This is a genomic window from Arenibacter arenosicollis (assembly GCF_014397245.1).
Taxonomy (GTDB): Bacteria; Bacteroidota; Bacteroidia; order Flavobacteriales; family Flavobacteriaceae; genus Arenibacter; species Arenibacter arenosicollis.
This window is the reverse complement of record NZ_JACLHY010000007.1, coordinates 57,672-115,342: the sequence shown is the minus strand read 5'-3', so window position 1 is coordinate 115,342 and position 57,671 is coordinate 57,672. Positions and strand designations below refer to the sequence as shown.

Sequence of the window (57,671 nt, the reverse complement as noted above, 5' to 3'; positions counted from 1 at the left end):
AAATTGATAGAGGCATTGGTATCAAAGGAAAAGGCCTCATCAAAATAGGTAGCCCTTATTTTTGTTTCACTGCTGTTGTTGTAAATAGGACTATAATCCAATACAAATCTGTTTTTTCCTTTTGAGGTTGAAAGATAAAGGATCAATTTTCCTAGAAAAGCATCAAAATTCTTAAAGGCTTGATCGTTTCTGTAGGTCTGAAGTCTCCATTTCCATAGATTTTCTCCATTCAGAACGGCGTGTTTTGATACATCTTGTTCTGCAATGGTCCATAAGGGTTGATTCATTTCCACCCCTTTGATCCGCATTTTTAGCATAGGTTCACTAATACCCAAAACATCCACGGATCCAGCATTGGTTAAAAGTGGTGGAAAACCATCGAAGGAGAATTCGGAAATGTCAAATTTGGAAAAAGCATTATTAAGAGTAGCAAATACTTCTTGTATTGGATACCCTGTTCCAATAACGTAGTTTTTTTGAATCCTGTTTATAAAATTAAAATCGGTATAGGTTCCCAATATCGTAAATGAATTGGATTTTCGTAATTGGATTTGTTTGTAGATTCTATCAAAGGAAGCATCAGGTTGGTATAGAATATAGACATCCACTTCATCCAATTTGTTTAAATCGATGTTGGGCTTATAAATGGATACCAATCTTTGTTCATTACTCTCAATTGCTTTTTTAATAGCTCCAATGTCCGGGTGGAGGATACTGGAAATAATAGCGACATTTGTTTTTTCATCCAGAACTTCCAAGGCCAATAATTTTTCATTGTTAACCTTGTTTTTTTCATTGGGTAGAGGAGCTACACTCACCTTAATATTTTTTATTCCTACGCTACTAGCCTCTAATTGAGTATTAATAATTTTAGTGTTCGACTTAGCGGATAGGGATACCTTTTCCTTATGACTCAATTTGCCATCGATAAGAATTTGCAATTCTGGGTTTATATCTTTTTGACCATCATAGGAGATAAAAACTTCCAAGGGGAATTTATTCTTTAAAAAGGCATATTTATTTGTATTTACCTGGCGAATTAAGATATCATCATACTTGGTAGTATCTCCTAAAACAATAGGATAGATAGGAAGGTTTTGTCTTTTGCCGTAAAATTCATAATCCTCCCCTATAGTCTGATTGCCGTCGGAAAAAAGTACCACTGCCGTATTGGAACTTGTATATATTTCATTTAGACTGGACAAGGCCTTTGAAATGTTGGTACTTCTTTCAGTGTGGCTGAGACTATCAAAATCGCTTAGGTCCGCTCCAAAATTATAATTTACAATATTGAACTTTTCGGATATGGTAGAGGTGTTATTTTTTAATGTAGAGAGGTTCGAGATTATTTGGGATTTGTCATCGGGGGTTATTGATGTGGAATTGTCCGTTAACAGAACCAAATTTGTTTTTTCCAAGGTATATTCCTTATGGGCAAATTTTGGGTTTATAATAAGTAGCAGGATACCAAATATGGATAAAAAACGTAAAAAGGATAGGACCACATGTAGTTTTCCCTTCCTTTTGGTTTTATAATAATATTGAAACAGTACCAGTGCCAATGCCACAAAGGCTGCGAGCAATATAAAGAGTACTGTTTGAATTTGCATCATATTTATTCATTGGGACTTGTAAGTTGATAGAAGTTTTGGGCTGTATAAAGTGTCCAATATTAGGGTAATGAAGAATTGCACTTAGGCTTCCCCGCATTTAAATATTTAAAACCAGACTTTAGTAGGCCCCAACTAATCAACCAATCTTAGGTAAGCATTCCGCCATCTACATTTAATACTTGTCCTGTGATATAGGCGGAAAGGTCTGAAGCTAAAAACAAGCACGCATTGGCAACATCTTCTGGCTGACCACCTCTTTTTAATGGAATACCATCTCTCCAACCTTGTACTACTTTTTCATCCAACTTATCCGTCATCTCGGTTTCAATAAAACCGGGTGCAATGGCATTACATCTTATATTTCTTGACCCTAGTTCCAAGGCGATGGATTTAGTAAATCCAATCATACCGGCTTTGGAAGCTGCGTAATTTGCCTGTCCTGCATTACCCTTCACCCCTACTACACTGCTCATGTTTATAATAGAGCCTTTTCTTTGTTTTAGCATAGTACGCTGAACGGCCTTGGTCATATTAAAGACCGATTTTAAATTGATTTCGATAACCGAATCAAAATCATCTTCACCCATCCTCATCAATAGATTATCCTTGGTAATACCGGCATTGTTAATTAAAATATCGATTACGCCCCCAAAATCTTCCAATACTTGGGCTACCAATTTCTCGGAATCCTCAAAACTAGCGGCATTGCTCTTATATGCTTTTGCCTTAACGCCATAACCGCTTAACTCTTTTTCCAAGGCTAAAGCTGGTGCTTCGCTGGAACTATATGTAAATGCAACATTTGCACCGTGCTTGGCAAAAACTTGGGCTATTCCCGATCCAATACCTCTACTTGCTCCAGTGATTATTGCATTTTTTCCTTCTAGTAACTTCATCTGTCTTTAGTTTCTTAGTTGATAATCAAATATAGTTCATGTTTTATCTGTATTAAAATTTTTACACAAAATGCAGCGAAAAATTTTAAACAGTTTAATGCTTTTAAGCAAAAAAAAATTCCGTTTATCCTGAATAATTCCGAGTTGATCGGTAGTACAGTATAAACGGAATTTGGTATTATATATTAGGGGTTATCCCAAAACTTGTTTTACTTTTAAACCAATTTCTGCAGGCGAATCAACAACGTGTATTCCACATTCCCTCATTATTCGTTTTTTGGCCTGGGCAGTATCATCACTACCTCCAACTATTGCACCTGCGTGTCCCATCGTTCTACCAGCTGGGGCAGTTTCACCTGCAATAAAACCAACAATGGGCTTCTTGCTTCCACTAGCCTTATACCATTGTGCAGCATCGGCTTCCAATTGGCCACCTATTTCCCCGATCATGACCACACAATTAGTATCTGGGTCATTGATCAATAATTCAACAGCTTCTTTAGTGGTGGTTCCAATAATTGGATCTCCTCCTATTCCTATCGCGGTTGTAATTCCAAGACCCTGGCGTACCACTTGATCGGCCGCTTCATATGTTAAAGTTCCGGATTTGGAAACAATTCCTACATGTCCCTTTTTAAAGACAAAACCTGGCATAATGCCTACTTTGGCTTCTCCTGGGGTAATTACTCCTGGACAGTTAGGTCCAACCAACCTGCAGTCCATATGTTTTATGTAGTCATAGACCTTCACCATGTCTGCAACAGGAATCCCTTCCGTAATCGTAATTATTACTTTTATTCCAGCGCTAGCAGCTTCCATTATTGCGTCTGCGGCAAAAGCTGGCGGGACAAAAATGATAGTGGTATCGGCCCCAACTTTTTGTACAGCTTCTTCAACTGTGTTGAACACAGGTCTTCCCAAATGCTCCTGTCCGCCTTTACCCGGAGTTACACCACCAACTACATTGGTGCCATATTCGATCATCTGTTCAGCATGAAATGTGCCTTCACTGCCTGTAAACCCTTGAACAATAATTTTGGAATCTTTATTTACTAAAACGCTCATTATATATTTGGTTTATTGAATTGTTGCAAAAATAAAGTTTTGAAAAGGAATTCTAAACTATTCTTCTGCATATTTATTTTCTAATCTTTCTAAAATTGAAGGGATTTGCTTTAAATAAGCCAACTGTTTTAATTTTTCCCTAAATTCCTCTGCTGGGCTCCCAAAATAACTTTTTCCCCCTTCCAAGGATTTTGAAACTCCCGATTGTGCACTTACTATTGCTTTTTTTCCAATGGTAGCAGCACTTGTTACGCCAACCTGCCCCCATAGGGTAACCTCATCCTCAATTATTACGCAACCGGCGATACCGGTTTGGGAAGCTATTAGGCATTTCTCACCAACTACCGTATCGTGACCTACATGTACTTGGTTGTCCAACTTCGTACCCTTTTTGATCAGCGTATCCCCTGTTACTCCTCTGTCCAAAGTACAAAGGGCACCTATGTCCACGTTATCCTGTATTACTACCCTTCCACCAGAAATTAATTTATCAAATCCTTCCGGTCTTTTTTTGTAATAAAAGGCGTCCGATCCCAACACTGATCCCGCATGAATGGTAACATTGTTTCCAATAATACAATTGTCGTATATGGATACATTGGAATGTATTAGACAGTTATCCCCTATAACCACATTGTTTCCAATAAAACAATTGGGCTGAATAACGGTGTTATTGCCAATTTTGGCCGAAGTGGAAATACTGTTGTGGGCTCGTAAAAATGGTTTAAAAAAGTGCGTCAATATATTAAAGTCCCTAAAGGGATCGTCAGAAATTAACAATGCCTTTCCCTCTGGGCAGTCAACCTTTTTGTTGATCAAAACTATTGATGCAGAACAGTTTAGGGCTTTTTCGTAATATTTTGGATGATCAACAAAAACAATATCACCCTTTTCCACAACATGGATTTCGTTCATGCCCAACACCGGGAAATCTTCATGTCCCACATATTCAGCGTTGATTATGGTAGCAATCTGGTTAAGTGTGTAAGGAGATGGAAATTTCATAATTGTTTGGTTCTATATTGCCAATGTGCAGAAAAGCCTCGTATCAACTAAACTATTCTTTAACACGCTCCATATAAGCGCCTTTTTCCGTATCGATTTTTATTTTATCGCCCTCATTGATGAAAAGAGGGACATTTACGGTAGCTCCCGTTTCCACCTTCGCAGGTTTAGTCGCATTGGTTGCAGTATTCCCCTTAACTCCTGGTTCTGCATAGGTCACTTCCAAAATGACACTTGCAGGCATATCCACGGATAGCGGCATGCTGTCTTCTGTATTGAAAAGAATGGTCACCACTTCACCTTCCTTTAATAAATTTGGCGCATCCAAGGAACTCTCTTGTAGGGTAATTTGGTTGTAGTCATCCGTATTCATAAAGTGGTAGGTTTCTCCTTCCGCATATAAAAATTGATAAGATCGGGTTTCCACACGTACATCCTCAATTTTTGAGCCACCTGAGAATGTATTGTCCAATACTTTTCCACTACTCACACTTTTAAGTTTGGTCCTTACAAAAGCCGGACCTTTTCCTGGTTTAACGTGAAGAAATTCTATTATTTTATAAATGTCGTTGTTGTACCTGATGCACAATCCTTTTCTAATATCTGATGTTGATGCCATATAATTTTAATTTGTGCTAAAATAACCTTTCATGATTCCTCTTTGGGAATCTCTTATAAATTGTAAAATTTCATCCCTTTCCGGAGTTGCCTCCATTTCAGCTTCAATAATTTGAACGGCTTGGGAATTGTTGTAATTCTTTTGATATAGTATTCTATAAATGTTCTGTATTTCCCTGATTTTATCAGACTCAAAATGCCTTCTCCTTAAACCTACGGAATTGATTCCTACATAGGAAAGTGGTTCCCTTGCGGCCTTAACGAATGGTGGGACATCTTTCCTTACCAGAGAACCTCCTGTTACAAAGGCATGTCTTCCTATGGATACAAATTGATGTACAGCTACCAAGCCGGCCAGAATTACATTGTCCCCAATGGTTACATGGCCTGCCAAGGTGGAGTTGTTGGAGAAAATGCAGTTGTTGCCTACAAGGCAATCATGCGCTATATGGCAGTAGGCCATTATTAAACAATTGTCGCCAATGACAGTTTTCATTCTGTCCGATGTGCCCTTGTGTATTGTGGCACATTCCCTAATGGTGGTATTATTGCCTATTACAACTGTGGTTTCTTCCCCATCATACTTTAAATCTTGGGGAGGCGCGGAAATAACAGCGCCTGGGAAAATATTACAATTTTTTCCGATGCGGGCGCCTTCCATAATGGTAACATTGGATCCTATCCAAGTACCATCGCCAATTATTACATTATTGTGAATTGTAGTAAAAGGCTCTACTACAACATTCTTGGAAATTTTAGCTCCAGGGTGAATGTAAGCCAGTGGTTGATTCATCCTTTATTTCTTTTTAACAATTTGAGCCATCATTTCCGCTTCGCATACCAATTTGCTATTGGCATAGGCATAGGCCTGCATGTGACATATACCCCTTCTTATTGGGGTTATTAAACTACAATGGAATATTAAGGTATCGCCGGGAAGCACTTTTTGTTTAAACTTTACATTATCTATTTTCATAAAAAGTGTAAGGTAGTTTTCTGGATCTGGAACGGTACTCAGCACTAATATTCCACCAGTTTGTGCCATAGCTTCAACCTGAAGTACACCAGGCATTACGGGAGCTCCTGGGAAGTGACCTACAAAAAAAGGTTCGTTCATGGTCACATTCTTCATTCCAACTACATGTTGATCGGACAGTTCCAAGATCCTATCCAGAAGTAAGAAAGGAGGTCGGTGTGGTAACATGTCCATGATTTGATGAATATCCATCAAAGGAGGCTTGTTCAAATCATATTGTGGAACGTGATTTCTCTTTTCCATTTTAATGATCTTGGACAGTTTTTTTGCAAATTGTGTATTTACAAAGTGTCCTGGTTTATTGGCAATTACTTTCCCCCTTATCCTAGTGCCGGTCAGGGCAAGATCTCCAATAACATCCAATAACTTGTGTCTTGCCGCCTCGTTGGGCTGATGCAACGTTAAGTTATCCAATATACCATTGGGTTTTACGGATAGTTTCTTCTTATTAAATGCCTTCTCCAGCTTTTTCATGGTGGAGTCGGATATTTCCTTATCTACATAAACAATAGCGTTATTTAGATCACCACCTTTGATTAAGCCATTTTCAAGTAACATTTCCAGTTCATGCAAAAAACTAAATGTTCTGGCGTCCGCTATTTCGGATTTAAAATCGCTTAAATTTTCCAAAGTGGCATTTTGCGTACCCAGGACCTTGGTTCCAAAATCTACCATGGTCGTTACCTGGTAATTGTCAGCAGGGATAATTGTAATTTCACTACCTGTTTCCTCGTCTTTGTACGAGATAACATCCTTTACAATAAACTCATCTCGCATGGCATTCTGCTCAACGATACCTGCCTGTTCAAGAGCTTCTACAAAAAATTTGGAGGAGCCGTCCATTATAGGAGGTTCCGGAGCGTTCAATTCTATTAGAACATTGTCTATCTCCAAGCCTACCAAAGCGGCAAGAACATGTTCCGAAGTCTGAATCTTTACACCACGTTTTTCCAAATTGGTTCCACGTTGGGTATTTACCACATAATTGGCGTCCGCTTCTATTATGGGTTCACCTTCCAAGTCTATGCGCTTAAAAGCATAACCAAAATTTTCTGGGGCGGGAACAAATTTCAATGTTACATTTTCCCCTGTATGCAAACCAACACCCTTAAGTGTTATTTCCTTTGCAATTGTTCGTTGTTTTGTAGTTGTATTACTCACCGTCAATCCTTTTTTTCAATGTGTTCTAATCTATTAATTATCTTAGGTAGATTTTTAAAATGTACATAAGATTTATTGTAATCCCCATAATTTAAAGCGGGGGAACCTTGTAAAACCTCATCATCCTTAACATTTCTTCCAATACCGGATTGTGCCTGTATCTTAACTCGATCTCCTATTACTATATGTCCAACAATACCTACTTGACCTCCAATTTTGCAGTACTTTCCAATTTTGGTAGACCCAGCTATCCCAGTCTGTGCTGCAATTACGGTATGTTCCCCAATTTCCACATTGTGGGCTATTTGGATTTGATTGTCCAACTTCACCCCTTTCCTTAATATGGTAGAGCCCAAAGTAGCTCTGTCAATTGTGGTGCCTGCCCCAATATCAACATTGTCCTCAACAATTACATTACCCGTTTGGGGTATCGTTATATATTCACCATTTTCGGTGGGTGCAAATCCAAAACCATCTGCGCCTAGAACAACTCCGCTATGGACCACACAATTGTTGCCAATGAGGGTTTCCGAATAAATTTTTGCGCCTGCAAAAATTACAACATTGTTGGCAATAGTAACATTATCACCAATATATACATTGGGATAGATTTTAACATTATCCCCGATCTTAACATTATTGCCCAAATAGGAGAAGGCGCCTAAATAAAAGTCCTTGCCATAGGTAGCGGATTCCGATTTAAAAACTGGCTCTTCAATTCCTACTTTGTTATTTTTTACCTGATTGTAATATTCCAATAATTTTGAAAAGGATTTGTAGGCATCATCCACCTTGATCAAGGTGGTTTCCAAATGATGGTCCGGTATAAAGTCCCTGTTTACAATCGTTACGGACGCTTTAGTAGTGTAAATGTATGAAGTGTATTTTGGATTGGCTAGAAAAGTGAGTGCACCCTTTTCACCTTCCTCGATCTTCGATAATTTATGAACAGCTATTTCAGGATTCCCTTCCACGTCACCTTCTAAAATACCCGCGATTTGGCTTGCTGTAAATATCATGTGGACAAAAGTAAGAAAAATAGTTAAACGGAAACTTTCGGATAGCACATATAATATTTGGTAACGGTCTTGGAAAGCGTTTTCAAATATTGTTGGTCGGACGCCTTGGCAACATCGGTAATTCTGCCGTTTCCTCTTAGAATATTTATATTCTGACTTTTTGAGTTATAGGCTTGGTTTTGTATCTCCCCTGAAAACACAAAATAAGCCGTTTCTTCATCGGTTAACTGATGTTGATTTTTGAAATTTAAAAAGTGTTTCTTCAACTTAGCCTCATTTATGGGCTTGTTCTTGAGTTTAATGTATAACAACCTACGTTCAATGATCATCCTACATAGTCTGGATAGGACAAAATCCGAGTGATTCTGCCAATTTTTAATGGCAGCTAATATATCTACATCGTCCAATTGGGCAAATAAATCCAACTTGTCCTGGGTAAAAGCTTCCTTTGGCACCTTGTTTTCCATAAAAAACTTAAGGGCGCCGTTAAATTCTATTGTTTCACCCGTAGCCAACAATTCCTTGGCTCTTTGTAAGATTTTAATCAATAGTTGTTCCGCCACCAAACCGGTTTTATGTAAATAAACCTGCCAATACATAAAGCGTCTTGCCATTAAGAATTTCTCAATGGAGTATATTCCCTTCTCCTCTATTACCAGTTCTCCGTTAAGGACATTCAACATTGTGAGAAGCCTTTCAGAATTTATATTTCCTTCTGCGACCCCGGTATAGAAACTATCCCTTTTTAAATAGTCCATCCGGTCCATGTCCAGCTGGCTGGAAACGAGTTGGTTTAAAAATTTCTTAGGGTATTGACCCTTAAAAATGGCAATGGCAGTGGATAATTTTCCCTTGTATTTTTTGTTTAAGGCCTCCATGAACAATAACGATATGTGTTCATGGTTTACACCTTCAACGATGCTGTGTTCCATGGCATGGGAAAAAGGACCGTGTCCAATGTCGTGCAATAATATGGCACATAGAAGCCCATCCTCTTCTTCTTTGGTAATTTCGATGGACTTAAACCGTAATACCTGAATGGCCTGTTGCATTAGGTACATGCTTCCAATCGCATGTTGAAAACGCGTATGGTGGGCACCTGGATACACCAGATAGGACAACCCCATTTGAGAGATTCTCCGTAATCGCTGAAAATAGGGTTCCGCAATTAGATTAAAGATTAGTGCATTGGGTATTCCAATAAATCCGTAAATTGGATCATTGAAAATTTTGAGCTTATTTGATTTTATCAAAACCAGAATTCTTTTACGCAGGCAAATATAAGGACTAAATGAACAAGATAACAATACTTTGGGTAGATGATGAAATAGATTTATTAAAACCGCACATTCTATTTTTAGAAGGCAAAAATTATAAGGTGATTACCTGTCTAAGTGGTAGGGAGGCATTGGATGAATTAAAGGAAACGCATGTAGATATTGTTTTTTTGGATGAAAATATGCCCGGAATTTCCGGATTGGAAACATTGAACGAAATAAAGGTGATCAATAATTCGCTTCCGGTAGTAATGATAACCAAAAGTGAAGAAGAGTTGATTATGGAGGAGGCCATAGGTTCCAAAATAGCGGATTATTTAATAAAGCCGGTTAACCCTAATCAAATTCTTTTATCGTTAAAAAAGAATTTGGACCATTCCCGACTGGTTTCCGAAAAAACTACTGCCAATTATCAGCAGGAATTTAGGAAGATTGCCATGGAATTGTCAATGGTAAATAGCTATGAGGAATGGGCGGAATTGTATAAAAAGCTTATTTACTGGGAATTGCGATTGGAGGAAATAGAGGATTCCGGAATGTTCGAGATCCTAGAGTCCCAAAAAACGGAAGCCAACCAGCAGTTTGGTAAATTCGTGGAAAAAAATTATCCCGATTGGTTTAAGGATAAGGATGGTCCTGTAATGTCCCATACCCTTTTCGGACAATTAATTAAACCTGAATTAAAGGACAACAAAACATTATTGGTGGTCATAGATAATTTGAGATATGATCAATGGTTATCCTTTGAAGATACTTTAAATTCCTTCTATAGAAAACGTAAGGAAGTCCCATACTTCAGTATTTTGCCTACGGCTACCCAATATGCAAGGAATGCCATATTTTCTGGCCTTACGCCGTTGGATATGGAGAAAAAATATCCCCAATGGTGGAAAAATGACACAGAGGAAGGTGGCAAGAATCTGTTTGAAGCGGAATTTTTAGAGGCACAGCTCAAGAGATTGGGGTTAGATCTAAAGTGGGAATACCATAAAATAAGCAGTCTAAAGCAGGGCAAGCACCTATCACAAAATTTTAGGTCTCAGAAAGATAATGACCTGACCGTTATAGTGTACAACTTTGTGGATATGTTATCCCATTCCAAAACAGAAATGGAGGTAGTCAAGGAATTGGCCGCCAACGATAAGGCTTACCGTTCATTGGCACAGAGTTGGTTCAAAAATTCACCTTTATTGGAAATAATTCAGCAGGCACAAGGTCTGGGGTTAAAATTGATTATTACAACAGATCATGGTACCATAAACGTTAAGCAACCTTCCAAAGTCATCGGCGATAAGGAAACCAGTCTTAACCTACGCTATAAAACAGGAAGGAGCCTTACCTATGAGCAAAAGGATGTTTTGGAAGCAAAGGATCCAAAAAAAATATTCCTGCCCAATATAAATGTAAGTAGCTCCTATATTTTTGCTAAAAATGACTTGTTTTTCGCATATCCCAATAACTATAACCATTACGTTAGTTATTACCGCAATACCTATCAGCATGGGGGGGTGTCAATGGAAGAAATGATCATTCCCTTTGTCGTATTGGAGCCTCGTTGATCATATTTGATTTAGTATAAATGAATCCTGAATTTTATTAAGTCGGGAATAGGATTTAAATTGCGATTATTTTAAATTTTTAAGATGATTATTCCCTACACAATTTCGCAAATTCCGAATGTTGCAAAGCAGTTGATTGCCAATGTGCCTTCAAAGACCCTCTGCTTTTATGGAGAGATGGGCGCAGGTAAAACTACGCTAATAAAAGCCTTGGTTAAAGAATTGGAAGGCAGTGGTTCTGCCAGCAGCCCTACTTTTGGTATCGTAAACGAGTATCAAAGAAATAACGGAGAGCTCCTTGGCTATCATTTCGATTTTTACCGATTGGAAGATGAATCGGAAGCATGGGACCTTGGGCTGGAAGACTATTTAAGCACCGATACTTGGATATTTATGGAATGGCCCGAAAAAATAAAAGGAATACTTCCAGAACCGAGAACTGAAATAAAGATTGAAATTTTGGATGAAAAAACAAGGAGGCTTACCATTTTGTAGTGCAGACTTTCTACAAAATTTATAAGCGTTAAACCCTGAATTACATAGGAGTTGTTTTAATATGCTATTACTGTTGGTCGGGCTAGGAAAAACTTAAAAATCGATGAAGCGCTTATTTATTCTGTTAGAATGTTCAATTTGATCGATGTAATGCAGACTATGTGGTTTTTTTGTATATTTTTGTTAAACGTTAAACCCTTTATCGAACCTAAAACCTAAAAACAATGAACATTAAAAAAATTTTCCTTGGCTTTGCGCTGGCAGCATGTATTTCATTAGTAAGTTTTTCCTGTACACCAAATAATACGGCGGAAGAAGATTCCTTGTATGAACAAAATATCGACAAATTAAAAATAAAAGTACCTGCGAACGGCATCGATAAACTCAAGATAAAGGTGCCTAAAAATGGTTAAAACATAATTTTAAAATTAGAAGGGTTTCTAAATACTAGAAGCCCTTTTTTTTTGTTATAATACTAGTAAAACAATTACCCCCTATAACAAACATGTTTAAACTGTTTCAAAACCTCGAACAAAACTCGAAAAAAAAGAAATCGAGAAGTATTTTAATTGGAAGTATTGTAGCAGTTATTATTGCCCTGACCCCATTAATATTTTATTACTATAAATTTTTTCCTTCTGGGAGTACTCTGGACCTTTACTTTTTTACTTATGAGAGTAAATATCAATTAAGTATAACCACCGTAATGTGGTTGTTTATGGCCAAATTTGTGCCTTTAATACTTTTGGTTCTATGGTTTTTTACATGTAAACATTGGTGGTATCACGTTTTGTTGATTCCTATATCCATGTTTACCTTCCAGATAGTCTCCTTAATTTACGAAGATCGGTTTATAGATGAAGTAGAAATATATTGGTTGCTGCCCATAATGACCGTGATCATACCCTTTGTTTATCTAATACGTTTGAAGTTATTTGATAAGCATGTTCTTGGTATTGATCTGGAGGCTATGGACCGGGAATTGAAAGCATATAAGGAAAAAGAGATTAAGGAAAAGGAGCGTCTTCAAAAAGAGGAAATGGCAAAAGAAAAAATATCGTAATTTTGACTTTGGGTAGTTTCGATATGTATCGGAATATATCAGACAGATTTACAGCCTATGAGTCAACATTCCTCACCGTTTAGCAAGCAGCAATTACTGCCTCAAGAAGAAACTTTAGAAATCCTAAGACAAAAAGGAGAGCTTTTTATAGGGATTCCAAGGGAAAATCAATACCAGGAAAAACGAATTTGCCTTACCCCGGACGCAGTTAATGCAATAACGGCCAATGGACATAGGATTCTAATAGAATCTGGAGCAGGAGATGGTGCCAATTATTCAGATTTGGAGTACACCAAAGCCGGAGCTGAAATTACGAGGGATACCAAGAAAGTTTTTGCCTGCCCAATAATTTTAAAGGTTGAGCCGCCCACATTACAGGAGGTTCAGATGATAAATCCACAATCTACCATCATATCTGCCCTACAGATCAAAATTCAGAGTAAGAAATATTTTGAGGAATTGGCCAAAAAGAGGATTACAGCTATAGCCTTTGAATATATTAGGGACGACGATGGAAAATATCCTGCTGTGCGGTCGTTGAGTGAAATAGCAGGAATTTCTTCAGTCTTAATTGCTTCCGAGATAATGGCAGCCACCAATAAAGGTAATGGCCTTATGTTTGGAAATATTAGTGGGGTTCCCCCGGTAGAGGTGGTTATAATTGGCGCTGGTACTGTTGGGGAGTTTGCAGCAAGATCGGCAATCGGTCTAGGGGCCAATGTAAAGGTGTTTGATAATTCGATTACCAAATTACGGAGCATCCAGACCAATCTAAGACAAACCGTTTACACGTCTACCATTCAGCCCAAGAATTTATTGAAAGCGTTAAAACGTTGCGATGTGGCCATTGGGGCTACTAGAGGCAAGGACCGTTCCCCTGTGGTGGTATCCAATACCATGGTGGAGCAAATGAAAAAAGGGGCGGTAATTATTGATGTTAGTATTGATATGGGCGGATGTTTTGAATCCAGTGAGATCACTACCCATGACAAACCTATTAAGATTAAGAATGGAGTACTCCACTATGGGGTGCCCAATATTCCTTCCAGATACCCAAAAACAGCCTCTATTTCCATAAGCAATATTTTTACCCCTTATTTATTAAAAATTGGAGAAGACGGGGGATTTGAAAATGCGTTGCGATTTGATAAGGGTCTACGTAACGGACTCTATCTTTACCACGGTATTTTGACCAATAAATCCGTTGGGGAGTGGTTCGACCTTTCCTACAGCGATATTAATTTTCTTATTTTTTAATTTATGGCATTTTTAAAGCGTTTGGGCTTCTTTCTTTTTGGATTATCTATTGGCTTGGTTTTTTTAACTATTTTTTTGAAGAAAAAATCGGAGGAAACCGGAACGGAATTCTGTTATTTTCCCAATTGTAGGACGCTCAAGGATATTAGATCCAAGCAAATTACATATGCCGAAGGCATAAACGCACTTTTGATGAAAAAAGAATTGGACACTACCGATATTAACAATTTTTTGAACAACGGAGAAGTTGACTTCGGAAATAGTGAAACCAAGGCGGGTCCCTGTAAAACTTATTTTATTGAAGGACTGGTGAAAGATAAGGAAGCCACTTTAAAAGTAAAAAATTGTTTGGAGAAGGCCGTAATAGAGAGTATCTCCTATTAGATCTTCCTTCTCTTTCTTTCTTTTTTCAAGAGGGTAAGCTCCCTGCTGGTCTGGCCAGCAACTGAAGTGTTCTCCTCTGCCCTCCTTATTAAATAAGGCATAACATCCTTGACAGGTCCAAATGGCAGGTATTTAGCCACATTATAAGCTTCTTTTGCCAAATTGAAAGAGATATGGTCACTCATGCCGTAAAGTTGCCCAAACCAAATCCGAGGGTCGTTGTGCATAATATTCTTAGCTTCCATCTGTTCCATTAAACGGTAGCTGCTCAATTCGTTATGTGTTCCGGCAAAAAGTGAAATAGTGTCCAAATTATCTACCATATAGGCAACAACATTGTCAAAATTGTCATCGGTAGCTTTTTTTGACGGACAAATTGGTGATGGATAGCCTATTTCCTCAGCCCTATCATTTTCTTTTTCCATATAGGCGCCACGCACCACTTTTAGTCCAATGAAATAATTGTTTTTCACAGCATCTTTATGGAGTCTTTTTAGATAGTCAAGTCGGTCCCATCTATATGTTTGTAAGGTATTAAAGACAATGGCTTTCTTTTGATTGTATTTCCTCATCATTTCTTCGGCCAAATCATCCGCAGGTCCCTGCATCCAACTTTCTTCCGCATCGATCAAAATAGACACTTCCAGGTCATGTGCCTTTTTGCAGACTTTGTCATATCTGTTCACTACGCGTTGCCACTCCGCTTTTTCGTCATTGGTCAGGATTTTACCTTCCCCAATCTTCTGGTAAAGTTTGAATCTTCCAAATCCCGTAGGTTTAAATACAATGAAGGGTATTGCGGGATTCTCCTTTACAAAATCCAGGGTTTTCAGGGCCTTTTCATAGCAGGAGTCCAATTGATTCTCAACCTCTTGCCCTTCAACCGAATAATCCAATATGGTGCTTACTCCTTTTTCGAACATTTTGTCGGCGACCACCATACATTCTTCCTCGTTGACCCCTCCGCAGAAATGATCAAAAACACTGGCCCTAATAAGTTTTTCTACAGGTAAATGGGCTTTTATCGCAAAGTTGGTTACGGCAGTACCAATTTTAACGAGAGGTTCGTTTGCGATTAATTTGAATAAAAAATACGCCCTTTCTAATTCTGAGTCGGTTTTAAGTGCAAATGCTGTTGCGGTATCCTCAAAAATATCCTTCATTTATATGAATTTATTAAGGATTCAAATATAAGTACAGATTTTATATTCTAATCATATAAAATAGTGTTTATTTTGCCATAAATTGATCAATAATGAATTCTATTACTACACCTACTTACGCCGTGCATTTTAACGAAAAGGCTTATGTGGCCCTAAACAAGCATTTGGCCAAAGCCAATTATTCCAAAATATTTGTTTTGGTAGATGAAAATACCCACAATTGCTGTCTGCCTATTTTTATGTCGAAAATTGAAGGTGAATACGATTTTGAGATTATTGAAATAGAAGAAGGTGAGATTAATAAAAATATAACTACCTGCACTCAGGTTTGGGAGGTTCTGTCAGAATTGGATGCGGACCGAAAAAGTGCTATGATCAACCTTGGAGGTGGTGTGGTTACAGACCTTGGGGGCTTTGTGGCATCCTGTTTTAAAAGAGGTATAGATTTTATTAACGTACCCACTACCCTATTGTCCATGGTTGATGCCTCTGTTGGGGGGAAAACGGGTGTTGATCTAGGTCCCTTAAAGAATCAGGTCGGGGTTATTAACCAACCACAAATAGTGGTGGTGGATACCGACTATTTGAATACCTTGGATCAACGGCAATTGAATAGTGGTTACGCAGAAATGCTTAAACATGGTCTTATTAGTAATGCCAGTTACTGGGAAACACTAAAAGGTAATACGAGTTTCGATAATTTGGATGAGTACATCCTAACCTCGGTGTCCATTAAAAATGAAGTTGTGCAACAAGATCCCACCGAGCAGCATCTTAGAAAAATATTAAATTATGGACATACCCTTGGTCATGCGGTAGAATCTTATTTTTTGGAAAGTGAAGAGCACGATCTGCTTTTACATGGTGAGGCTATTGCCATTGGAATGATTTTGGAGGGGTATCTTTCATTTAAATTAACCGGTCTGAGTAAAAATGCGCTGGAAGATATCAAGGCAACCTTTCTAGGGAGGTACAAAAAAATATCTTTTGGACAAAAGGATATAGATACTATCCTTGGCTTATTGAAATTTGACAAGAAAAATTCACATGGCAATATCAATTTTGTTTTGTTGAAAAGTATCGGAGAACCGGCAATAGACATAAAAGTGGCCCCAGAATTACTGGAACAAGCTTTTGCTTACTACGCGGAATAACAGTTACACATACTAAAAACATCCTTTTTACAACTCTTTAACAGATTGATACTCAATTTTCTATAGTTTAGGTGATATAACTAATCCTCCTGATTTTAATCAGGGTAAAAAACCAAACTATGTTACGGAAACTTGTAGATTACAAAAAACTAAGTCATGAAGTGGCTTCTAGCTTAATTGAGATGTATCCTGATGGCTATGGTGATGAAGATATTATAATGTTCAAAAATATCCATGGCGAGATTATAGAGGCTGTGGAGGTAAAAACCCAGAATTGTATTTATTTGGTGAAAATAAGTAAAAGCCTGGCCAATTTTATTTCCAATTTTGAGGATAATATGGAAAAGGAATTGGAGGATCAATCAGAGTCGGTAGAATTTGTTTCCCCTTCAGATGAACCGGAAATGGAATTCAACCCAGAAGAGGAAGAATCACAACTGGACTAAGGCTGTAGATATCTGTTGGCAATTATCTGTTGATGGTGTTTTTGGTGTCCGCAGATTACAAAACCAAGTGTAGCAACTGTCCATTCTATATTGCTGGCGATCCCAGTCCGATTAAGATCTTCATTGTCCAAATTAAGGAATAGGATAATGGACGCTTCCCTTACCGCGTTAAATTCGGTAATCAAACTTTCCTTGCTCCTAGTTTTTGCATTGGAGTATTTAACATAGTGGTCCTGGTCAAAACCGGGCAAGGGGGTGTTGTCCCCTCGCAAAAAGCGTAGCGCTCTGTATTGAAATACACGCTCGGCATCAATAATGTGCAGAATTACCTCTGCAATGGTCCATTTGCGCAAGGTGTACGAACTATTCAATTTTTCATCAGGAATACTTTCAAGAAACTGGATGAAATTAGTTTTTCCCAATGCCAAAAGATCGTTTAATTCGCTATCGTCCAATACGGAAAGATAAGTCCCATAAAACTGATTGTAGGCTTCCTGTGGTAAACTGGATTTTCTCATAGGTATATATTTTAGGAACCATAACTGTTCTCACTTTCTTGAGTGATATTCTTTATGCACAAAAAACAAAAAATCCCAAACAAAAACTGCTTGGGATCTTTAACATTTTTTGTCTTTAAGGATCAATTACATTTCATTGAAGATAGTGTGCATAAGACGTTTTTTGTCATTTATGCTCTCCTCCAAAGATATCATGGTCTCTGTCCTGTCAATTCCGTCAATATCATCAATTTTAAAAATTATGTTTTTGGCGTGATTGGTATCCCTGGCACGAATTTTACAGAAGATATTAAATTTCCCTGTTGTAATATGAGCCACGGTAACATTAGGAATCTGATTTAATCTTTCCAATACAAATTTGGTCTGATGAGTCTTTTCCAAAAATATGCCTACGTAAGCAATAAAGGCATACCCAAGTTTAACATAGTCCAATGTAAGTGATGACCCCTTGATAATGCCAGCTTCTTCCATTTTCTTTACACGAACATGGACTGTTCCCGCAGAAATTAAAAGCTTTTTAGCAATATCGGTAAATGGTGTTCTGGTATTGTCAATTAACATGTCCAGAATTTGGTGGTCTATTTCGTCTAATTTTACTTTACCCATTAGTGTTTAATTTAAATGCAAAAATAAAAAATTATCGAATTAAATGTAACGAATCTATCATTTTTTTATGAAAACCGTAACTATTTTAGATTTTTTAAAAAAATATTCCAATTTAATCCAATAGATTAACTATGTCAGGTTGATTTTTTATTTCATTTAAGTCATTAGGATCAAGACAATTATATGTTTTATGGCCGAACTTGCCGTCCAAATCTCCAATTTCTTCCAGTTTCATCTTGAATTCAATACGATTATCAACCAGTGTTTCCACGAACAATATACCAGCACTACTTTCTGATTTATGTTCGGCATTAAGAATTTGAACATTCTGAATCAGGATGTCATAATATAATTTGTTGTTGTCCGGAATATCAAAGTAAGAGTCCAATTTGTATTGGTGGATCGTTTTGTTGGAAATTATTTCGATAGCCTTAAGCATTGCGAAAAAAATATACTTCCTTGTACTTTCACGGTCATAGTCCCCGGGAAAATGACCTGATTCGAATAATATGGTGGGAATATTCAACATTTGAAAAGTGTCTCCCACACAATTACTGTTAAATCCATCGTCGTATCTTCCCACCTGGCCAGGAATAAACTTTTGTAATTCCTCGTTCATGGCAACAATTATCTGCATACTGATCCCTCTGGTTTTGGATATACTTCTTTCCGGGTCATGAGCTGGGGCCAAAAAAGAAACAGTAGCAGGTTTGGAAGTGTTTCCTACATTGAAAATAGTGCGTTGGTCATGTAAATTGAAACAATAATCCGGTTTAAAATCCTCGTATACCTTTTTTAATACAATGCTCTCAGGTTGGGTCCGTTCCTGGGCATCCCGATTTAAATCCACGCCATTGGCATTGACCCTGGTATAGGCCTTGGCGCCATCCGGATTTAATATGGGGACAATTTTAATGGTACAATTGTTAAGTATCGACTTTGACCGATTTGTATTGGACTGTAGAAAGTTCATTAAATCCATGACCGCTTTGGTAGTGGTGGATTCATTGCCGTGCATTTGGGACCACATCAAAATTTTAAGTTCCCCTTCACCTATTGTAATGCTTTTTATGGCCCGACCTTCTACTGAAGTACCCTCGATTTGGACCTTATAATATTTGGAGATTGAGTTTATAAATGGATCAATGTCATTATTTGTAACGTACCTTCCTTTTACTGATCCCTCTTTTATTTCATCATAATTTAACTGCATGCGTAGTACCCTGGTTTTGTTTAAACCTTGCAAAGGTAAGTTCAAAATAATTTACAGATGTAAATTAGAATGTTTATAAATGTAAACAATACTACTGGACAGTGTGTTTGATTGTGTGAATGGATTTTGTTGTTAAGGATAAAAAATTTGGTCCGACTATAGTAGGGTAATATTATTCTATATATCAATTATATAATAGGACTTGATTAAAGTTATAAATTAATAATTAATAATTGATTTGTGTATTTTGACATAGAAATATGGATATGGAATGATTACTTTTGTTATTAAATAATTACAACAGTGAACACTTCGGAATTTATAAAGAGGTTAGATCAAATTATGGGATTCCATGATATTTCCGCATCGGTTTTTGCGGATACTATTGGTGTTCAGCGATCCGGTATATCCCATCTCTTGGCCGGTAGGAATAAGCCAAGTTTGGAATTCGTGCTTAAGGTTGTTGCTGCATTTCCAGATGTTGATCTGTATTGGCTGTTGTATGGCGAAGGCGTTTTTTCCAAGAAAGCTAAGACTGCTCCTCCTGCTGAAACTCCGATAGCTAAAGTTGTGAAGAGTGAGGTTTTGGAAGACCCTCCCTCCCAGGCCAAAACCATAGATAAAATTATAATATTTTATTCCGACGGAAGCTTTAAAGCTTATTCTGAAATATGAGCTTGAATTATTAATTTTTTGAATGATTTCAGCTTCAAATTTCTTTATTTTGCGGTATGATTAAAAATATGACCATCGGCTTGGCCGTGCTCTTGTTTGGAGTGTGTTCCTGTTATCGGCCCGAAAGAAATTGCACCGATTTTAAAAATGGAAAATTCTCCTTTACGGCGGAAATTTCTGGAGAAAATCTCACCACTACCTTCGTTAGGAACGATACTATTGAATTGGATTATTTCCAGGGAAAGGTTGACACCTCCTCGGTTAGATGGATAAATGATTGTGAGTATATAGTTAAAAAGCTCCATCCAAAGAGCATGGCTGAGGAGAAATCTATCCACATGAAGATTTTGTCCACAACCAATAATTCCTATACATTTGAATATAACGTTGTTGGTAGTACTAAGAAATCTAGGGGAATAGCAATTAAAATTGAATAGCTATGTTTGAGATCTTATCGACTCCGGATGCCTGGGTCGCGTTACTTACGCTAACTTTTTTGGAGATTGTCCTCGGGATAGATAATATTATTTTCATCTCCATTATCGCCAATAAACTGCCCAAAAAACTGCAGGCCAAAGCAACGAATTTAGGGCTGCTTTTAGCGATGTTGCAAAGGATAATACTGCTATTTGCTGTTTCTTTCTTAATTGGGCTTAAAAACCCGTTTTTCTATGTGGAAGCTTCATGGGTCTATTTGGGTGTAAGTGGGCAAGCTTTGATATTGTTTTTTGGAGGACTCTTTTTGTTGTACAAGAGTACCTCGGAAATTCATGAAAAAATTGAAATGCCGGACCATGATGAAAGTCAGGTCAAGGCCAAGGGAGTTACAAGCTTTTCTAATGCAATTGTTCAGATTATTCTAATTGATTTTATCTTTTCCATAGATTCCATTCTTACGGCGGTTGGTATGACCAATGGTATAGGGAACAAACCTGGAGATGCGTTGTTACTTATGATTATTGCTGTAGTGATTTCCATCATCATTATGATGGTTTTTGCCAATCCAATACGGTTGTTTATTAGCAAACATCCTTCCATGCAGGTGTTGGCGCTTTCTTTTTTGATCCTTATTGGGTTTATGCTTATAATGGAAGCTGCGCATTTAAGTCATGCTAAATTCTTTGGCAATGAAGTTGGTGCTATTCCTAAAGGTTATCTTTATTTTGCTATAGCGTTTTCGCTATTCGTGGAATTTTTGAACATAAGGATGAACAGGAATAAGCCTTCTGTTTCAAAGGAATAGCAAGTCCCTGGATTTGTGGATTGCTTGGTTTCTTTTTAATATATTTATTATTGAAATTAAAACACAAATATTTGTTATACTTCATTTTAGCACGCTATAATTAAAGTTATAGTTTAATTACAAAGGAAGTGTAAGGTAGAGTTGTTATTGTCTTGATTGAAGAGCTAAAAGGCCTTTTTGTTCAACGGATTATGACTTATCTTCTTTTGAAGGTTCTGTTTGGTAGTATTTAATTTTTCTGGTCTTATAGGTGTTGTCCGGGGTAATAATTTGCTTGATCCAATTGCCCGATTCATGGCTATCATATTGATAAATGTACTCTTGGACTTTTACAGATTTACCATTTGTGTTTTTTAAAGAGGTTAGCATTCCTTGGTTGTTGTAGGTGTAGTTGGAACTTGCGGTTGGTACAAATGTTTTTTGATCCAAATTATAGGTAAACTTTTTTTCGGACACCAACTTATTGTTGCTATTGTAGGTTTGTTCCAGTGCTATCTGAGGTTGGCCCTCTAGAAATTCCTTGGTTAGGATTAATTTTTGAACAGCATTATCTTTCCCCTTTACTTTTGAGGTCCGTATGGATTTAAAAATAATATCGTTCAAGTAATACGTCTCGGTAAATTCCCCTTTGTAGGCTTCATATTTTATGGCAGTTTCATCTATTCCACTGTCATTGATGCGTTTTATAGTAGAGATTCTTCCATCCTCACCAAAAAAGTATTCATATTGATCTAGGAATTCTTTATTATATGAAATAATTTTCTCTGTAATCTTTTTGCCTTCGGTGGTATCCAATTCATAGAAATTGGCAATTGAAGTGTTTTTTACAAAAATTCCATCCCTGTAATTCTCGACCCGCTTTTCCAATAACTGGCTTCCATTCAGTTTGTACTGCGTTATGTCATAATCTGTGTCGTTATAACGGGTAACTGCTTTGGTCAAGAATCCCTCTTCATTGAAGTCGTACTCTTCCTTTCCGTAATCGGTAGCTACCAAACAAGATTTAACCGGACCGTTTAAATCAAAATCCTGTACAGTAAAAACCTTTATTTCTTGGGCAAGCATACTTGCTGGGGAGGATAGTCCCAGAATATTGGAAATGCATAAAAGAATAATGGGCAGGTAGTTTTTTATCATATGTCAAAATTAGTCTTTATAAGGTCATAACAAAAGGAAAAATTAAACATTGCTATGGCAAAACTTAGTTGCTTGGATAATTTTTCAAAAATTAAAAGTAATTCCTATTGTGGTAAACTGAGAATTCATGTTGAAGTTGAAATCGGTTTGAATGTTTGACTGGTATATTTCCCCTATGGCGTCAGCTTTATTTCTTTTGATGATTCGTCTTTTGGCCGCATTTTTTCCAATGGCATAGCCTATTAAAATGGCCAAGGAATAATCTGATACCCAATGTATCTTACTGCTTATCATTTCAAATGCCATAATTCCCATTAAGGAATAGCCAACTGGTTTGTCCATCTTATTTCCGGATAGTTGGTTGCTATAACGGTTATGGTTGCCATAAAGGTAGCGACATGTCCGGAAGGCATGGCGTCATAATTGGGGGTGTTGGTCTGGTACGCTTTAAAACTGGGAAAAGGGGTCCAATGGCCCCCTGGGTGGCCGGTTTCCATTGCTCTAATGGGGCTTTGTCTTCCGGTTATCCTTTTTATGGTTTGGGTAATCACTCCAACAGATAATAACACTTCCACCAATTCATTTGCCGTATTAAAAGCCCTGTAGTTATTGGAAAATTTTCCAAACACATAAAAACCGCCGCTTAATAAAAGTGTTGTTCCTCCATTGCCCACGTAATAAACGGCTGAGTTGATGTCATTGGGAATAACTCTAAATACACCAAATAATTTATTGTAAGAATGGTCTTGGTTCCAGCCTGTGGGCTCCCCTAAATCAATACTGAAATCTGTTATATGTTGATCAAGGGGAATCAAAGCTCCGGTAGAGGCGATGGCAAGACTTGTCCATAATATGTTTTCCCTTTGTACGGTAAACTGACCAAATTGGGCGATATCTTTTGGGATATACCGTATCATATCTAAAAATTTAGGCTTTTTAAAGCTGTAGGTAAGGTCTACTGAGATTATGTAGTGTTGTTCCTCCTCTCTCTGGGGTTGTGCGGCTACAACCATGGAGGAAGCCAGTAAAATTGATATTGGTAGCTTATAGAACAAGGTTCAACCTGATAATTATAAATTGGATTAAAAAAGCTTCTATTATTCCTAAGGTACGATATTTTATATCCTGTAATGGATTTAAAAGGTGAATACAAGGGCTTATGGATAAAGGTTTTGATAGTTAAGTCCAAATTTAGGTTGATTGCTTTCTTATGTATTAGCTATTCAGTGATTTTTCCAAGTTCTCCCTTACCCTGAATTTTACAATTTTTGTAATTAAGGGCAGTGGTAAGGGTTTGTTCAATGGAAATTGAACCGAGCCCTTTCCTTGCTTAAACGGCGCCAAATCTTTTTCAAATTCTTTGTGCCCTGTAGGTGTGGCATAGAATCCAATATGCTTTTTATAGGCGGCGAAATACACTAACATTCCATGGTATTTGTAAGCGGGCATCTTATAGCTGATTATTTCTTCTGCCAGGGGTGCAGCTTTTTTAATTGTCCTTCTAAGTTCCTCCAAAGTCTCTTGAACCCCTTGTGGGAAATGGGCAATATATGCTGTTACGTCATTTGTTGAGCTATTGGGTTTTGCGTCCGTCATAAAGTATTGTTTTTTCTAAAAATTCAAAAACCGTACTATATAAAAATCAAATAGTTAGTTAGTTTTATTTAATTCATAACTTTAATAATAAGGTGTCGGTGGTGTTCCTAAAAATTAAATGATAGGGAATGTTCTTAAACTTATAATGCGCCATTATAAAGATAATCGAAAAATTTTAATGCCTTTGGAATCCTAATGTATCGTTAAGGTTAATAAAAAAACTTAATAAGATAGTGGATTATTAATTTTAAATCCAGATTTGCAGTATATATAATTTATAATCATTTAGGTTTATTTTTATTATAACATGCTGTATATTTGTTTCTTATAAAATGCCAAACACTAACCATAGGCATTAAAGTTATTGTTGGTCTTGTTACTTAAAGGGAGCAGGAAAATACGGACTGATCCTTGTTATTCGGCATGGGTCTACTTTAATGGTATATGGTTGTTTATTTAAATTATGACCATGAAAAACACTAAGTTAAAATGCATTTTAATAGATGACTCCACGGTTCAAAGACGTGCAGTTGCCAAAATTATAAAAGAACATTCCAAACTTGAGCTTATAAATGAATTTGATAATGGTTTGGATGCTAAAAAGGACATTTGTAGCAATACCATAGATTTAATTTTTCTAGATATTGAAATGCCTGGGTTTAACGGCTTCGATTTGCTGGAATCTCTGGAGCACAAACCGCAGGTAATACTTATTTCCGGCAACCCTAATTATGCCATGAAGGCATTCGACTACGATGTAACGGACTATTTGCAGAAACCTGTGGATAAGAACCGATTTGATCTTTCTATTAAAAAAGCAATCAACAAATTTGATCTTCAAAATGCAGAAGAGATTGAGCTGGAGTATATTTATGTAAATAGTAATCTTAAGAAGACCAAATTATTTTTGAATGAGATATTGTGGATCGAGGCTTATGGTGATTATGTGAAGATTATTACCAATGAGAAAAAAACGTTGATTCTCTCTACTATGAAAGCATTTGCGAAACAGTTGCCCAAGGATAAATTTCTTAGGATTCATAAATCCTTTACCGTAAATCTTGAGAAAATTGAAAATTTCAATGGTTCTACAGTTGAGATAAAGGGACAGGTCATTCCTCTAAGCAGGCATAAAAAGGAGGCATTGATTGAAGCCCTGGTAGTGATAGAATAACAATTATCATGGAAGGTCTAAATACTTTTGGACATTAAAGTTGTGGGGTGAAATTCCTTTTTTTTGATCTACAATGCTCTGGAACAGCCATCACATATGAAGAAACCACTTTAGGTGTCTTCCTTCCCGAACCATTGGTAAAGCTCAAGGAGGTAAAATATGATTAAAAGAAAAATTCTTTTTATCTTTACAATACAGATGAGCAAATTATTTTCCATAGCACTTTCGCTTTTACTTTTAATCCAAAGTTTTAACTTGGATATGGTAGACGTTGCCCAGTTGGATGATTTTTTGACTCATGCCCAATTTCATAAGCAGAAATACGGCGACAATTTACTGGTTTTTATCTCCAAACACTACGGGGAACTTAAAAAGCAACACGATATAGAACACAGGGAAGAACACAAGGATCATGAAGAATTGCCTTTCAATCATCAAACATGTTCCCATTTTACATCAGCCTTCGTGCTGAATGCGATTGATTTTGGGGTGCCTAAATCCACACAAGTAACAGATACCGCTTCAAACTTTTTTTATCAAGAGTCTTATTACCCAGTACAAAATTCCGATATCTTCCAGCCGCCCAAGGCCACATAATTCATTACTGATACAAATCATTATTTAACAAGCTGTTTTACTATAGCTTGCAATCTTTTTATCTATGAATTATGTTATCCAATATTATACAATTCAGTGTAAAGAATAAATTAATTGTTCTTTTGTTCACTCTATTTATTATAGGTTTTGGACTATTTTCCTTAACCCAAATACCTATCGGTGCTGTTCCGGACGTTACCAATAATCAAGTTCAGGTAATTACCACTTCGCAAAATTTGTCTACTCAGGATATGGAGCAATTTATAACTTACCCCGTTGAGCTTGAAATGGCCAATTTACCCGGGGTAGTTGAAATACGCTCGGTATCAAAATTTGGCCTGTCCGTAGTTACCATTGTTTTTGAAGACAAAATGGGAACCTATTTGCCAAGACAGTTAATCGCCGAAAAATTAATATCCGCTTCCGAGAAAATCCCGGAAGGGTTTGGCACCCCTAAAATGGGGCCAATTACAACGGGTCTAGGAGAAATTTATCAATATATTCTGGATACAAAACCAGGATATAAGGATAAATACTCTGCTATGGACCTGCGTACCATTCAGGACTGGGTGGTAAAAAGACAGCTTTCCGGAATCCCGGGTGTGGTAGAGGTAAATACTTGGGGGGGCTATTTAAAGCAATATGAGGTGGCCATAAATACTCAAAAGCTACATGCTATGAATATTACCACTGCCGATATTTTTACTGCTTTGGAAAAGAACAACAGCGTTTCGGGCGGTGGTTATATTGAAAAGGTAAATCAGGCGTATTTTATTCGGGGAGAAGGACTTGTTACTTCACTTCAGGATATTGAAAACATCGTGGTTAAAACAACAAACAACCTTCCTATATATATTAAGGATGTGGCCAAGGTGGACTTTGGCAGTGCAACCCGTTTTGGCGCCATAACAGGGAATGGAGAAGGAGAAAAAGTTCTAGGCCAAGTAATGATGTTAAAGGATGCCAATTCCAAAAAAGTTATTGAGGCCATCCATGAACGTGTAGATGCCATTTCCAAAACCTTGCCCGAGGGTGTTTTTATCAATGGATTTTTGGAACGCAGCGAGCTTATTGCCAAAACAACTTTTACCGTTGCAGAGAACCTGATTTTAGGCTGTTTGATCGTTATTTTTGTGGTGGTCTTGCTACTTGGAAATCTTCGTTCGGGTTTGGTAGTGGCTTCGGTAATTCCACTTTGTTTATTATTTGCCCTATCCTTAATGTATATTTTCGGAGTAGATGCGAACCTAATGAGTTTAGGGGCTATAGATTTTGGTATAATAATCGATGGAGCCGTTATAATAGTGGAATATATTGCCTTTCAAATAACTGCCAAAAGAGCGCCATTGCAATTACTGGGGGTGAAAGAACAACAAGTACTAAAAGATGAAATCACCTTTAATGGAGCTTCAAAAATGATGAACTCGGCCATCTTTGGTCAGTTAATTATCCTAATCGTATTTATCCCGATTTTATCTCTTAGTGGTGTTGAGGGTAAAATGTTCAAGCCCATGGCACTTACCTTTAGTTTTGCTTTGATTGGGGCCATGATATTATGTTTTACCTATGTTCCGGTGGCAGCGTCCCTTTTTATTAGACCCTCTACCCTATCCCCAAAGAATATTTCGGTTCGGCTAATGGATTTTCTTAGTAGATCCTATGATCCTATTATTCGATGGGCATTGAAAATGAAAAAATTGGTTTTAGCCATTGCCATCTTGCTTTTGGGTAGTTCCATTTATTTGTTTACAACAATGGGAGGGGAATTTGTTCCTACTTTGGATGAAGGGGATTTTGTTATACAACCCGTTCTTAAAACAGGTACATCATTGAGTAAAACTGTTGAAATAACCACAAGGATTGAAAGGATTTTATTGGATAATTTTCCAGAGGTTAAACAGGTAGTTACCAGGATAGGTGCCGCTGAAGTGCCCACGGACCCTATGTCTATGGAAGAGAGTGACGTTATCATTATCCTAAAATCTAAAAAAGAATGGGTTTCGGCCGAAAGCAAGGATGAACTGGCCGATAAATTTAAGGAAGCCTTGTCGGTAATCCCAGGGATGGAGGTGGAATTTACCCAGCCCATTGAAATGCGCTTCAATGAGCTTATTACTGGGGTCCGTGCTGATATTGCCATTAAAGTTTTCGGTGACGACTTGGAAATCCTAAATAAAAAGGGAAATGAAATAAGAAACTTGATCAAGAATGTAGATGGTGCTGCGGATATAACGGTTGAGAAAATTGCAGGCCTTCCGCAAATGAACGTTAAATTTGACAGGGCAAAGATTGCAAGATATGGTCTAAACATTGCCGACCTGAATAACCTTATTTCCATGGGGTTTGCAGGGACCAGCTTAGGGAGTGTATTTGAAGGGGAAAAGCGATTTGACCTCACCCTAAGGTTGGATCTAAAAAGTAGGCAAGACATCACTAATTTAAAAAATTTGTATGTAGACACCCCTGCTTCGGGTAAAATTCCTTTGGGGGAGTTGGCCCAAATATCCTACACTACCGGGGCGGCAAAAATCTCGAGGGATGATACCAAACGCAGGATTGTAGTGGGCATCAATGTACGGAACAGAGATCTTCAATCGGTAGTTGATGACGTTCAAAAGCTCATTGAAACAAATGTAAAACTACCTACGGGTTACACTGTTACCTACGGGGGGCAGTTCGAAAATTTACAAAGTGCCAAGGACCGATTAAAAATCGCCGTCCCAGTGGCGTTGATCCTTATTTTAATTATGCTCTATTTTGCATTTAATTCTATTAGGGAGGCGCTTATTATTTACTCTGCAATTCCACTCGCTGCCGTAGGTGGTATTCTCCTTCTGTTTGCCCGGGACATGCCATTTAGTATTTCCGCAGGAGTTGGCTTTATTGCCCTTTTCGGTATTGCTGTCCTTAATGGGATTGTATTGTTAGAACATTTTAAAGAACTAAAACATCAGGGAATGGAAGATTCAGATGAGTTAATTATCCAAGGTTCCAAGGATAGGTTGAGAGCGGTTTTGCTTACTGCATCTGCTGCCGCACTTGGTTTCCTTCCAATGGCAATTTCCACCAATGTGGGGGCAGAGGTGCAAAGACCGCTTGCTACCGTGGTTATTGGAGGGCTTATTACAGCCACCATATTGACGTTGGTAGTTCTGCCCATCCTCTACTCTATTTTTCATTCAAAAGATAAGCCAAAAGAGGTAAAATCCAAAAGCAGTTCAAAGATTCTAGGTTTCGTAGTGCTGTTTACGGTCTGTGCCACTTCGGTTCAGGCACAGGAAGATGGACTTAATTTTGACGAATTACGGACTATGGCTCTTAAGGGTAATTCTGGACTAAAAGCATCGAGCTTAAAAGTGGATGAATCCAAGGTGTTGATCGGGAGTGCATTTAATTTTGATAAGACAGAGGTCTATTATCATTACGATCAAAATAATATAGCTTTTAATGACAAACCTTTGGAGGTGTTCGGAGTACAGCAGAATTTCCTTTTTCCAACTGTATATTTTGCAGGAAAAGGTGTTAATAAGGCCAATTATCTTATAGAAAACAGCAACTTTGAGCTAAAGAAGCAAATGCTCGAACAGGAATTGGCATCCAATTATCATGAGCTACAATATGCCAGGCAAAAGGAAAAGACCTATAGTGAATTGAATGAGTTGTATGAGAGGTTTTCCTATTCTGCACAACGAAGGTTTGAACTGGGTGAAAGTAATTATTTGGAAAAAATAACGGCCCAGGCCAAGCAAAGGGAGCTTCAGATACTATATACAAAAGCCATTGAAGATGCCAACCTGGCCTATCAGCAACTAATTAAGACGGTGCAGCCAGATTCTACATTACTGGTTAAAACCCTGCCAATGGAAAAACTTAGATTAATGGATATTGATATTGAGGAAAATGTTGGTATGTCATATTTTAAAAACAGAATAAAAATGTTCGATGCCAAAAGTAACCTTGAGCAACAGCATTTACTGCCAGATTTGAACTTTAATTATTTCCAGGGCACCAATTCCACTTTGGGTGAAAACCTTCAAGGTTTTCAATTGGGGATTAAAATTCCTTTATTTTTTAGTGGAAATGCTTCTAAAATAAAGGCGGCCAAGATAGCCAAGGATATTTCCCAGGCCGAAGCACAGGATTATCGAATACAACTAAGGGCCAAATACGAATCGCTTATGGGCCTGCTGAAAAAGTATCAAGAGGTGTTGGCTTATTATGAAACCGAAGGTCAGGGACTAGCCGACGAAATTATAAAAACGGCGACACTAAGTTATCAGAGCGGGGAAATAGACTTTTTTCAATATATACAAAGTATGGAAAACGGCTACCATATTACCCTTACCTATTTGGAGAATCTAAATGCCTATAATCAAACGGTCATTGCAATTAATTACATAAACCTATAAAACAAAAAATATGTCACGTATACTATATATCCCCCTTATATCAATCCTTTTGTTCAATGTTTTGGGCTGCGGAGATTCAAGCAATAAAAATAATACCGTTGAGAGTGCTGCGGAGAGTACAATTAAGGCAAACACTATAACTGTTACAAAGGCACAATTTGAAGGCGAGAACATGGAATTGGGCATGCTTAGTCAACAAAATTTCCCTGTAGTGGTGGAGGTTGCGGGAACCATTGATGTTCCACCTCAAAACAAGGCAATAGTTAGCGCCTTTTCTGGAGGCTATATAAAAAGAACTCCCCTTTTGATTGGGAATAAAGTAAAAAAAGGGCAACCCTTGCTTAGCTTGGAAAATCCCGAATTTGTTCAAATTCAACAAGAGTATCTGGAAAGTTTTGAACAGCTTAATTTTCTTAAATCCGAATTTGAGCGACAAAAAAGTTTGGTAGCGGAGCAAATAACCTCTCAAAAGAATTTTTTAAAAGCAGAGAGCGAATACAAGCGTAATCTTGCCAGGTATAATGGTTTGCGACAAAAACTTAAAATGTTAAATATCTCTCCAGAAAATGTAGAAAAGGGAATACTGGTTTCGGAAACAACCATTTTTGCGCCCATAGATGGCAGTATTACACAAGTTAATGTTAGTAAAGGCATGTATGTTTCCCCTTCGGATGAAATTATGGAGATAATAAATACGGACCATATTCATTTGGAATTATCCGTGTTTGAAAAGGATATAATGAAAATAAAAAAGGATCAAAAAATACGTTTTAGGATTTCGGAGGCCTCTGAGGAATATTACGAAGCGGAGGTGTATTTGGTAGGTACCTCCATTGATGCCGAAAGCAGAACGGTTAAGGTGCACGGTCATTTGCATGATGATGAAAACCACAATTTTGCTGTAGGAATGTTCGTAGAAGCTGCTATTATTACCGAGAATAGGAATATTAATGCTTTGCCCAGTGAGAGCGTTGTTACCCTGGATAACAATCAGTATGTTTTATCCTTGGTTTCGGAAGAAAGCGACGGAAAAATTTTTGAACCAAGAACAGTTAAGACCGGAGATAGCTTTAATGGATATATTGCCATTACGGATTTGGGTGGATTGAAGGATACCGATCAGGTAATTGTTAAGGGAGGTTTTAATTTGGTAGGCGAGACCGGTGGTCATGATCACTAATCAACGCAACCTCTTTTTATAAAAAAAAAGGATAGTTCATTATAAATTACTGGCTTAGGCATGCATAATAGTTAACCAGAAATGTAATGCATTTCTGGTTAACTTTCAATGGATTAATGGGGAGTGAGATATAGTGGAGGATTCATTATACATAGACCTTAAGAACTAATTTTAAATTTTAGAACTTTCTATTTGGCGAAAAGCCGATTATGTCCATAGAAGTTTTCTTGTCAGAAATTATTTCCGAGACCAATTGTCCCGTAACCGGTCCAAGGCTCCAGCCCATCATAGCGTGTCCTGTGGCAATGGTTAAATTTTCTAGGGTGCTACTTTTTCCAATATAGGGTAAGCCATCCGGAGAAACTGGGCGTAGACCACTTTTTGCTTTGGCTATTTCCTCGGTATTGATTTCTATTTCTGGATAAAACTCCTTGACCGCTTTGGCTATAGCTTCCACTCGCTCTTTATTAATGATATCGTTGATTCCGGAAAATTCCATGGTTCCTGCAAAGCGGGTAAACTGCTTCATAGGGGTCACGGCTACTTTGGCTTCCATTAAAATGGCAGGAATGGTAATCCCTGTTGGGCGCGGAACGTTTATACTATATCCTTTACCTGCTTGAATGGGAAGTTTTAGCTTCATTTTCTTGGATAATTTTTCACTCCAAGAGCCGGCCGCCAAAACAATTTCTTCAGGTGAATACTCTGTCTTTTCTGAAATTACTTTGGTTATTCGGCCATTATCTGTCACTATATCCGTGACCTCCTCATTGGTTTTGATGATTACACCGTTGCGTTTTAGATAATCCAACATTTTTTCCATGAACTCTGTTGGTGTGGTATGTCCGTCGCACTCATAATGAACAGCCCCTTTAACGTCCATGGTAAGGTTGGGCTGTAATTTGTTCAATGCTTTCTTGTCCAAGGAGCTAACTTCCATTCCTAAAAAGGAAGCCTTTTCAGCAACCTCCAATTCATGCTCCCCTTCCTCCTCGGTCTTGTACAACATTAACAAGCCCTTTCTTTCCAGTTGAAAATCCCCTAAATCCCCAGTATTTTTAATAGCTGCGAAAAGTTCCCTGCTCATTAGGTTTATTTCCTTGATCAAGGGAATAGCGTGGGCCACTTTTTCCTTGGTGGATGATTTGTGAAAATACCATGACCACCTAAAAAAGTCCATATCCCATCGTGGTTTCATATAAAATGGACTGGTTGGACTGAACATCCATTTAATTCCTTTGACAATCATTCCTGGGGAGGCCAGGGGAATTATATGACTAGGAGTAATATACCCGGCGTTGACAAAAGAGGCTCCGGATGTAATATCCGATTTGTCCAATATGGTAACCTGATGACCCTCTTTATGTAAAAAGTAGGCCGAACAGAGTCCTACTATTCCCCCGCCAATAATCAATACGTTTTTTCCCATTCTATATTACTTGAAATCCGTGTGCATAAGGATCATCATCGTCAATAATAATGTTATTGTATCCGTAAACTTGGGCCCATCCCTTAATACTTGGAACAATGGCCTTTAATCCGGATAGCGTAGTTTCCTCCTCCACTTTGCCAATAAACTGGGACCCAATAAAACTTTCGTGAATAAAATCATCCCCCACTTTTAATTTTCCTTTGGCGTGCCATTGTGCCATGCGTGCTGAAGTGCCAGTACCACAGGGCGATCTGTCTATAGCTTTGTCACCATAGAAAACAGCATTCCTTGCTGTGGCCTCTGGTGATATAGTGTTGCCTGTCCAAAGGATATGGCTAACACCGTTTATGGTAGTGTTCTCTGGATGGATAAAGTGGTCAGGATATTTTAGATTGATTTTTTCTCTTATTTCTTGACTATACTGAATCAAATTACTCGCAGAATATTCTTGGATTCCCTTGAAATTTTTTTGGGGGTCAAAGATTGCATAGTAGTTGCCCCCATAGGAAACATCGAAAATTAGTTCACCCAAAACAGAACAGTTAATAGTGAGTTCCGAGGAAGCTAAATAAGACTTCACATTGGTCAATTTTACCCAATCTACTTTTTTTCCAGTTTGCTGGTATTGGATGTTTACCAAACCCGCCGGGGTTTCCATACTTATTCTACCGGGCTCCTTGGGAGAGAGTAAACCTTCCTCTATACCAATGGTTATGGCTCCAATAGTACCGTGTCCGCACATGGGAAGGCAACCACTGGTTTCTATGAATAAAATACCAAAATCGTTTTCGGGATTGGAAGGCGGGTAAAAAATACTTCCACTCATCATATCGTGACCTCGAGGCTCAAACATTAATCCTTTCCGAATCCAATCAAACTCTTTAAGGAAATGCTGGCGCTTTTCACTCATGTTATTGCCCAATAAATTTGGTCCTCCCCCGGCAACCACCCTAACGGGATTCCCGCAAGTATGGGCATCCACGCAAAAAAAGGTCTTTCTGGCCATTAATCTAAATCTTCTGTTTGGTGTGTTCTCCGTTCACAAGTCTCATTATTCCCAACGGATTATTATTCCTTAAAGCCTCTGGCAATAATTCTGAAGGCCAGCTTTGGAAAGAAACGGGCCGTACCCATCGCCTAATGGCAGAGGTTCCAACTGAAGTAAATCTACTATCCGTTGTGGAAGGAAATGGGCCTCCGTGCATCATGGACGGACAAACTTCCACTCCAGTCGGCACCCCATTGAATATTATACGACCTACCCTATTTACCAAGGCATTTACTACCTCTGTATAAGTTTTTATTTCAGTTTCCTTCCCTAAAATAGTTCCTGTCAGTTGCCCTTCCAATTCTTGGGTCACTGTTATCAACTCTTCTTTGTCCTTACATTGAACTACGATTGAAAATGGTCCAAAAACCTCTCTATGTAAAACAGGGTTGGCTAAAAAATCTTCGGCAGATACGGTTAAAACCTTCTGTTGTGCAAAATTAGGAGCTACATTGCCATTGTGCGAAGCTACCTCCACGGTTTTTGGTTGTGAAGACAATTCTTTTTTTCCTTTTTCGTAACCTTCATAGATGTTTGGATGCAACATACATGTAGGATCCAACTTTTCTATTTCTGAACCCAAGGTGGCTACAAAACTATCCAGCGCCTGACCTTTTATACCTAGAATAAGTCCTGGGTTGGTGCAAAATTGTCCTGCTCCCAGCATAATGGAACCGGCGTATTGGGTTGCCCATTCGGACCCTTTTTGTTCAAGGGCAGATGGTAGTACTATCACTGGATTAATACTGCCCATCTCGGCAAAAACTGGAATAGGCTCCTTTCTTTGGGAAGCCAATCTATACAGGGCCATTCCCCCATTTGTACTTCCTGTAAAACCTATTCCTTTTACTTTAGGGTGTACGGTTAATAGCTGTCCTACCTCTAAATCACTACTATTTAGATTGGAAAATACGCCATCGGGCATACCTGTCTTTTTAGCTGCTATAGCTATAGCCGAGGCAACCAACTCTCCCGTGCCTGCATGCATTGGGTGACTTTTTACAATTACGGGACATCCTGCAGCAAGAGCACTGGCCGTATCTCCCCCGGCGGTAGAAAACGCCAATGGGAAATTGCTGGCACCAAATACAACAATAGGACCAATAGGAAGTAACATTTTTCTTAGGTCTACTTTGGGCAATGGCTCCCTGTCCGGCTGAGCGGTATCAATGGTGGCCTCCACCCATGAGCCCTCCTCCAATAAAGTGGCAAAGGCGCGAAGTTGTCCCATGGTTCTACCACGTTCTCCTTTGGCCCTGCCTTCCGGTAATCCAGATTCCTGTACATAAACGGAAATCAATTCATCCCCCAAGGATTCAATTTCGCTGGCAATGGCCTTTAAAAATTCTGCTTTTTTTCTGTCTGAAAAAGTGCGATATGTTTCAAACGCTACCGCAGCTTTTTCCACAGCTGCATTTACCTCTTCCTTAGAGGCCTCATGGAAAATCCATTCAGTAGGTTTATTTAATTTTGGATTGAAGGTTGAATAAGTTCTACTGTTCTTGGCCGATGTATCTACTCCAATATAGTTTTTCCCTGTAATCATTGTAAATTTATATTATAATTATGCTCTCCTAATGAGCTTGTTTTTTCACCACTAAAGTAACACTTTAGCTGGGTTTTTCCAGTTACATTCTGCTTAAACCAATTCTTCCTTATAATTCGGAAGGGTTGGCCTTGTTCTCATTCCTTCTTCAATAATTTTTAAGACCCTTTTCCTTTCCTCTCCTTGAAGCGGAAGTCTAGGAGCCCGTACTTCTTCTGTTCCTATGCCGGTAGCCACTTCGGCCAACTTTATGTTTTGGACCAATTGAGGGTTGATGTCCAGTTCCAATAAAGGCAAAAACCATCTGTAAATGGCTAGGGCTTCCTTAATTTTCCCAGCCTTGGCCAAGTTGTGGATAGCCACCGTTTCTGCTGGGAATGCACATACCAAACCAGCTACCCAGCCGTCAGCACCCATTAGAATACTTTCCAATCCTAAGGTATCAACCCCTGTCAAAACCTTTAAACGATTGCCAAATCGATTTTTAATTCTTGTAATATTCGAGATATCACGGGTAGATTCCTTAACCGCCTGAATGTTGTCCATTGTTAATAATTCTTCGAACATATCCAAGGTTACTTCTATTCCGTAATCTATAGGGTTATTATAAACCATGATGGGCAAATCAGTGCTTTTGGCAACTTCCTTAAAGTAGGTTACCGTTTCAAAATCATTGGCCTTATAACGCATTGGGGGAAGCATCATTAGTCCACTGGCTCCGTATTGTTTTGCTTTAGCGGCAGCCTCAATGGCGCCTTTGGTAGTTTGTTCCGCAATATTTATGATTACTGGGATATTTCCATCAACAATTTCTACTGTCTCCTGAATAAGTATTTTCTTTTCGTCATCGGTCAGTGTGCTAGCTTCACCAAGGGTACCACCTAAAATAATGGCGTTGACTCCCGCCTCCATTTGTGCCCGTATATTTAGCTCGAACATTTTTAAATCCAATTTATCGTCTTTTGTGAATTTGGTGGTCACTGCTGGCATTACGCCTTCCCATTTTATTTGCATAGCTATAAATTTATTATGATCTACAAATTTAGTAAAATCACACCCCTTGGAATAGAGGTATATTAGCCAAACTTGAGAGGATATTGACTATTCCAAGGTGCCCCGCCATAAAAAATGCCAACATAACATTTACTATGGCGTATAATTAAAGCTAGAGAAATTCTGGGTTTACTGGCATTATAGTGTGATGCTGAATTATTTAAGCTGGATAAATTGAAATACATGCAGCACAGCTTGCAGTTTTATAAAAATAGTAAGATTGTTTCTTCAAGATTTCCCTATTTTTGAAAAATTCTGAAATAATTAAACATTACTCAATGAAAAAAATATTGTTTGTTGCGCTAGGGCTTTCCTTGGCCTGCAACTCTTCACAAAAAACGATTTCCCAACAGACGGAACCGGTAAAGACCGTTGTGGACCCTCAGGTTTATGCAGAATCCATTACTGAGGCTGAATTAAAAGAGCATCTTTATACCTATGCCTCCGACGAATTTGAAGGAAGGGATACAGGAGAGCCTGGACAAAAGAAAGCGGTAGAGTATTTAAAAGCAGAATATGTACAACTCGGCATTCCTGCAGCACAATCCGATGGGAATTACTTTCAAAATGTTCCATTGGTAATTAATCATCTGCCAAAAGGAAGTGTTTCCATTCATGGAAAGAAATATGAGAATGGCGATGGATTGTTGACCTTTTCAGCCGCCAGTGGTAGCTATGATAATATCGTATATGTCAACAATGGCGTAGAAGAAGAAAACTATTCGGATTATGCCGGGCTGGATGTAAAGGGTAAAATTGTATTGATGAAAGCAGGCGAACCTGTAAATGCAGATGGTACCTATAAAATATCGGGCACCAATGAAAAGTCCGTTTGGAGCAATATGTCCGAATCTCTTGGGAAAAGAATGGAATTGGCATCTAGCAAAGGAGCTATAGGAGTTTTGTATTTCGACGAAGGCAACTATGGCCGTTTCAAAAATAGGTTCAATTTTATGCAAGGTAACGATGGTGGCAGTATGGTGCTTAAAGACGAAATGGAATCTGATTTTTTCAGCTTTTTTATTGATGCCACGGTAGCCAATGCCATTCTTCCGAATATTCTCTCGGAAAATAAATCGAAAAACGTTGCCACTAAATTGGTTTTAAACATTGAAAGCGATAGCAAAGATGTGGACTCGGAGAATGTAGTAGCTGTAATCAAAGGTTCGGAAAAGCCAAATGAGTATGTTATAATTTCAGCGCATCTTGATCATGTAGGAGTAAATAATGCAGGTGAGATTTTTAACGGGGCTGATGATGATGGTTCTGGAACGGTTGGACTCTTGGAGATTGCGGAAGCCTTTAAGAAAGCAGCGGATGAAGGCCATGGTCCTAAAAGATCTGTCGTTTTTCTACATGTTACGGGAGAGGAAAAAGGCCTTTTGGGTTCTAAATACTATGCTGATCATGATCCCATTTTCCCTTTGTCGGAAACCGTGGCCGATTTAAATATTGATATGATAGGCAGAATAGACCCTAACCGCAAAGGGGACAGGAATTATATTTATTTAATTGGTTCTGACAAATTGAGCACCGAACTTCATGAACTATCGGAAGAAGTGAATAGAAAATATATGAATATTGAATTGGATTATACCTTCAATGATGAAAATGATCCCAACCGTTTTTATTACAGAAGCGATCATTACAATTTTGCCAAAAATAATATTCCTATAATTTTTTATTTCAATGGAACGCATGCCGATTATCACCAACCTGGTGATACACCGGACAAAATAAATTATGACCTGTTGCAAAATAGAACAAGGTTAGTGTTCCTTACGGCTTGGGAAATAGCCAATAGGGATGCGCGCCTAAAGGTGGATAAGGCTGCTAAGTAGAACACAATACATTAGAGTGTAAAAAGGTGGTTGAATCGGTTTCAATCACCTTTTTTTTGTGCTATATATAAAAGTTTTTAATCGTAAAGAAAGCAGGCAAGTAAGAATTGATTTGCTGTAAAAACAGTTTATAAACTACAAATGGAATTGGAAGGGTTATATTCCAAACATTCGTCAACATTTATGTTGAACATCGTAATTATTCCTATAATAATTTCAGTGATTTATAAGATAGTCTTAATTTTGCGTGCTAGTGAAAAAGTAGGCAATGGGCCTCTTTATAAATAGAAATCTAAGATCATAAATCATAACCCTATAAAATGAAAAAAACGTTATTTGATAAAGTGTGGGATTCCCACGTTGTTCATAAAATCGAAAATGGGCCGGATGTATTGTTCATTGACCGTCACATGGTTCATGAGGTTACCAGTCCGGTAGCATTTCTAGGTATAAAAAGTAGGGGGATTCCAGTAATGTATCCAGAGCGTACTTTTGCCACGGCAGATCACAATACTCCTACCATTAACCAGCATTTACCGGTTAAGGATCCACTTTCAGCGAATCAGTTGAAAGCATTGGAAGAGAATTCCAAGGCTCATGGCATATCCTATTGGGGACTTGGGCATGAAAAAAATGGTATTGTTCACGTTGTAGGTCCTGAATATGGAATTACACAACCAGGAGCAACCATTGTATGTGGTGATTCACATACCTCTACCCATGGAGCATTTGGAGCCATAGCATTTGGTATCGGAACTTCCGAGGTGGAGATGGTTTTGGCCACACAGTGTATTATGCAGCAGAAAGCCAAATCTATGCGTATTAATGTAAATGGAAAACTTGGTAGAGGGGTAACTTCAAAGGATGTAGCCTTATATATAATTTCCAGATTGTCCACCTCTGGTGCTACAGGATACTTTGTGGAATATGCGGGGGATGTGTTCAGGAACATGACTATGGAAGGTAGGATGACCGTTTGTAACCTAAGCATAGAGATGGGTGCCCGTGGAGGTATGATCGCTCCTGACGAAAAGACTTTTGAGTATATAAAAGGACGCGAATTTACTCCTGTTGGTGCAGCTTGGGATACCGCCATGGAATACTGGGAAACACTTAAAACGGATGAGGGTGCAACTTTTGATAAGGAAATAACTTTTGATGCCGCAGATATAGAACCTATGATTACCTACGGGACCAATCCAGGGATGGGTATCGGAATTTCCAATGGCATTCCAATGGCAGAAGCTGTTGAGGGTGGTGTTTCAACCTACAAGAAGTCCCTTCAATATATGGCTTTCAATGAGGGTGATAATATGATCGGCAAACCAATCGATTTTGTGTTCTTGGGAAGTTGTACCAATGGACGTATTGAAGACTTTAGAGCCTTTGCATCTATTGTAAAAGGTAGAAAGAAAGCAGATAATGTAACCGCTTGGTTGGTGCCTGGATCCCATAAGGTGGAATCGGCAATCAAGGAAGAGGGAATTTTGGACATTTTGCACGAGGCAGGATTTGAATTGCGCGAACCTGGTTGTTCCGCATGTTTGGCCATGAACGATGATAAGGTGCCTGCTGGGAAATATGCGGTTAGTACCTCGAACCGTAACTTTGAAGGAAGACAAGGTCCTGGGTCAAGAACACTATTGGCAAGTCCACTTGTTGCTGCAGCAGCTGCAGTTACAGGAAAGGTGACAGATCCAAGAGAGTTGATGCAGGAATTGGTTTAAAGCAAAAAGTACTTTTTGCACTTTCTTAACCGTTAAACAGAATTCATAGGATTTTTGAAGACGCTCTTTAGGGATTTGATCTGTATTAAGTTAAGAAAGTCCGAATGAATCTAGTAATATAAAATAAAGTTTAATTTTCGTTTTGCGCTAAGCGCTAAGCACATAAGTTTAAATAACATGGCATACGATAAATTTAATATACTTAAATCAACAGCCGTTCCACTTCCTATTGAGAATGTGGATACCGATCAAATAATACCAGCTCGATTTCTTAAGGCTACAGAGCGTAAAGGTTTTGGGGACAATTTGTTCCGGGATTGGCGCTATAACCCTGATAACAGTCCAAAAAAGGATTTCGTTTTAAACGACCCTACTTATAGCGGTAAGATTTTGGTGGGTGCCAAGAACTTTGGATCAGGTTCTTCTAGGGAACACGCTGCCTGGGCAGTCTATGACTATGGATTTAGGTGTGTGGTATCTAGTTTCTTTGCAGATATCTTTAAAAACAACTGTTTAAATATAGGAGTATTGCCGGTTCAGGTGAGCGCCCCATTTTTGGAAAAAATATATGCTGCAATTGAAGCAGATCCAAAAACCGAATTAGTGGTCAACTTGCCGGAACAGACAATTACCTTATCGTCTACAGGTGAGTCGGAAAGTTTTGACATCAACCATTATAAGAAAGACAATATGCTTAATGGCTTTGATGACATTGACTACCTATTGAACATAAAAGAAAATATTAGGGAATTTGCCCAAGATACACCTTTGTAAAACATTGGGTTCCCGTTAAACTCGCGAAGTGTTTCATGGAGCGTACCCTTCTTCTTGATATGCGACATTGGGAATTTATTACTTATTAGGTTATTGGACAATAGAGATACTGTTACTAGTTCAGCATAAATGAAAAGAAGAAAAATTGAAATAATGGACACTACCCTTAGGGATGGGGAGCAAACCTCTGGGGTGTCCTTTTCAGCATCCGAAAAGCTTACCTTGGCGAAGTTATTGTTGGATGAGTTGAAAGTGGATAGAATTGAAATAGCTTCTGCCCGAGTATCAGAGGGAGAACTTTCTGCTGTACAACAAATTACCGAATGGGCCAATGCCAAAGGGTGCATAGACCGTGTTGAGGTGTTGACCTTCGTAGATGGCGGTGTTTCTATCGATTGGATGAAAAAATCCGGTGCCAAGGTCCAGAATCTCTTGACTAAAGGTTCTATGAACCATTTAACGCATCAACTTAAAAAAACTCCCGAACAACATTTTAAGGAAATTGAAAATACCATATCCTCGGCAGCCAAGGAAGGAATTGTAACCAATGTATACTTGGAGGACTGGAGCAATGGTATGCGGAGTTCCAAGGAATACGTATTCCATTTTTTGGATTTTTTGTCTACACAGCCCATAAAAAGAGTGTTGTTGCCGGATACCCTGGGAATCTTGACATATAACGAAACTTACGGTTATATAGCGGAAATAGTACAGCGTTATCCCAAGATGCATTTTGATTTCCATGGTCATAACGATTATGATCTAAGTGTTTCCAATGTTATGGAAGCCATAAAAGCAGGTTGCCATGGACTTCATTTAACTGTAAACGGTATGGGAGAGAGAGCAGGTAATGCTCCAATGGCCAGTGCCATAGCGGTAATAAATGATTTTATGCCCGAAATAGAGGTGGCCGTAAACGAATCTTCCTTATACAAGGTCAGTAAGTTGGTGTCGGCATTTACCGGTTTTGGAATTCCGGCCAATAAGCCGATTGTAGGAGATAATGTTTTTACTCAAACTGCAGGTATTCATGCAGATGGGGACAGTAAGAAGAACCTTTACTTTAATGATTTAATGCCGGAGCGTTTTGGCAGAAAACGTAAATATGCCTTAGGTAAAACATCAGGGAAAGCCAATATTCAAAAGAATTTACAGGAACTAGGATTAACGCTTAACGATGATGAATTAAGAAAGGTCACGGCCCGTATCATTGAGTTGGGAGATAAAAAGGAAAAGGTTACCAAGGAAGACTTGCCTTATATCATTTCCGATGTTTTGGATAGTGATACCTACCAACAAAAAGTTTTTGTAAAATCATATGTGCTTACCCATTCCAAAGGATTAAAGCCATCCACTACCCTAGCCCTTGAAATTAACGGCGAGCTTATAGAGGAACACGCCCAAGGGGATGGACAATATGATGCCTTTATGAATGCATTGAGAAAAGTATATAAATCCAAAAAAATGGAATTGCCCATTTTGATAGATTATGCAGTGCGAATTCCACCTGGTAGTAATTCCGACGCCCTTTGTGAAACCATTATTACATGGAAAAGTGGTGATAAGGAGTTTATTTCTAGGGGGTTGGACTCCGATCAAACCGTCTCGGCCATTAAAGCAACCGAGAAAATGTTGAATATTATCTAGTAAAAACACAAACAATTTTAACCATGCCATTCGAAAAGCGTTTGGCAAAAAGCAAAAATAAATGAAATTAAAAATTGCCCTTTTAGCAGGAGATGGAATAGGACCTGAAGTAATTGATCAGGCGGTAAAAGTATCCAATGCGATAGCCAAAAAATACAATCATGAGATTAATTGGACACCGGCCCTTACCGGAGCTGCAGCCATTGATGCAGTAGGTGAACCTTATCCTGATGAGACCCATGCCATTTGTGAAGCCGCAGATGCTGTTCTTTTCGGGGCGATTGGGCACCCAAGATTCGACAACGACCCCTCTGCTAAGGTACGTCCAGAACAGGGATTATTGAAAATGAGACAAAAATTGGGTTTGTTTGCCAACGTTAGGCCTACTTTTACTTTTCCGTCGCTTATAGATAAGTCCCCTTTAAAACGTGAGCGAATCGAGGGTACGGATTTAATTATTCTAAGAGAATTAACGGGCGGAGTATATTTTGGGGAACGTGGCCGTAAGGATAATGGGAATACTGCTTTTGACACTATGACCTATACCCGTGCCGAAATACAACGTTTGGCCAAAAAAGGTTTTGAAATGGCCATGGGACGTAGCAAAAAACTTTGTTGTGTTGATAAGGCCAACGTTTTGGAATCTTCCAGATTGTGGAGAGAGACGGTACAAGCAATGGAAAAGGATTACCCAGAAGTAACTGTTTCCTATGAATTTGTGGATGCGGTTGCTATGCGATTGGTACAATGGCCAAGTTCTTATGACGTTATAATCACCGAAAACCTTTTTGGGGATATTTTAACGGATGAGGCTTCCGTTATCTCCGGATCTATGGGATTAATGCCATCTGCTTCCGTAGGAAGCAAAGTTAGATTGTATGAACCTATCCACGGGTCGTATCCACAAGCAGCGGGTAAGGATATTGCAAACCCATTGGCTACCGTACTATCGGCTGCTATGATGTTCGAGGATTTCGATTTAAAGGAAGAGGCGCAGGCCATCAGGGATGTGGTAAACAAATCCTTGACGGAAGGAGTGGTTTCAGAAGATTTGGCAGAAGGAGGCAAAGCTTATAAAACCAGTGAAATTGGGGATTGGTTGGCTAAGAATATATAGAGGAAATGTTATTCCTGCGTAGGCAGGAATCTATAAAAAGAGGGCGTCTAATTAGATTTAGACGCCCTCTTTTATTTTTTAGCAAATTTTATCCGAACTCGAAGATTAGGAATTAAACGCCATTTTTCTCTTAGAGTTGACCGCCCTACTTCTGGAAAACATAATTATCATTACCGCAATAGAGATACCTGTACCTGCCATTAATGCACCTACCAAACTTGCGGATGTAAAACCGTAACCCATGGCAATAGGCAATCCTGCAAAGAATGCACCTGATGCATTGCCCATGTTAAAGGCACTTTGATTCATGGACGATCCCAACATTTCAGAGCCCTTGGATGCTTTTATAATCGCCATTTGAATAGGTGTTCCTACCATAAAGGAAACGATTCCTATTATAAAAGTTAGGATTAGAATGGCAACAGGGTTGGCGGCAACAAATGAATTAATGACTAGCACCATGACCATTAGGGATAAACTGATGATTACGGCCTTCAAAGGGCTAAATATCTCAGCCATTTTGGCACCGATAAAATTGCCGAACACCATTCCCAAACCAGCCAATATCATGGCATAACTTACCATACTTTCAGAATGTCCTGATACATTGGTCAACAATGGGGCAATATAACTGTACCAAGCAAAGAATCCTCCTGTACCAATGGTAGTAAGTAGAATAAGAAGCCATATTTCCAATCTTTTAAAAACCTTCAAATCCTTAATAAATCCCTCGGAGGAGGATTTTTCCATTTTTGGGATCCAAAAGTATATACTTAGCATCGCTATAATACCAACTATACCCACTAATAGAAAGGAAAGGTTCCAATTATAATGATGACCTAAATAGGTGCCTATGGGTACTCCTATTACATTGGCTATAGTTAGTCCGGCAAACATGGTGGCAATGGCCTGAGCCGCTTTTCCCTCTTTTGCCAGCTTACCTGCTACTACCGCTCCGATTCCAAAAAATGCTCCATGTGGTAATCCAGATAGGAACCTCGAAATTATTAAAGTCGTATAGCTCGTAGAAAAAGCTGAAAGTGTATTGAACACCGTAAACCATATCATAAGATATAGCAATACCTTATGTGCAGGCCATTTTCCACTTAAGGCGGTCAAGGTTGGCGCTCCAACCACAACGCCCAGGGCATAGGCCGCAATAAAATGCCCAGCTTGTGGAATACTTATTTGAAGGGAAGTGGCCACGTCGGGTAAAATACCCATAATTACAAATTCGGTCATACCTATACCAAAACCTCCTACCCCTAGGGCTATAAGCGCTTTTTTGTTTGATTTGTCCATACTCATAATATTATCATTTAAAGAATTATTACAGGTACAATATTACTACATGGTATTTTTCCATCGCTATGGAGAATTATCCAATTTATATTCATTTATATCCTGTAAAAAAAGCCGCAAAAGTAATACTCTTTATGTAAATGGTGTGCTTTTATAGTGGTAATTGAAATTTGTTGGGAAACATTTAATATTTACCAAGCTAAAAACTTTGCCGTATAAGTGATTTGAAAGTTGCTCTTTGGATTAATCCCAAAGACTAAGTGGCAATGTGAAAGGAAATAGTACTGATTTTAATATATATAATAAATAAGGATGCCACATTACGGCCCAATTGTCCGCAATATTCTAAAAACTATACGATTTGAAGATATTAAACGTTGATACTTATGGTAAGTAAAATTTTTTACTTACATAATAAATAGTATTTTTCTTACAAATATTTAAACCATGAAAATATATCAGCACAAAATACTTCATCTTGAAGACCTTGATCATTTGGATATCGATTTTGTTCCTGAAGTATTTTTTCTTTTTGCATCTCCCTCATTTGTGGGTACAGAAGAATTTGTGGGCAAATTAGCGCATAAATATGAAAATGCTATTTTAATCGGATGTTCCACAGCAGGTGAGATTTTAGGAAACGAGGTGTTGGATTCCACAATTGCCTTAACGGCGGTTAGGTTTGAAAAAACGAAGATTCGAATTGAAGAGGTTGATCTGGTCTCCTATAATCTGGACAGTTTTACGGCTGGCAAGGCTTTAAGCAATAAGTTAATAGGAACTGATCTGAGGCATATTTTTGTTCTGAGTGATGGGCTTATCGTAAATGGTGCCGAATTGGTAAAAGGCTTGCACACCGATCTTGATAAAGCTGTAAGCATCACAGGTGGATTGGCCGGGGATTGTTCAAATTTTGAAAATACCTTCGTAATCGCAGGTTCAAAAATAGCTTCCAAAAAGATAGTTGCCCTAGGTTTATATGGTTCTGAATTAAATATAGGGTTTGGATCCAAAGGAGGTTGGGACAGTTTCGGAATTGAAAGATTAGTGACGAAATCCAAAAATAATGTCCTTTATGAATTGGATGGTCAACCGGCATTGGAACTCTATAAATCATTTTTAGGCGACATGGCCAAGGATTTGCCTGGTTCTGGACTTTTATTTCCTTTGAGCATGAGGGATGAGGATAATCAAATACCAGTTGTAAGAACTATTTTGGCCGTTGATGAAAAAAGTGGAAGCCTCACTTTTGCAGGAAATATCCCCCAAGGTTCCTATGTGAGATTAATGAAGGCAAATATCGATAGGATTATTGGCGGTGCGGAACAATCTGCAATAACAACAAAGGGCAGTACAGAGAATCAACATCAATTGGCATTTTTAATAAGCTGTGTAGGTCGCCGTTTGGTTATGAAACAATTGGTGGAGGAAGAGGTGGAGGCTGTAAACGATGTATTTGATAATGATATATATACTACAGGGTTCTATTCTTATGGGGAGATTGCTCCATTTGATAAATTTTCGCCATGTACCCTACACAATCAAACGATGACTATAACAACGTTTTCTGAATGATCAACAATTACCACCGACTACTTAATAGACAGCTCAAGAAGATTGATTTGGACGACAGAACTCTAGATCTTATCGCTCCCCTATTGCATCAGGTTGATGAAGCATATAAGGCGTTTGACAGTGATTTGGAGCATGTGGAAAATGTCCTGGAAAAAAGTTCCCAAGAATTATTCCAAACCAATCAGCAGTTAAAAAATAGTATAGAATCCATCAGTGGTCAATTATCAAAAGTAGCAGGGAATATTAAGGATGTTATTTTCGAAATGGACCTTAAAGGCAATTGGTCCTATCTTAATCCGGCCTGGCAAAAATTGACAGGACTTAAGGTCAGGGATTGTTTGGGGAAACCATTTCACCAATTTTTGAAGGATGACAGAGGAAAGGATTACACAAATCTAATAGATTTAAAGAAACCCAATTTTAAAACTATTAGTAAAATTTTCAAATCCCAAACTATTGGTGGTGAACACAAATGGTTGGATTTTTCCTTGAAGGTTATTAAATCTGAAGATGGAAGTATTGAAGGCTATATTGGCGCCATTGTTGATATTAGTAAAATAAAGGAAACGGAATTGGCCTTAATAGAAGCCAAGGAAAAGGAATCTATGGCCAATAAGGCCAAGGATGAGTTTCTCACAACTATGTCGCACGAGATAAGAACACCCCTCAATGCGGTTATTGGTATTAGCCACTTATTACTTTTGGAAAATCCAAAAAAGGAACAGTTGGAAAACCTAAGTACCCTAAAGCATTCCTCGGAACATCTTTTGTGTTTGGTAAATGATATTTTAGATTTTAATAAAATTGCCTCTGGTCTATTGGAATTGGAGGAAAGGGATTTTAGTCTAAATCAGGTCCTCAATGGTTTACAGAGTATATTCCATAATACGGCAAAAGAAAAGGACTTAAGGCTTCTTGTCAAGACGGACACAGCGCTCCCCAAAACATTTATTGGTGACAGTACCAGATTATCCCAAATCCTGACCAACCTGGTCAGCAATGCCATTAAGTTTACAGAGGAAGGTAGGGTTACCGTGGATATTGAAGCCGTGGAGATAGCTAAGGATTATTGCGTTTTGGAATTTATTATATCCGATACGGGAATTGGAATTCCAGAAGATAAACGCGATAAAATATTTCTTTCGTTTGCTCAAGCCAATTCGGATACCACTAGAAAATATGGCGGAACAGGTCTGGGTCTTGCTATATGTAAACGCTTGTTGGAATTAATGGATAGCGATCTGGAACTGGAAAGTGAAGTGGGCAAAGGATCTACTTTTAGTTTTAAGCTGAAACTACACAAGAGTACAATGGCAGATTATCAGGAAGACATATATGACTTTGACGCCAAGTCCATTCATCAGCAAGAAAACCTAAAAGGGGCTAGAATTCTGGTCGCTGAGGATAATAAGGTAAACATTATGGTCATTGAAAAGTTTCTATCCAAATGGCAGGTCGATTTTGATATTGCCGAAAATGGATTAATAGCCATTAATATGGCTATAGAAAATACCTACGATATGATTTTGATGGATCTTCAAATGCCTGTTATGAACGGTTTTGAAGCAAGTAAGGCCATAAGGGAATCCGGCAACCCCCTTAATAAGGTTATGCCCATCTACGCCTTATCGGCTTCCACGGGAATGGATATTAAAAACCAATTGGGGGAATATGGAATAGATGGTCTGATATGTAAACCTTTTAATCCTACCGAATTATTTAAAACATTGACGACCATACTTCAGCAAAAATATATTCATTAAGCCCAGAATTTAGTGGTTTGAGCTTGAAAGAGGAAAGTTAGGTAACAAAGAAATATAGACCCTAAACCCATATCTACTAGGCTTTGGAATCTGGAAATAGGGCACTAAAAAGCATAGAAAAGGCCCCACTTGACATTAGTTAAGTGGGGCCTTTAATTTTTTAGGTACTTCTAGATATTAAGAATCCTGTTAATAACCACCCGGGTTACAAGATATAGTCGGTACTAATAAAGTTCGACAATCTGGATTCCAATAATTGCTCTACGGTTTCATTATTAAGTTCGTTGTCTTTAAAGGCTACAAAGGTTCGTATGGAAAATGAGCGTAGGGCATCATATACACTTAAGGTAGCCTGTGCAGAATCTTTTCGTCCTGTAAAAGGATACACATCAGGGCCACGTTGGCAGGAACTGTTAAGGTTTACTCGGCAGACCAAGTTTACCAAGGTGTCTATTAACGGGGCAATGGCATATACATCCTTGCCAAACAAACTTACTTGCTGGCCATAATTGGACTCGGCCATATCATCCAAGGGCTCTTCAATATCCTTAAAGGTTACGATAGGTATTACAGGTCCAAACTGTTCTTCCTTATAAACCCTCATTTCTTTTTTTACCGGATAGAGGATTGCAGGCCAAATGTAGTTGTCGGAATGAGTACCTCCTTTTTTGTTTAATATTTTAGCGCCTTTTTCCCTAGCATCATCTATTAATTCCTGGATATAGGCTGGTTTTCCGGGTTCCGGCAACGGAGTTAATTTAACGCCATCTTCCCAAGGGTTTCCAAATTTAAGGGCATCTACCTTCTCTGTAAATCGCTTGTTGAATTCACTGGCAATATCCTCGTGGACATAAATTATTTTAAGAGCGGTACAACGCTGTCCGTTAAAGGACAATGTCCCGGCAATACATTCATTAATAGTTAGGTCCAAATCCGCATCTGGAAGTATAATGGCAGGATTTTTGGCCTCCAAACCAAGTACTAAACGCAGTCTGTTGCTTTTGGGATGTTGGTTTTGTAAGGCATTGGCAGATTTACTATTGCCGATCAATGCCAAAACATCAACTTTTCCAGTTTGCATTATTGGTGCGGCCACTGCCCTACCCCTACCAAATACAATATTCACTACACCTTTAGGGAAACTGCTTTGAAAGGCCTCCAAAAGTGGCGTAATCAATAGGACACCGTGTTTTGCAGGTTTGAAAATTGTAGTATTCCCCATGATTATGGCAGGAATAAGCAACGCAAAGGTTTCGTTTAAGGGATAGTTATATGGCCCTAAACACAATACTACTCCAAGCGGTCCCCTTCTAATATGTGCATAGACACCATCGTTTTTTTCAAATTTGGCGTTATCCCGATCAAGTTGCTTGTAATCTTCTATGGTATCGTTAATATACTCTACCGTTCTGTCGAACTCCTTTTGTGAGTCTGGGAGCGATTTTCCAATTTCCCACATTAAAAGTTTAACAATTTCCTCTCTTTTGGTCTGCATTTTCTTTACAAAAATCTCCATGCAATCTATACGCTCCTTAACACGCATGGTTGGCCAAATGCCCTTACCCTTGTCATAAGCTACCAAAGCTGCGTCCAAAGCTTCCAAGGCTTCTTTTTCCTCCATGTCCGGAATACTTCCCAATAAGGTGGGTTCATATTTGTCAGTACTGGATATGGTTGAATATACCTCAGAGGTCTTCCCGTTCCAAGTCTTTAATTCTCCATTGACCAGATAGGTTTTTTGATTAATGACCTCCTTGATACTAAATTCTGACGGTATGTTTGATTTGCCCATAATTGATTTTTTTAAGAAAATTGAAATTGTTGGAATGATATTTCCATTCCACTAAATTAGTAAAACAAGAATTTTAATACTCTATAAATTTCATGGAATATTCGTCGTTAAAGCACTAAAACGCTTTCGTAACTTGCAATATCATAAAAATTGCGGGAAATGTTATTAAATTAAATACTGAAACAAATCCGGCTTATCGTTAATGTATTCGCCAAAAAAGTTGTTGTCCTTCATTCTCTTTATGAGGGGAGCCAAATCTTCCGGACTTTTTAATTCAATTCCCACTACCGCCGGTGCATTCTCCCGACTAGATTTTTTTGAATATTCAAAATGGGTAATATCATCGGTTGGACCCAGAATATCAACAACGAATTCTTTCAACGCACCTGGTCTCTGAGGAAAGCGAATTATAAAATAGTGTTTTAATTTGCCGTATAGCAATGCACGTTCCTTTATCTCGGCCGTACGCGTAATATCGTTGTTACTGCCACTTACAATGCAGACCACGTTTTTACCTTTTATTTCTTCTTTATAGTCGTCCAATACTGTAATGGTGAGGGCTCCGGCCGGTTCCACTACAATGGCATCTCTATTGTAAAGATCTAGAATGGTCTGGCAAACCTTTCCTTCCGGAACGGTGACCATATCATATAGACATTCCTTGCAAATATCAAAAGTAAGATTGCCAACTCGTTTTACTGCGGCACCATCAATAAATTTATCGATATGTTCCAATTCGGTATTAATGCCCTTTTCTATTGAATTTTTCATGGATGGGGCGCCTTCGGGCTCCACGCCTATAATTTTTGTATGGGGCGACAAAGTCTGGAATACAGCGCAAAGACCAGAGGCCAAACCACCACCTCCTACAGCTACAAAGACGTAATCTATAGGTTTTTTTGTCTGTTCCAATATTTCCAAAGCAACGGTAGCCTGTCCTTCAATTATTTTGGGGTCATCAAAAGGATGGACATAGGTCTTATTTTCAGTTGCACAGAATTTTTTGGCAGCATCCGAGGAATCATCAAAGGTATCTCCCTCAAGTACCACGGTTACCCAGTCCCCTCCAAATAATTTTGTCTGTTCTACCTTTTGTTTAGGGGTAACGGAAGGCATATATATAGTACCATGAATTGCTAAATGATTACAAGCGAATGCAACACCTTGGGCGTGGTTCCCAGCACTGGCACAAACAACACCATTTACAGTTTCATCCTTTGTAAGGGAGCTAATTTTATTAAAGGCACCTCTAATCTTGTAGCTTCTTACTCTGTGTAAATCTTCCCTTTTCAGTAGAATATTGGCATCATAGGCCTTGGAGTATCTAATGCTCTGCATTAAAGGTGTAATATCCGCCACTTGCCTAATAGTTTCGGCAGCCTTTTTGATGTCCTCTAATTTGGGAAAATATGGTTTCATATGTATTTATAAACAAAGACCTGCCGAGTTATTTAAACTTGGCAGGTCTTCAAATTAGTAATGCTTAATTATACTATAGGTTTCATCGCGGTCATGGAAGCACGCAATCTTGCACCTACTATCTCAACAGGATGTTCGCGTAAAGCTTTATTAACAGCAATTAGTTTTGCGTTATCAACACTTAAATGTTTTTGATCGGCAAAATGTTTTCCAATTACATCGGTGTCTACGGTTTTCATGAAATCGGCCAATAATGGCTTACAAGCGTGATCAAACAAATAACAACCGTATTCCGCTGTATCAGATATTACCCTATTCATTTCGAACAATTTTTTTCTAGCTATTGTGTTTGCTATCAACGGAGTTTCATGAAGTGATTCGTAGTAGGCAGACTCGGCGATAATTCCAGATTCTGTCATGGCTTCAAAAGCCAATTCAACACCTGCTCTAACCATTGCCACCATTAATACACCATGGTCATAAAATTCTTGTTCAGAAATTTTATCAGATCCAGCGGGAGTTTTTTCGAATGCAGTTTCTCCTGTTGCAGCTCTCCAAGTCAATAGGTTTTTATCATCATTGGCCCAGTCTTCCATCATAGTTTTGGAAAAATGACCACTCATGATATCGTCCATATGTTTGTGGAAAAGTGGACGCATAATATCCTTTAATTCTTCTGAAAGTTCAAAAGCTTTAATTTTTGCAGGATTGGATAAACGATCCATCATGTGGGTAATACCTCCATATTTTAGACCTTCTGTAACTGTTTCCCATCCGTACTGAATAAGCTTGGAAGCATATCCTTTATCTATTCCTTTTTCAATCATTTTATCAAAACAAAGGATAGAACCAGTTTGCAACAAACCACAAAGAATGGTCTGTTCTCCCATTAGGTCGGATTTTACTTCCGCAACGAAAGAAGACTCCAAAACACCGGCCTTATGACCTCCAGTGGCTACGGCATAAGCTTTAGCTTGGGCCAATCCTTTATCTTCTGGGTCGTTATTAGGGTGTACTGCTATTAATGTAGGTACTCCAAAACCTCTTTTGTATTCTTCACGTACTTCAGAACCTGGGCATTTAGGTGCCACCATAATAACTGTTAAATCCTCACGGATCTGCATTCCTTCCTCTACAATATTAAAACCGTGCGAGTAGGACAATGTAGCTCCTTTTTTCATTAATGGCATTACGGCAGAAACAACACTTGTATGTTGCTTGTCCGGAGTTAAATTGATGACTACATCGGCAGATGGAATAAGTTCCTCATAAGTTCCTACCTTAAAACCATTTTCACTAGCGTTTATAAAAGACTGTCTTTTTTCTTTTATAGCTGCGTCCCTAAGGGCATATGAAATATCCAATCCGGAATCGCGCATATTAAGACCTTGGTTAAGACCTTGGGCACCACAACCTACGATTACAATTTTTTTCCCTTTTAAAGCGGATACACCATCAGAAAATTCAGTAGATTCCATAAACCTACATTTTCCCAATTGGGTAAGTTGTTCTCTTAATGATAGTGTATTAAAGTAATTTGCCATTTTTTAAACTGGATTTTAAATCCCGATTAGCTTCGGGGTTAATTATTTATTGATTAAACTCTTTTAATAATGATGAAATTTTCATTTCCGATTTAGTAACCGCTATCCGCCCAGAGCGTACAAATTGCATAATGCCATAGGGTTTCAATTGTTGGTACATATCATCTATTTCATTTCTTCTGCCACTTTTTGCCAAAACAAAGAAATCTCTGGACACAGTAACAATTTGGGAGTTACTGTCCTTAATGATATTTTGAATATTTCGTTCATCGAACAATAAAGTGGAAGCCACTTTAAATAAAGCCGATTCCTGATAAATGGTTTCTTCATCGGTATGGTAGAAGGCCTTAATGACCTCAATTTGTTTTTCGACCTGTCCAACAATATTGCGGACCCAATCTTCTGTGGTGTACACAACAATCGTGAATTTGGACACGTGTTCTATTTCCGATTTTGAAACATTTAAACTCTCTATGTTTATATGTCGCTTTAAGAATATTCCTGATATTCTGTTCAGTAACCCAACGCTATTCTCGGAGTATACTGAAATTGTAAACCATTTTTTTTCCATCTCCTCATCCCAATCCTTAATCTAAATATAAGGTTATGGGCAATTTTAATTAATATTTATTTTATTTAAGACGTATATCCGATACCGATGCTCCTGAAGGAATCATTGGAAAAACATTATCTTCCTTTTCAACTTTAACTTCCAAAAAGTAAGCATCTTTGGAAGCCAACATTTCCTTAATGGTCGACTTTAAATCCTTTCTCTCGCTAATGCGCTTAGATTCTATATGATAACCTTCAGCAATTTTCACAAAGTCCGGATTTACCATTACCGTTGATGCATATCTACTTTCAAAGAATAGTTCCTGCCACTGGCGTACCATTCCCAAATGATCATTGTTTAGTACCACGATCTTAACAGGGGTCTTGTTTTGAAAGATAGTTCCCAACTCCTGAATCGTCATTTGATATCCACCATCACCAATAATGGCCACTACTTCCCTATCCATGGCCCCCATTTTGGCTCCTATTGCTGCTGGTAAAGCAAACCCCATAGTTCCCAATCCACCGGAGGTAACATTACTTTTGGTCTGTTTAAATTTGGCATATCTACATGCTATCATTTGGTGCTGACCAACATCCGATACTATAATTGCCTTATGACCACTGGCTATATTGATTTCCTCAATAACTTCCGCCATGGTGAGTTTATCCTTAGTAGGATAAACATCATTTTTAATGATCTGATCAAATTCTATCTTATATTTTTCCTTAAACTCATTGTGCCAGGATTCATGCTTATTGGTTTTGATCAAAGGCAATAGCAAATCCAAGGTTACTTTGGAATCGCCCAAGACCGCAACATCGGCTTTCACGTTTTTGTTTATTTCAGCTGGGTCTATGTCGAAATGGATAATTTTTGCCTGTTTGGCATAGGTGTCCAAACTTCCGGTAACCCTATCGTCAAAGCGCATGCCAATGGCAATAAGCACATCGCATTCATTCGTCAATAAATTAGGTCCGTAATTGCCGTGCATTCCCACCATTCCTACATTTAAGGGATGGTCCGTATCCATTGCCGAAAGTCCAAGTACTGTCCAAGCAGCAGGAATACCTGCTTTCTCTACCAAGCTTTTAAGTTGTTCTTCTGCTTCCCCTAAAATTACACCTTGTCCAAAAACGATAAAAGGCTTTTTGGCCGCATTGATTAAATTGGCTGCCTCCTCAATAGCTTTTGGGTTTGGTTTAGGGTATGGATTGTAACTCCGAACCCCTTTGCAATGTTCATATGAAAAATCGAACTCATCAATTTGGGCATTTTTGGTTATATCCACCAATACTGGTCCAGGTCTACCGGATTTTGCAATATAGAAAGCCTTTGCCAATACCTCTGGAATTTCAGAGGCCTTGGTCACTTGACAGTTCCATTTGGTTACAGGAGTGGAAATTCCAATAATATCAGTTTCCTGAAACGCGTCTGAACCCAGCAAATGTCTTGCTACCTGACCTGTAATACAGACCATTGGAGTCGAATCTATCTGGGCATCTGCTATGCCGGTAATCAAGTTGGTGGCGCCAGGACCTGAAGTGGCCACGGCAACACCTACTTTTCCGGTTACCCTAGCGTACCCTTGCGCTGCATGGGTAGCGCCCTGCTCGTGCCTTGTTAATATATGCGTAAGTTTATGTTGAAATTTATACAATTCATCATACAGAGGCATAATTGCCCCTCCAGGATAACCATAAATTAAATCTACACCCTCGGCCAATAGGCAATGGATGATAGCCTCTGCACCAGTGATCCTCATAGTGCTCTGCTTTGTTGACGCTGCTTTTTCCTTTTTCAATGTTTCCATAATTGTAGACCTAATCGGTTAACATACTTGGTATAAAACTTTAATTATTTTTTTTGGGGAAATTATCTCCCTTATCTTAAATTTCGTCGGTAACACAACCTTGTGAGGCCGAGGAAACGGTTCTTGCGTATTTATATAAAGTACCTTTTTTAACTTTTAAAGGAGGTTGTACCCAATTAGCCCTACGAGTCTTGATCTCTTCCTCGGACAAAGCCACCGAAATACTATTTTTTTCAGCATCAATGGTAATTATATCCCCATCTTTTAACAAGGCTATTGTACCACCATCCTGAGCTTCTGGGCATACATGTCCCACAACAAAACCGTGTGTACCCCCTGAAAAACGGCCATCTGTAATTAAGGCAACATCTTTACCAAGACCAGCACCCATTATGGCAGCGGTGGGCTTCAACATTTCGGGCATCCCTGGACCACCTTTAGGGCCTTCATAACGTATAACCACTACATCTCCCTTTTTAACCAATCCTTTTCCGATACCGGCATTGGCCAAAAATTCATCGTCAAAAACTTTGGCAGGACCACTAAAATGTAATCCTTCTTTACCTGTAATTTTCGCAACGGCTCCCTCTTCAGCAAGATTTCCGTACAATATTCTTAAGTGTCCTGACGCCTTGATAGGCGCGTTCAATGGCTTAATTATTTCCTGTCCTTCTTTTAAACTTGGAACGTCCGCAAGATTTTCGGCAACGGTTTTTCCGGTTATGGTTAAACAATCGCCATGCAACATTCCGTTTTCCAGCATAAACTTCATAACCGCTGGAGTACCACCTACACGATGTAGATCTTCCATTAAGTATTTGCCGCTAGGTTTTAAATCCGCCAAAAATGGAGTTGTATCACTAATTCTTTGAAAGTCATCCAATGTAAATTCAACATCTGCAGCTTTCGCTATGGCCAAGAAGTGAAGCACTGCGTTGGTGGATCCTCCTAAAAGGGTTAGCAAACGCACAGCATTCTCAAAGGATTTTCTGGTAATGATGTCGCTAGGCTTAATATCATTTTCCAATAAATGTCTTAATGCAAAACCAGCACTTATTGCATCCTGTTTCTTTTCTTTGCCAATGGCAGGGTTGGAAGAATTGTATGGCAAAGCCATACCCAAAGCTTCTATTGCCGAAGCCATGGTATTCGCGGTGTACATACCACCACAAGCCCCAGCTCCTGGACAAGCATTTTGAATCACACCTTTAAAATCTGCTTCGTTCATGGTCCCGGCAACCTTTTCGCCCCATGCTTCGAAGGCAGAAACGATATCCAACTTCTTATCTTTAAAACACCCAGAGGCAATGGTACCACCATACACCAAAACAGAAGGTCTGTTTAATCTAATCATGGCCATAAGCGCTCCCGGCATATTCTTATCACATCCCACAACTGTAACAAGACCATCGTAGTTCATAGCTTGTACCACGGTTTCCATGGAATCTGCAATGATATCTCTAGAAGGTAATGAATAACGCATACCGTAAGTCCCCATGGAAATACCATCACTTACTCCGATAGTATTGAACACAAGCCCGACCAAGCCGCCTTTTTCTGTCCCCAGTTTTACTTCCTGGGCCAAATCATTTAAGTGCATATTACAAGGATTCCCCTCATAACCTGTACTACCTATTCCGATCAAAGGTTTTTTTAAATCCTCTTCATCCAAACCAATGGCATATAACATGGCTTGAGCAGCCGGTTGCGTAGGGTCCTGGGTAACGTTTTTACTAAATTTATTTAATTCCATTAATCTCTATTCTTTCAATTTTAATACTAAACTATATATACTACGACTTTCAAAGATAAAAGTTTAAAAACCCTTTGGTTTTTAACATAAAAATTTGATTTAAATTCAATGATATTGATTTAATTTTAAATTACTGATAATCAGATATTTAAATACATAAACCATATCATATTCAGTAGGTTTTTATTCGAGTATAAACCTATGGTTTTTTACTCGAAAACAGCACCAATCCCAATTTCATTCAATGAAAACATAAAAAAAGCCTGTATCAAATATATCTGATACAGGCTCTTTTAATCAATAGAAAATCCGTATCATCCCCCTTATGGGACAATAATGACTACATTGATTATGTTTACATTTATTTTCATTGCAGTAAAATTAGTTATTATTATTTAATTCACAAAGAAATA

General features: G+C 38.4%; 50 protein-coding genes (1 of these 50 only partly in view). 22 read left to right on the top strand and 28 right to left on the bottom strand.

Features of this window, described 5'->3' with window-relative positions:
- The 9 genes from H4O18_RS09265 to H4O18_RS09225 all read right to left on the bottom strand — a co-directional run.
- Positions 1-1,613, bottom strand: partial view of a vWA domain-containing protein gene (locus H4O18_RS09265; protein ID WP_246474157.1) — the 5' portion only. Its footprint begins 424 nt before the window's first position; only the first 1,613 of its 2,037 coding nucleotides appear in the window; the start codon lies at positions 1,611-1,613; its stop codon lies off the left edge, out of view.
- 146 nt (positions 1,614-1,759) lie between these two features.
- Positions 1,760-2,509 carry a 3-oxoacyl-[acyl-carrier-protein] reductase gene (gene fabG, locus H4O18_RS09260; protein WP_187583793.1) on the bottom strand — a complete coding sequence of 250 codons (750 nt, stop codon included), beginning with the start codon at positions 2,507-2,509 and terminating at the stop codon, positions 1,760-1,762.
- Positions 2,510-2,701: 192 nt separating this feature from the next.
- On the bottom strand, positions 2,702-3,574 hold the full coding sequence (gene sucD, locus H4O18_RS09255; protein ID WP_187583791.1) for a succinate--CoA ligase subunit alpha: 873 nt from the start codon (positions 3,572-3,574) through the stop codon (positions 2,702-2,704).
- Positions 3,575-3,631: 57 nt separating this feature from the next.
- Positions 3,632-4,579: a UDP-3-O-(3-hydroxymyristoyl)glucosamine N-acyltransferase gene (locus H4O18_RS09250; protein WP_187583789.1), complete on the bottom strand. Its 948-nt coding sequence runs from the start codon at positions 4,577-4,579 to the stop codon at positions 3,632-3,634.
- 52 nt (positions 4,580-4,631) lie between these two features.
- Positions 4,632-5,198, bottom strand: coding sequence for an elongation factor P (gene efp / locus H4O18_RS09245; protein ID WP_103441360.1), 567 nt, complete (start codon positions 5,196-5,198; stop codon positions 4,632-4,634).
- 6 nt (positions 5,199-5,204) lie between these two features.
- The gene (gene lpxA, locus H4O18_RS09240) at positions 5,205-5,990 is read right to left on the bottom strand and encodes an acyl-ACP--UDP-N-acetylglucosamine O-acyltransferase (RefSeq protein WP_187583787.1); all 786 of its coding nucleotides are present in this window, start codon (positions 5,988-5,990) and stop codon (positions 5,205-5,207) included.
- Between the two features lie 3 nt (positions 5,991-5,993).
- Positions 5,994-7,394 (bottom strand): bifunctional UDP-3-O-[3-hydroxymyristoyl] N-acetylglucosamine deacetylase/3-hydroxyacyl-ACP dehydratase, encoded by a 1,401-nt coding sequence (locus H4O18_RS09235; protein ID WP_187583785.1) that lies wholly within the window; start codon positions 7,392-7,394, stop codon positions 5,994-5,996.
- A gap of 2 nt (positions 7,395-7,396) precedes the next feature.
- Complete coding sequence (gene lpxD, locus H4O18_RS09230) at positions 7,397-8,413, bottom strand: UDP-3-O-(3-hydroxymyristoyl)glucosamine N-acyltransferase (RefSeq protein WP_187583783.1); 1,017 nt, start codon at positions 8,411-8,413, stop codon at positions 7,397-7,399.
- A gap of 23 nt (positions 8,414-8,436) precedes the next feature.
- Positions 8,437-9,666, bottom strand: coding sequence for an HD domain-containing protein (locus H4O18_RS09225; RefSeq protein WP_187583781.1), 1,230 nt, complete (start codon positions 9,664-9,666; stop codon positions 8,437-8,439).
- Between the two features lie 38 nt (positions 9,667-9,704).
- Here H4O18_RS09225 and porX point away from each other — a divergent pair, with 38 nt between their 5' ends.
- From porX to H4O18_RS09195, 6 genes are all read left to right on the top strand, one after another.
- Positions 9,705-11,249: a T9SS response regulator signal transducer PorX gene (porX, locus tag H4O18_RS09220; RefSeq protein WP_187583779.1), complete on the top strand. Its 1,545-nt coding sequence runs from the start codon at positions 9,705-9,707 to the stop codon at positions 11,247-11,249.
- 84 nt (positions 11,250-11,333) lie between these two features.
- Positions 11,334-11,744: a tRNA (adenosine(37)-N6)-threonylcarbamoyltransferase complex ATPase subunit type 1 TsaE gene (gene tsaE / locus H4O18_RS09215; RefSeq protein WP_187583776.1), complete on the top strand. Its 411-nt coding sequence runs from the start codon at positions 11,334-11,336 to the stop codon at positions 11,742-11,744.
- Positions 11,745-11,968: 224 nt separating this feature from the next.
- On the top strand, positions 11,969-12,157 hold the full coding sequence (locus tag H4O18_RS09210) for a hypothetical protein (protein WP_187583767.1): 189 nt from the start codon (positions 11,969-11,971) through the stop codon (positions 12,155-12,157).
- Between the two features lie 92 nt (positions 12,158-12,249).
- On the top strand, positions 12,250-12,807 hold the full coding sequence (locus tag H4O18_RS09205) for a hypothetical protein (protein ID WP_187583765.1): 558 nt from the start codon (positions 12,250-12,252) through the stop codon (positions 12,805-12,807).
- Between the two features lie 57 nt (positions 12,808-12,864).
- Positions 12,865-14,064: an alanine dehydrogenase gene (locus H4O18_RS09200; protein WP_187583763.1), complete on the top strand. Its 1,200-nt coding sequence runs from the start codon at positions 12,865-12,867 to the stop codon at positions 14,062-14,064.
- A 3-nt stretch (positions 14,065-14,067) separates the two neighbouring features.
- Positions 14,068-14,448 (top strand): DUF4258 domain-containing protein, encoded by a 381-nt coding sequence (locus H4O18_RS09195; RefSeq protein WP_187583761.1) that lies wholly within the window; start codon positions 14,068-14,070, stop codon positions 14,446-14,448.
- Here H4O18_RS09195 and H4O18_RS09190 read toward each other — a convergent pair.
- On the bottom strand, positions 14,445-15,611 hold the full coding sequence (locus tag H4O18_RS09190; protein WP_187583759.1) for a proline dehydrogenase family protein: 1,167 nt from the start codon (positions 15,609-15,611) through the stop codon (positions 14,445-14,447). The genes H4O18_RS09195 and H4O18_RS09190 overlap by 4 nt on opposite strands.
- A 92-nt stretch (positions 15,612-15,703) precedes the next feature.
- On the opposite strand from H4O18_RS09190, the gene aroB reads away from it, so the two are divergent.
- Together aroB and H4O18_RS09180 are read left to right on the top strand one after the other, a co-directional pair.
- Positions 15,704-16,765 (top strand): 3-dehydroquinate synthase, encoded by a 1,062-nt coding sequence (gene aroB, locus H4O18_RS09185; RefSeq protein ID WP_187583757.1) that lies wholly within the window; start codon positions 15,704-15,706, stop codon positions 16,763-16,765.
- A gap of 119 nt (positions 16,766-16,884) precedes the next feature.
- Positions 16,885-17,211 (top strand): hypothetical protein, encoded by a 327-nt coding sequence (locus H4O18_RS09180; RefSeq protein ID WP_187583755.1) that lies wholly within the window; start codon positions 16,885-16,887, stop codon positions 17,209-17,211.
- Here H4O18_RS09180 and H4O18_RS09175 read toward each other — a convergent pair.
- The 3 genes from H4O18_RS09175 to H4O18_RS09165 all read right to left on the bottom strand — a co-directional run bounded on the left by H4O18_RS09175 (position 17,208) and on the right by H4O18_RS09165 (position 19,548).
- Entirely contained in the window at positions 17,208-17,729 is a 522-nt protein-coding gene (locus H4O18_RS09175) for a DinB family protein (RefSeq protein ID WP_187583753.1), read from the bottom strand. The two genes, H4O18_RS09180 and H4O18_RS09175, sit on opposite strands and share 4 nt — an antisense overlap.
- A 126-nt stretch (positions 17,730-17,855) precedes the next feature.
- On the bottom strand, positions 17,856-18,335 hold the full coding sequence (locus tag H4O18_RS09170) for an Lrp/AsnC family transcriptional regulator (protein WP_187583751.1): 480 nt from the start codon (positions 18,333-18,335) through the stop codon (positions 17,856-17,858).
- 112 nt (positions 18,336-18,447) lie between these two features.
- A complete protein-coding gene (locus H4O18_RS09165) occupies positions 18,448-19,548 on the bottom strand; it encodes a M14 family metallopeptidase (RefSeq protein WP_187583749.1) in 1,101 nt (366 codons plus the stop codon).
- A gap of 303 nt (positions 19,549-19,851) precedes the next feature.
- Here H4O18_RS09165 and H4O18_RS09160 point away from each other — a divergent pair, with 303 nt between their 5' ends.
- The 3 genes from H4O18_RS09160 (at position 19,852) to H4O18_RS09150 (ending at position 21,466) form a co-directional block, all read left to right on the top strand.
- On the top strand, positions 19,852-20,223 hold the full coding sequence (locus H4O18_RS09160; RefSeq protein ID WP_343065437.1) for a helix-turn-helix transcriptional regulator: 372 nt from the start codon (positions 19,852-19,854) through the stop codon (positions 20,221-20,223).
- 68 nt (positions 20,224-20,291) lie between these two features.
- On the top strand, positions 20,292-20,660 hold the full coding sequence (locus H4O18_RS09155; RefSeq protein WP_246474156.1) for a DNA topoisomerase IV: 369 nt from the start codon (positions 20,292-20,294) through the stop codon (positions 20,658-20,660).
- Between the two features lie 2 nt (positions 20,661-20,662).
- Positions 20,663-21,466 (top strand): TerC family protein, encoded by an 804-nt coding sequence (locus tag H4O18_RS09150; RefSeq protein WP_187583745.1) that lies wholly within the window; start codon positions 20,663-20,665, stop codon positions 21,464-21,466.
- 189 nt (positions 21,467-21,655) lie between these two features.
- Here H4O18_RS09150 and H4O18_RS09145 read toward each other — a convergent pair whose 3' ends face one another.
- The 4 genes from H4O18_RS09145 to H4O18_RS09130 all read right to left on the bottom strand — a co-directional run bounded on the left by H4O18_RS09145 (position 21,656) and on the right by H4O18_RS09130 (position 24,199).
- On the bottom strand, positions 21,656-22,603 hold the full coding sequence (locus H4O18_RS09145) for a hypothetical protein (RefSeq protein ID WP_187583743.1): 948 nt from the start codon (positions 22,601-22,603) through the stop codon (positions 21,656-21,658).
- A gap of 84 nt (positions 22,604-22,687) precedes the next feature.
- A complete protein-coding gene (locus H4O18_RS09140) occupies positions 22,688-22,945 on the bottom strand; it encodes a hypothetical protein (protein ID WP_187583742.1) in 258 nt (85 codons plus the stop codon).
- Entirely contained in the window at positions 22,918-23,520 is a 603-nt protein-coding gene (locus H4O18_RS09135) for a phosphatase PAP2 family protein (protein WP_187583740.1), read from the bottom strand. Before H4O18_RS09135 ends, H4O18_RS09140 begins: the two co-directional genes overlap by 28 nt.
- 298 nt (positions 23,521-23,818) lie before the next feature.
- Positions 23,819-24,199: an iron chaperone gene (locus H4O18_RS09130; protein ID WP_187583737.1), complete on the bottom strand. Its 381-nt coding sequence runs from the start codon at positions 24,197-24,199 to the stop codon at positions 23,819-23,821.
- A gap of 469 nt (positions 24,200-24,668) precedes the next feature.
- Here H4O18_RS09130 and H4O18_RS09125 point away from each other — a divergent pair, with 469 nt between their 5' ends.
- The 4 genes from H4O18_RS09125 to H4O18_RS09110 all read left to right on the top strand — a co-directional run bounded on the left by H4O18_RS09125 (position 24,669) and on the right by H4O18_RS09110 (position 31,559).
- Positions 24,669-25,373 carry a LytR/AlgR family response regulator transcription factor gene (locus H4O18_RS09125; RefSeq protein WP_187583736.1) on the top strand — a complete coding sequence of 235 codons (705 nt, stop codon included), beginning with the start codon at positions 24,669-24,671 and terminating at the stop codon, positions 25,371-25,373.
- Positions 25,374-25,532: 159 nt separating this feature from the next.
- Positions 25,533-25,970 carry a hypothetical protein gene (locus tag H4O18_RS09120; RefSeq protein ID WP_246474155.1) on the top strand — a complete coding sequence of 146 codons (438 nt, stop codon included), beginning with the start codon at positions 25,533-25,535 and terminating at the stop codon, positions 25,968-25,970.
- Between the two features lie 71 nt (positions 25,971-26,041).
- Positions 26,042-30,379 (top strand): CusA/CzcA family heavy metal efflux RND transporter, encoded by a 4,338-nt coding sequence (locus tag H4O18_RS09115; protein ID WP_187583734.1) that lies wholly within the window; start codon positions 26,042-26,044, stop codon positions 30,377-30,379.
- Between the two features lie 10 nt (positions 30,380-30,389).
- Positions 30,390-31,559 (top strand): efflux RND transporter periplasmic adaptor subunit, encoded by a 1,170-nt coding sequence (locus tag H4O18_RS09110; protein ID WP_187583732.1) that lies wholly within the window; start codon positions 30,390-30,392, stop codon positions 31,557-31,559.
- A gap of 178 nt (positions 31,560-31,737) precedes the next feature.
- Here the strand turns inward: H4O18_RS09110 and H4O18_RS09105 are convergent, their stop codons facing one another.
- The 4 genes from H4O18_RS09105 to H4O18_RS09090 form a co-directional block, all read right to left on the bottom strand.
- On the bottom strand, positions 31,738-32,988 hold the full coding sequence (locus H4O18_RS09105) for an NAD(P)/FAD-dependent oxidoreductase (protein ID WP_187583731.1): 1,251 nt from the start codon (positions 32,986-32,988) through the stop codon (positions 31,738-31,740).
- Position 32,989: 1 nt separating this feature from the next.
- Positions 32,990-33,997 carry a 4-hydroxyproline epimerase gene (locus tag H4O18_RS09100; protein WP_187583729.1) on the bottom strand — a complete coding sequence of 336 codons (1,008 nt, stop codon included), beginning with the start codon at positions 33,995-33,997 and terminating at the stop codon, positions 32,990-32,992.
- 4 nt (positions 33,998-34,001) lie between these two features.
- Positions 34,002-35,585: an aldehyde dehydrogenase (NADP(+)) gene (locus H4O18_RS09095; RefSeq protein WP_187583727.1), complete on the bottom strand. Its 1,584-nt coding sequence runs from the start codon at positions 35,583-35,585 to the stop codon at positions 34,002-34,004.
- A 93-nt stretch (positions 35,586-35,678) separates the two neighbouring features.
- Positions 35,679-36,599, bottom strand: a complete 921-nt coding sequence (locus H4O18_RS09090; RefSeq protein WP_187583725.1) for a dihydrodipicolinate synthase family protein — start codon at positions 36,597-36,599, stop codon at positions 35,679-35,681.
- A gap of 317 nt (positions 36,600-36,916) precedes the next feature.
- Here H4O18_RS09090 and H4O18_RS09085 point away from each other — a divergent pair, with 317 nt between their 5' ends.
- From H4O18_RS09085 to leuB, 5 genes are all read left to right on the top strand, one after another.
- Complete coding sequence (locus H4O18_RS09085; RefSeq protein ID WP_187583724.1) at positions 36,917-38,479, top strand: M28 family peptidase; 1,563 nt, start codon at positions 36,917-36,919, stop codon at positions 38,477-38,479.
- A gap of 320 nt (positions 38,480-38,799) precedes the next feature.
- Positions 38,800-40,206, top strand: a complete 1,407-nt coding sequence (gene leuC, locus H4O18_RS09080) for a 3-isopropylmalate dehydratase large subunit (RefSeq protein WP_187583722.1) — start codon at positions 38,800-38,802, stop codon at positions 40,204-40,206.
- 177 nt (positions 40,207-40,383) lie between these two features.
- Positions 40,384-40,980: a 3-isopropylmalate dehydratase small subunit gene (leuD, locus tag H4O18_RS09075; protein ID WP_187583720.1), complete on the top strand. Its 597-nt coding sequence runs from the start codon at positions 40,384-40,386 to the stop codon at positions 40,978-40,980.
- A gap of 129 nt (positions 40,981-41,109) precedes the next feature.
- Positions 41,110-42,627 carry an alpha-isopropylmalate synthase regulatory domain-containing protein gene (locus H4O18_RS09070; protein WP_187583718.1) on the top strand — a complete coding sequence of 506 codons (1,518 nt, stop codon included), beginning with the start codon at positions 41,110-41,112 and terminating at the stop codon, positions 42,625-42,627.
- Between the two features lie 61 nt (positions 42,628-42,688).
- Complete coding sequence (leuB, locus tag H4O18_RS09065; RefSeq protein WP_187583716.1) at positions 42,689-43,744, top strand: 3-isopropylmalate dehydrogenase; 1,056 nt, start codon at positions 42,689-42,691, stop codon at positions 43,742-43,744.
- A 105-nt stretch (positions 43,745-43,849) separates the two neighbouring features.
- On the opposite strand, the gene H4O18_RS09060 is transcribed toward leuB, so the two are convergent.
- Positions 43,850-45,046 (bottom strand): MFS transporter, encoded by a 1,197-nt coding sequence (locus H4O18_RS09060; RefSeq protein WP_187583934.1) that lies wholly within the window; start codon positions 45,044-45,046, stop codon positions 43,850-43,852.
- A 447-nt stretch (positions 45,047-45,493) separates the two neighbouring features.
- Here H4O18_RS09060 and H4O18_RS09055 point away from each other — a divergent pair, with 447 nt between their 5' ends.
- Together H4O18_RS09055 and H4O18_RS09050 are read left to right on the top strand one after the other, a co-directional pair.
- Complete coding sequence (locus H4O18_RS09055; RefSeq protein ID WP_187583714.1) at positions 45,494-46,621, top strand: FIST signal transduction protein; 1,128 nt, start codon at positions 45,494-45,496, stop codon at positions 46,619-46,621.
- Positions 46,618-48,384: a PAS domain-containing hybrid sensor histidine kinase/response regulator gene (locus H4O18_RS09050; RefSeq protein WP_187583712.1), complete on the top strand. Its 1,767-nt coding sequence runs from the start codon at positions 46,618-46,620 to the stop codon at positions 48,382-48,384. Before H4O18_RS09055 ends, H4O18_RS09050 begins: the two co-directional genes overlap by 4 nt.
- 205 nt (positions 48,385-48,589) lie before the next feature.
- On the opposite strand, the gene H4O18_RS09045 is transcribed toward H4O18_RS09050, so the two are convergent.
- The 6 genes from H4O18_RS09045 to ilvD all read right to left on the bottom strand — a co-directional run bounded on the left by H4O18_RS09045 (position 48,590) and on the right by ilvD (position 57,258).
- Positions 48,590-50,176, bottom strand: a complete 1,587-nt coding sequence (locus H4O18_RS09045) for an NADP-dependent glyceraldehyde-3-phosphate dehydrogenase (RefSeq protein ID WP_187583710.1) — start codon at positions 50,174-50,176, stop codon at positions 48,590-48,592.
- Between the two features lie 165 nt (positions 50,177-50,341).
- The gene (gene ilvA / locus H4O18_RS09040) at positions 50,342-51,595 is read right to left on the bottom strand and encodes a threonine ammonia-lyase IlvA (RefSeq protein WP_187583708.1); all 1,254 of its coding nucleotides are present in this window, start codon (positions 51,593-51,595) and stop codon (positions 50,342-50,344) included.
- Between the two features lie 68 nt (positions 51,596-51,663).
- The gene (gene ilvC, locus H4O18_RS09035) at positions 51,664-53,139 is read right to left on the bottom strand and encodes a ketol-acid reductoisomerase (protein ID WP_187583706.1); all 1,476 of its coding nucleotides are present in this window, start codon (positions 53,137-53,139) and stop codon (positions 51,664-51,666) included.
- Between the two features lie 46 nt (positions 53,140-53,185).
- The gene (ilvN, locus tag H4O18_RS09030) at positions 53,186-53,710 is read right to left on the bottom strand and encodes an acetolactate synthase small subunit (protein WP_110355381.1); all 525 of its coding nucleotides are present in this window, start codon (positions 53,708-53,710) and stop codon (positions 53,186-53,188) included.
- 61 nt (positions 53,711-53,771) lie between these two features.
- Entirely contained in the window at positions 53,772-55,505 is a 1,734-nt protein-coding gene (gene ilvB, locus H4O18_RS09025; protein ID WP_187583704.1) for a biosynthetic-type acetolactate synthase large subunit, read from the bottom strand.
- A gap of 76 nt (positions 55,506-55,581) precedes the next feature.
- Positions 55,582-57,258 carry a dihydroxy-acid dehydratase gene (gene ilvD, locus H4O18_RS09020; protein ID WP_187583702.1) on the bottom strand — a complete coding sequence of 559 codons (1,677 nt, stop codon included), beginning with the start codon at positions 57,256-57,258 and terminating at the stop codon, positions 55,582-55,584.
- Between the last annotated feature and the right edge of the window lie 413 nt (positions 57,259-57,671).

What these genes read in the sequence shown, in the direction of transcription:
- fabG (WP_187583793.1), bottom strand. Translation starts at nt 2,509, where the DNA reads ATGAAGTTACTAGAAGGAAAAAATGCAATAATCACTGGAGCAAGTAGA.
- sucD (WP_187583791.1), bottom strand. Translation starts at nt 3,574, where the DNA reads ATGAGCGTTTTAGTAAATAAAGATTCCAAAATTATTGTTCAAGGGTTT.
- H4O18_RS09250 (WP_187583789.1), bottom strand. Translation starts at nt 4,579, where the DNA reads ATGAAATTTCCATCTCCTTACACACTTAACCAGATTGCTACCATAATC.
- efp (WP_103441360.1), bottom strand. Translation starts at nt 5,198, where the DNA reads ATGGCATCAACATCAGATATTAGAAAAGGATTGTGCATCAGGTACAAC.
- lpxA (WP_187583787.1), bottom strand. Translation starts at nt 5,990, where the DNA reads ATGAATCAACCACTGGCTTACATTCACCCTGGAGCTAAAATTTCCAAG.
- lpxD (WP_187583783.1), bottom strand. Translation starts at nt 8,413, where the DNA reads ATGATATTTACAGCAAGCCAAATCGCGGGTATTTTAGAAGGTGACGTG.
- porX (WP_187583779.1), top strand. Translation starts at nt 9,705, where the DNA reads ATGAACAAGATAACAATACTTTGGGTAGATGATGAAATAGATTTATTA.
- tsaE (WP_187583776.1), top strand. Translation starts at nt 11,334, where the DNA reads ATGATTATTCCCTACACAATTTCGCAAATTCCGAATGTTGCAAAGCAG.
- H4O18_RS09210 (WP_187583767.1), top strand. Translation starts at nt 11,969, where the DNA reads ATGAACATTAAAAAAATTTTCCTTGGCTTTGCGCTGGCAGCATGTATT.
- H4O18_RS09205 (WP_187583765.1), top strand. Translation starts at nt 12,250, where the DNA reads ATGTTTAAACTGTTTCAAAACCTCGAACAAAACTCGAAAAAAAAGAAA.
- H4O18_RS09200 (WP_187583763.1), top strand. Translation starts at nt 12,865, where the DNA reads ATGAGTCAACATTCCTCACCGTTTAGCAAGCAGCAATTACTGCCTCAA.
- H4O18_RS09195 (WP_187583761.1), top strand. Translation starts at nt 14,068, where the DNA reads ATGGCATTTTTAAAGCGTTTGGGCTTCTTTCTTTTTGGATTATCTATT.
- H4O18_RS09190 (WP_187583759.1), bottom strand. Translation starts at nt 15,611, where the DNA reads ATGAAGGATATTTTTGAGGATACCGCAACAGCATTTGCACTTAAAACC.
- aroB (WP_187583757.1), top strand. Translation starts at nt 15,704, where the DNA reads ATGAATTCTATTACTACACCTACTTACGCCGTGCATTTTAACGAAAAG.
- H4O18_RS09180 (WP_187583755.1), top strand. Translation starts at nt 16,885, where the DNA reads ATGTTACGGAAACTTGTAGATTACAAAAAACTAAGTCATGAAGTGGCT.
- H4O18_RS09175 (WP_187583753.1), bottom strand. Translation starts at nt 17,729, where the DNA reads ATGAGAAAATCCAGTTTACCACAGGAAGCCTACAATCAGTTTTATGGG.
- H4O18_RS09170 (WP_187583751.1), bottom strand. Translation starts at nt 18,335, where the DNA reads ATGGGTAAAGTAAAATTAGACGAAATAGACCACCAAATTCTGGACATG.
- H4O18_RS09165 (WP_187583749.1), bottom strand. Translation starts at nt 19,548, where the DNA reads ATGCAGTTAAATTATGATGAAATAAAAGAGGGATCAGTAAAAGGAAGG.
- H4O18_RS09155 (WP_246474156.1), top strand. Translation starts at nt 20,292, where the DNA reads ATGACCATCGGCTTGGCCGTGCTCTTGTTTGGAGTGTGTTCCTGTTAT.
- H4O18_RS09150 (WP_187583745.1), top strand. Translation starts at nt 20,663, where the DNA reads ATGTTTGAGATCTTATCGACTCCGGATGCCTGGGTCGCGTTACTTACG.
- H4O18_RS09145 (WP_187583743.1), bottom strand. Translation starts at nt 22,603, where the DNA reads ATGATAAAAAACTACCTGCCCATTATTCTTTTATGCATTTCCAATATT.
- H4O18_RS09140 (WP_187583742.1), bottom strand. Translation starts at nt 22,945, where the DNA reads ATGGACAAACCAGTTGGCTATTCCTTAATGGGAATTATGGCATTTGAA.
- H4O18_RS09135 (WP_187583740.1), bottom strand. Translation starts at nt 23,520, where the DNA reads ATGATACGGTATATCCCAAAAGATATCGCCCAATTTGGTCAGTTTACC.
- H4O18_RS09130 (WP_187583737.1), bottom strand. Translation starts at nt 24,199, where the DNA reads ATGACGGACGCAAAACCCAATAGCTCAACAAATGACGTAACAGCATAT.
- H4O18_RS09125 (WP_187583736.1), top strand. Translation starts at nt 24,669, where the DNA reads ATGAAAAACACTAAGTTAAAATGCATTTTAATAGATGACTCCACGGTT.
- H4O18_RS09120 (WP_246474155.1), top strand. Translation starts at nt 25,533, where the DNA reads ATGATTAAAAGAAAAATTCTTTTTATCTTTACAATACAGATGAGCAAA.
- H4O18_RS09115 (WP_187583734.1), top strand. Translation starts at nt 26,042, where the DNA reads ATGTTATCCAATATTATACAATTCAGTGTAAAGAATAAATTAATTGTT.
- H4O18_RS09110 (WP_187583732.1), top strand. Translation starts at nt 30,390, where the DNA reads ATGTCACGTATACTATATATCCCCCTTATATCAATCCTTTTGTTCAAT.
- H4O18_RS09105 (WP_187583731.1), bottom strand. Translation starts at nt 32,988, where the DNA reads ATGGGAAAAAACGTATTGATTATTGGCGGGGGAATAGTAGGACTCTGT.
- H4O18_RS09100 (WP_187583729.1), bottom strand. Translation starts at nt 33,997, where the DNA reads ATGGCCAGAAAGACCTTTTTTTGCGTGGATGCCCATACTTGCGGGAAT.
- H4O18_RS09095 (WP_187583727.1), bottom strand. Translation starts at nt 35,585, where the DNA reads ATGATTACAGGGAAAAACTATATTGGAGTAGATACATCGGCCAAGAAC.
- H4O18_RS09090 (WP_187583725.1), bottom strand. Translation starts at nt 36,599, where the DNA reads ATGCAAATAAAATGGGAAGGCGTAATGCCAGCAGTGACCACCAAATTC.
- H4O18_RS09085 (WP_187583724.1), top strand. Translation starts at nt 36,917, where the DNA reads ATGAAAAAAATATTGTTTGTTGCGCTAGGGCTTTCCTTGGCCTGCAAC.
- leuC (WP_187583722.1), top strand. Translation starts at nt 38,800, where the DNA reads ATGAAAAAAACGTTATTTGATAAAGTGTGGGATTCCCACGTTGTTCAT.
- leuD (WP_187583720.1), top strand. Translation starts at nt 40,384, where the DNA reads ATGGCATACGATAAATTTAATATACTTAAATCAACAGCCGTTCCACTT.
- H4O18_RS09070 (WP_187583718.1), top strand. Translation starts at nt 41,110, where the DNA reads ATGAAAAGAAGAAAAATTGAAATAATGGACACTACCCTTAGGGATGGG.
- leuB (WP_187583716.1), top strand. Translation starts at nt 42,689, where the DNA reads ATGAAATTAAAAATTGCCCTTTTAGCAGGAGATGGAATAGGACCTGAA.
- H4O18_RS09060 (WP_187583934.1), bottom strand. Translation starts at nt 45,046, where the DNA reads ATGGACAAATCAAACAAAAAAGCGCTTATAGCCCTAGGGGTAGGAGGT.
- H4O18_RS09055 (WP_187583714.1), top strand. Translation starts at nt 45,494, where the DNA reads ATGAAAATATATCAGCACAAAATACTTCATCTTGAAGACCTTGATCAT.
- H4O18_RS09050 (WP_187583712.1), top strand. Translation starts at nt 46,618, where the DNA reads ATGATCAACAATTACCACCGACTACTTAATAGACAGCTCAAGAAGATT.
- H4O18_RS09045 (WP_187583710.1), bottom strand. Translation starts at nt 50,176, where the DNA reads ATGGGCAAATCAAACATACCGTCAGAATTTAGTATCAAGGAGGTCATT.
- ilvA (WP_187583708.1), bottom strand. Translation starts at nt 51,595, where the DNA reads ATGAAACCATATTTTCCCAAATTAGAGGACATCAAAAAGGCTGCCGAA.
- ilvC (WP_187583706.1), bottom strand. Translation starts at nt 53,139, where the DNA reads ATGGCAAATTACTTTAATACACTATCATTAAGAGAACAACTTACCCAA.
- ilvN (WP_110355381.1), bottom strand. Translation starts at nt 53,710, where the DNA reads ATGGAAAAAAAATGGTTTACAATTTCAGTATACTCCGAGAATAGCGTT.
- ilvB (WP_187583704.1), bottom strand. Translation starts at nt 55,505, where the DNA reads ATGGAAACATTGAAAAAGGAAAAAGCAGCGTCAACAAAGCAGAGCACT.
- ilvD (WP_187583702.1), bottom strand. Translation starts at nt 57,258, where the DNA reads ATGGAATTAAATAAATTTAGTAAAAACGTTACCCAGGACCCTACGCAA.